The sequence below is a fragment of the Glaciihabitans sp. INWT7 genome, from assembly GCF_014217685.1.
Lineage (GTDB): Bacteria > Actinomycetota > Actinomycetes > Actinomycetales > Microbacteriaceae > Lacisediminihabitans.
The window spans coordinates 2607202-2663705 of the sequence record NZ_CP043653.1; the positions used below are offsets into that span (position 1 = coordinate 2607202).

51 protein-coding genes, 1 tRNA gene and 1 pseudogene (2 of these 53 only partly in view) are annotated in these 56504 nt (G+C 67.4%); 15 read left to right on the forward strand and 38 right to left on the reverse strand.

All coding sequences use genetic code 11. From position 1 onward, the window contains the following. A protein-coding gene (locus tag F1C58_RS12580; RefSeq protein WP_185200817.1) for an IS3 family transposase occupies positions 1 to 582 on the reverse strand; the annotation gives its coding sequence in 2 pieces (ribosomal slippage) (positions 1 to 303 and positions 303 to 582; 1146 coding nt in all); it reaches 563 nt to the left of the window's first position. Between the two features lie 128 nt (positions 583 to 710). On the opposite strand from F1C58_RS12580, the pseudogene F1C58_RS16990 reads away from it, so the two are divergent. The 3 genes and pseudogenes from F1C58_RS16990 to gndA all read left to right on the forward strand — a co-directional run. Continuing rightward, a pseudogene (locus tag F1C58_RS16990) lies at positions 711 to 995 on the forward strand (NAD(P)-binding domain-containing protein); the annotation flags it as partial. Then, positions 987 to 1454 (forward strand): NAD(P)-dependent oxidoreductase, encoded by a 468-nt coding sequence (locus F1C58_RS16995; RefSeq protein ID WP_370543716.1) that lies wholly within the window; start codon positions 987 to 989, stop codon positions 1452 to 1454. The pseudogene F1C58_RS16990 and the gene F1C58_RS16995, both read left to right, overlap by 9 nt. A 94-nt stretch (positions 1455 to 1548) precedes the next feature. Further along, positions 1549 to 2952: an NADP-dependent phosphogluconate dehydrogenase gene (gene gndA, locus F1C58_RS12590; RefSeq protein WP_370543717.1), complete on the forward strand. Its 1404-nt coding sequence runs from the start codon at positions 1549 to 1551 to the stop codon at positions 2950 to 2952. A gap of 60 nt (positions 2953 to 3012) precedes the next feature. On the opposite strand, the gene F1C58_RS12595 is transcribed toward gndA, so the two are convergent. Next, positions 3013 to 4098: an alpha/beta hydrolase fold domain-containing protein gene (locus F1C58_RS12595; protein WP_185201432.1), complete on the reverse strand. Its 1086-nt coding sequence runs from the start codon at positions 4096 to 4098 to the stop codon at positions 3013 to 3015. Between the two features lie 89 nt (positions 4099 to 4187). On the opposite strand from F1C58_RS12595, the gene F1C58_RS12600 reads away from it, so the two are divergent. Next, on the forward strand, positions 4188 to 4559 hold the full coding sequence (locus F1C58_RS12600; protein WP_185201433.1) for a hypothetical protein: 372 nt from the start codon (positions 4188 to 4190) through the stop codon (positions 4557 to 4559). Here the strand turns inward: F1C58_RS12600 and F1C58_RS12605 are convergent. From F1C58_RS12605 to F1C58_RS12625, 5 genes are all read right to left on the reverse strand, one after another. Next, positions 4556 to 4936 (reverse strand): ACT domain-containing protein, encoded by a 381-nt coding sequence (locus F1C58_RS12605; protein ID WP_255461099.1) that lies wholly within the window; start codon positions 4934 to 4936, stop codon positions 4556 to 4558. The two genes, F1C58_RS12600 and F1C58_RS12605, sit on opposite strands and share 4 nt — an antisense overlap. A gap of 102 nt (positions 4937 to 5038) precedes the next feature. After that, on the reverse strand, positions 5039 to 6745 hold the full coding sequence (locus F1C58_RS12610; protein WP_185201435.1) for a long-chain-fatty-acid--CoA ligase: 1707 nt from the start codon (positions 6743 to 6745) through the stop codon (positions 5039 to 5041). A gap of 79 nt (positions 6746 to 6824) precedes the next feature. Beyond that, on the reverse strand, positions 6825 to 7802 hold the full coding sequence (locus tag F1C58_RS12615; RefSeq protein ID WP_185201436.1) for a ribose-phosphate diphosphokinase: 978 nt from the start codon (positions 7800 to 7802) through the stop codon (positions 6825 to 6827). A 56-nt stretch (positions 7803 to 7858) separates the two neighbouring features. Continuing rightward, positions 7859 to 9283, reverse strand: a complete 1425-nt coding sequence (gene glmU / locus F1C58_RS12620; RefSeq protein ID WP_185201437.1) for a bifunctional UDP-N-acetylglucosamine diphosphorylase/glucosamine-1-phosphate N-acetyltransferase GlmU — start codon at positions 9281 to 9283, stop codon at positions 7859 to 7861. 59 nt (positions 9284 to 9342) lie between these two features. Then, a tRNA-Gln gene (locus F1C58_RS12625) sits at positions 9343 to 9414 on the reverse strand. A 201-nt stretch (positions 9415 to 9615) separates the two neighbouring features. Between F1C58_RS12625 and F1C58_RS12630 the strand changes: the two genes are divergently transcribed. Then, positions 9616 to 10107, forward strand: coding sequence for a MarR family winged helix-turn-helix transcriptional regulator (locus tag F1C58_RS12630; protein ID WP_185204142.1), 492 nt, complete (start codon positions 9616 to 9618; stop codon positions 10105 to 10107). Here the strand turns inward: F1C58_RS12630 and F1C58_RS12635 are convergent. From F1C58_RS12635 to F1C58_RS12695, 13 genes are all read right to left on the reverse strand, one after another. Further along, positions 10104 to 10829: a lytic transglycosylase domain-containing protein gene (locus F1C58_RS12635; RefSeq protein ID WP_255461100.1), complete on the reverse strand. Its 726-nt coding sequence runs from the start codon at positions 10827 to 10829 to the stop codon at positions 10104 to 10106. The genes F1C58_RS12630 and F1C58_RS12635 overlap by 4 nt on opposite strands. A 29-nt stretch (positions 10830 to 10858) precedes the next feature. Beyond that, positions 10859 to 11626: a phosphate ABC transporter ATP-binding protein gene (locus F1C58_RS12640; RefSeq protein ID WP_219732078.1), complete on the reverse strand. Its 768-nt coding sequence runs from the start codon at positions 11624 to 11626 to the stop codon at positions 10859 to 10861. Between the two features lie 116 nt (positions 11627 to 11742). Beyond that, complete coding sequence (locus F1C58_RS12645; protein ID WP_185201438.1) at positions 11743 to 12708, reverse strand: sortase; 966 nt, start codon at positions 12706 to 12708, stop codon at positions 11743 to 11745. Then, positions 12705 to 13466, reverse strand: coding sequence for a hypothetical protein (locus F1C58_RS12650; RefSeq protein WP_185201439.1), 762 nt, complete (start codon positions 13464 to 13466; stop codon positions 12705 to 12707). The genes F1C58_RS12645 and F1C58_RS12650 overlap by 4 nt, the downstream gene beginning before the upstream one ends. Continuing rightward, entirely contained in the window at positions 13463 to 14605 is a 1143-nt protein-coding gene (locus F1C58_RS12655; RefSeq protein ID WP_185201440.1) for a hypothetical protein, read from the reverse strand. Before F1C58_RS12655 ends, F1C58_RS12650 begins: the two co-directional genes overlap by 4 nt. Before the next feature lie 88 nt (positions 14606 to 14693). After that, positions 14694 to 16031, reverse strand: coding sequence for an Ig-like domain-containing protein (locus F1C58_RS12660; protein WP_185201441.1), 1338 nt, complete (start codon positions 16029 to 16031; stop codon positions 14694 to 14696). Positions 16032 to 16073: 42 nt separating this feature from the next. Continuing rightward, positions 16074 to 17162, reverse strand: coding sequence for a substrate-binding domain-containing protein (locus F1C58_RS12665; RefSeq protein WP_185201442.1), 1089 nt, complete (start codon positions 17160 to 17162; stop codon positions 16074 to 16076). A 135-nt stretch (positions 17163 to 17297) separates the two neighbouring features. Further along, positions 17298 to 20009 carry a hypothetical protein gene (locus F1C58_RS12670; protein ID WP_185201443.1) on the reverse strand — a complete coding sequence of 904 codons (2712 nt, stop codon included), beginning with the start codon at positions 20007 to 20009 and terminating at the stop codon, positions 17298 to 17300. Positions 20010 to 20019: 10 nt separating this feature from the next. Next, on the reverse strand, positions 20020 to 21774 hold the full coding sequence (gene pstS / locus F1C58_RS12675; protein ID WP_255461101.1) for a phosphate ABC transporter substrate-binding protein PstS: 1755 nt from the start codon (positions 21772 to 21774) through the stop codon (positions 20020 to 20022). A 52-nt stretch (positions 21775 to 21826) separates the two neighbouring features. Further along, entirely contained in the window at positions 21827 to 23101 is a 1275-nt protein-coding gene (gene pstA / locus F1C58_RS12680) for a phosphate ABC transporter permease PstA (RefSeq protein WP_185201444.1), read from the reverse strand. Beyond that, complete coding sequence (gene pstC / locus F1C58_RS12685) at positions 23101 to 24156, reverse strand: phosphate ABC transporter permease subunit PstC (RefSeq protein WP_185201445.1); 1056 nt, start codon at positions 24154 to 24156, stop codon at positions 23101 to 23103. The genes pstA and pstC overlap by 1 nt, the downstream gene beginning before the upstream one ends. Next, positions 24143 to 24634, reverse strand: a complete 492-nt coding sequence (locus F1C58_RS12690) for a hypothetical protein (RefSeq protein WP_219731973.1) — start codon at positions 24632 to 24634, stop codon at positions 24143 to 24145. Before F1C58_RS12690 ends, pstC begins: the two co-directional genes overlap by 14 nt. A gap of 149 nt (positions 24635 to 24783) precedes the next feature. Beyond that, the gene (locus tag F1C58_RS12695; protein ID WP_185201447.1) at positions 24784 to 25467 is read right to left on the reverse strand and encodes a TMEM175 family protein; all 684 of its coding nucleotides are present in this window, start codon (positions 25465 to 25467) and stop codon (positions 24784 to 24786) included. Positions 25468 to 25516: 49 nt separating this feature from the next. On the opposite strand from F1C58_RS12695, the gene F1C58_RS12700 reads away from it, so the two are divergent. Beyond that, positions 25517 to 26776 (forward strand): cytochrome P450, encoded by a 1260-nt coding sequence (locus F1C58_RS12700; protein ID WP_255461102.1) that lies wholly within the window; start codon positions 25517 to 25519, stop codon positions 26774 to 26776. 68 nt (positions 26777 to 26844) lie between these two features. Here the strand turns inward: F1C58_RS12700 and F1C58_RS12705 are convergent, their stop codons facing one another. From F1C58_RS12705 to F1C58_RS12730, 6 genes are read right to left on the reverse strand one after another with little or no spacing between them, the layout of a single operon-like run. Next, complete coding sequence (locus F1C58_RS12705; protein WP_185201448.1) at positions 26845 to 27786, reverse strand: NAD(P)-dependent oxidoreductase; 942 nt, start codon at positions 27784 to 27786, stop codon at positions 26845 to 26847. A 1-nt stretch (position 27787) separates the two neighbouring features. Then, positions 27788 to 29407: a class I adenylate-forming enzyme family protein gene (locus tag F1C58_RS12710; RefSeq protein WP_185201449.1), complete on the reverse strand. Its 1620-nt coding sequence runs from the start codon at positions 29405 to 29407 to the stop codon at positions 27788 to 27790. After that, positions 29404 to 30570: a cytochrome P450 gene (locus F1C58_RS12715; protein WP_219731974.1), complete on the reverse strand. Its 1167-nt coding sequence runs from the start codon at positions 30568 to 30570 to the stop codon at positions 29404 to 29406. Before F1C58_RS12715 ends, F1C58_RS12710 begins: the two co-directional genes overlap by 4 nt. Continuing rightward, positions 30567 to 31328, reverse strand: coding sequence for a glycosyltransferase family 2 protein (locus tag F1C58_RS12720; protein ID WP_185201450.1), 762 nt, complete (start codon positions 31326 to 31328; stop codon positions 30567 to 30569). Before F1C58_RS12720 ends, F1C58_RS12715 begins: the two co-directional genes overlap by 4 nt. Beyond that, positions 31325 to 32329 (reverse strand): 3-oxoacyl-ACP synthase III family protein, encoded by a 1005-nt coding sequence (locus F1C58_RS12725; protein ID WP_185201451.1) that lies wholly within the window; start codon positions 32327 to 32329, stop codon positions 31325 to 31327. The genes F1C58_RS12720 and F1C58_RS12725 overlap by 4 nt, the downstream gene beginning before the upstream one ends. Positions 32330 to 32389: 60 nt before the next feature. Further along, a complete protein-coding gene (locus F1C58_RS12730) occupies positions 32390 to 34246 on the reverse strand; it encodes an ABC-F family ATP-binding cassette domain-containing protein (RefSeq protein ID WP_185201452.1) in 1857 nt (618 codons plus the stop codon). Between the two features lie 215 nt (positions 34247 to 34461). On the opposite strand from F1C58_RS12730, the gene F1C58_RS12735 reads away from it, so the two are divergent. Continuing rightward, entirely contained in the window at positions 34462 to 35316 is an 855-nt protein-coding gene (locus tag F1C58_RS12735) for an MTAP family purine nucleoside phosphorylase (RefSeq protein WP_185201453.1), read from the forward strand. Then, positions 35313 to 36368 carry an NAD(P)-dependent oxidoreductase gene (locus F1C58_RS12740; RefSeq protein WP_185201454.1) on the forward strand — a complete coding sequence of 352 codons (1056 nt, stop codon included), beginning with the start codon at positions 35313 to 35315 and terminating at the stop codon, positions 36366 to 36368. The genes F1C58_RS12735 and F1C58_RS12740 overlap by 4 nt, the downstream gene beginning before the upstream one ends. Here the strand turns inward: F1C58_RS12740 and F1C58_RS12745 are convergent. The 3 genes from F1C58_RS12745 to F1C58_RS12755 are packed head-to-tail and all read right to left on the reverse strand — an operon-like array spanning position 36361 to position 39898. Next, entirely contained in the window at positions 36361 to 37965 is a 1605-nt protein-coding gene (locus F1C58_RS12745; protein ID WP_185201455.1) for a molybdopterin-dependent oxidoreductase, read from the reverse strand. The genes F1C58_RS12740 and F1C58_RS12745 overlap by 8 nt on opposite strands. Continuing rightward, a complete protein-coding gene (locus tag F1C58_RS12750; RefSeq protein ID WP_185201456.1) occupies positions 37962 to 39134 on the reverse strand; it encodes a cell wall metabolism sensor histidine kinase WalK in 1173 nt (390 codons plus the stop codon). Before F1C58_RS12750 ends, F1C58_RS12745 begins: the two co-directional genes overlap by 4 nt. Next, positions 39131 to 39898, reverse strand: a complete 768-nt coding sequence (locus tag F1C58_RS12755) for a response regulator transcription factor (RefSeq protein ID WP_185201457.1) — start codon at positions 39896 to 39898, stop codon at positions 39131 to 39133. The genes F1C58_RS12750 and F1C58_RS12755 overlap by 4 nt, the downstream gene beginning before the upstream one ends. A gap of 122 nt (positions 39899 to 40020) precedes the next feature. Here F1C58_RS12755 and F1C58_RS12760 point away from each other — a divergent pair, with 122 nt between their 5' ends. The 3 genes from F1C58_RS12760 to F1C58_RS12770 are packed head-to-tail and all read left to right on the forward strand — an operon-like array spanning position 40021 to position 42004. After that, a complete protein-coding gene (locus F1C58_RS12760; RefSeq protein WP_219731975.1) occupies positions 40021 to 40689 on the forward strand; it encodes a glycosyltransferase family 2 protein in 669 nt (222 codons plus the stop codon). 41 nt (positions 40690 to 40730) lie between these two features. Then, complete coding sequence (locus F1C58_RS12765; RefSeq protein WP_255461103.1) at positions 40731 to 41330, forward strand: DUF2064 domain-containing protein; 600 nt, start codon at positions 40731 to 40733, stop codon at positions 41328 to 41330. Beyond that, positions 41327 to 42004 carry a bifunctional 2-polyprenyl-6-hydroxyphenol methylase/3-demethylubiquinol 3-O-methyltransferase UbiG gene (locus F1C58_RS12770; protein WP_185201460.1) on the forward strand — a complete coding sequence of 226 codons (678 nt, stop codon included), beginning with the start codon at positions 41327 to 41329 and terminating at the stop codon, positions 42002 to 42004. Before F1C58_RS12765 ends, F1C58_RS12770 begins: the two co-directional genes overlap by 4 nt. On the opposite strand, the gene F1C58_RS12775 is transcribed toward F1C58_RS12770, so the two are convergent. Both F1C58_RS12775 and F1C58_RS12780 read right to left on the reverse strand, forming a co-directional pair. After that, a complete protein-coding gene (locus F1C58_RS12775; RefSeq protein ID WP_185201461.1) occupies positions 41950 to 42429 on the reverse strand; it encodes a hypothetical protein in 480 nt (159 codons plus the stop codon). The two genes, F1C58_RS12770 and F1C58_RS12775, sit on opposite strands and share 55 nt — an antisense overlap. Further along, positions 42429 to 43673 (reverse strand): molybdopterin-dependent oxidoreductase, encoded by a 1245-nt coding sequence (locus F1C58_RS12780; RefSeq protein WP_255461104.1) that lies wholly within the window; start codon positions 43671 to 43673, stop codon positions 42429 to 42431. The genes F1C58_RS12775 and F1C58_RS12780 overlap by 1 nt, the downstream gene beginning before the upstream one ends. Before the next feature lie 175 nt (positions 43674 to 43848). Between F1C58_RS12780 and F1C58_RS12785 the strand changes: the two genes are divergently transcribed. From F1C58_RS12785 to F1C58_RS12795, 3 genes are all read left to right on the forward strand, one after another. After that, positions 43849 to 45276, forward strand: a complete 1428-nt coding sequence (locus F1C58_RS12785; protein WP_185201463.1) for a glycosyltransferase family 87 protein — start codon at positions 43849 to 43851, stop codon at positions 45274 to 45276. Between the two features lie 259 nt (positions 45277 to 45535). Beyond that, positions 45536 to 46210 carry a hypothetical protein gene (locus F1C58_RS12790; protein WP_185201464.1) on the forward strand — a complete coding sequence of 225 codons (675 nt, stop codon included), beginning with the start codon at positions 45536 to 45538 and terminating at the stop codon, positions 46208 to 46210. Positions 46211 to 46317: 107 nt separating this feature from the next. Beyond that, entirely contained in the window at positions 46318 to 47874 is a 1557-nt protein-coding gene (locus tag F1C58_RS12795; RefSeq protein ID WP_185201465.1) for a glycosyltransferase family 39 protein, read from the forward strand. Positions 47875 to 47884: 10 nt separating this feature from the next. Here F1C58_RS12795 and F1C58_RS12800 read toward each other — a convergent pair whose 3' ends face one another. The 6 genes from F1C58_RS12800 to F1C58_RS12825 all read right to left on the reverse strand — a co-directional run bounded on the left by F1C58_RS12800 (position 47885) and on the right by F1C58_RS12825 (position 55369). After that, on the reverse strand, positions 47885 to 48820 hold the full coding sequence (locus F1C58_RS12800; RefSeq protein ID WP_185201466.1) for a 4-(cytidine 5'-diphospho)-2-C-methyl-D-erythritol kinase: 936 nt from the start codon (positions 48818 to 48820) through the stop codon (positions 47885 to 47887). Between the two features lie 33 nt (positions 48821 to 48853). Further along, the gene (gene rsmA, locus F1C58_RS12805) at positions 48854 to 49696 is read right to left on the reverse strand and encodes a 16S rRNA (adenine(1518)-N(6)/adenine(1519)-N(6))-dimethyltransferase RsmA (protein WP_185201467.1); all 843 of its coding nucleotides are present in this window, start codon (positions 49694 to 49696) and stop codon (positions 48854 to 48856) included. Beyond that, a complete protein-coding gene (locus F1C58_RS12810; protein ID WP_185201468.1) occupies positions 49693 to 50661 on the reverse strand; it encodes a TatD family hydrolase in 969 nt (322 codons plus the stop codon). The genes rsmA and F1C58_RS12810 overlap by 4 nt, the downstream gene beginning before the upstream one ends. 53 nt (positions 50662 to 50714) lie before the next feature. Then, entirely contained in the window at positions 50715 to 51653 is a 939-nt protein-coding gene (locus F1C58_RS12815) for an NADP-dependent oxidoreductase (RefSeq protein WP_185201469.1), read from the reverse strand. A gap of 16 nt (positions 51654 to 51669) precedes the next feature. Beyond that, on the reverse strand, positions 51670 to 53262 hold the full coding sequence (gene metG, locus F1C58_RS12820) for a methionine--tRNA ligase (RefSeq protein ID WP_185201470.1): 1593 nt from the start codon (positions 53260 to 53262) through the stop codon (positions 51670 to 51672). A gap of 127 nt (positions 53263 to 53389) precedes the next feature. Then, the gene (locus F1C58_RS12825; RefSeq protein ID WP_255461105.1) at positions 53390 to 55369 is read right to left on the reverse strand and encodes a protease pro-enzyme activation domain-containing protein; all 1980 of its coding nucleotides are present in this window, start codon (positions 55367 to 55369) and stop codon (positions 53390 to 53392) included. Between the two features lie 166 nt (positions 55370 to 55535). On the opposite strand from F1C58_RS12825, the gene F1C58_RS12830 reads away from it, so the two are divergent. Further along, positions 55536 to 56387, forward strand: coding sequence for an aldo/keto reductase (locus F1C58_RS12830; RefSeq protein ID WP_185201471.1), 852 nt, complete (start codon positions 55536 to 55538; stop codon positions 56385 to 56387). Between the two features lie 58 nt (positions 56388 to 56445). On the opposite strand, the gene rsmI is transcribed toward F1C58_RS12830, so the two are convergent. Then, on the reverse strand, positions 56446 to 56504 hold the final stretch of the coding sequence (gene rsmI, locus F1C58_RS12835) for a 16S rRNA (cytidine(1402)-2'-O)-methyltransferase (protein ID WP_185201472.1). It continues 751 nt past the right edge of the window; only the last 59 of its 810 coding nucleotides appear in the window; its start codon lies beyond the right edge, outside the window; the stop codon is at positions 56446 to 56448.

The following is a 56504-nucleotide window of genomic DNA, read 5'->3' on the forward strand; positions in this document are numbered from 1 at the left end:
CGCGTTTCTTCGCGAACACGGACCAGAGCCGCTGCTGGGAGCAGAGCCGCCAAACCCGGTTCTCGCCCGCCTTCAGGCCAGCCTGGTTGAGTTCGTCGCTGATGAACCGGTAGCCGAACGCGGGGTCGTCCCGGTGGGCGTCCCACGCCGCGTTGGTCAGGTGAGCGTCGTCCCAATCACGTTGCGAGACGGGGTTTCGGAGCCACTGATAGAAGGCTTGTTTGGAGAAGCGCAATACCCGGCAGGTCACCGTGACGGGGACTCCGTCGACGGCCAGTTCGCGGACCAGCGGGTACATCATTTTGGGTTGACATCCCGGGAGAGGTAGGCGACGGCGCGGCGCATTACCTCGGCTTCCTGCTCCAGCAGCCGGATCCGTTTCCGCGCCTCCCGCAGCTCAGCCGACTCCTTCTCCGTCACGCCAGGCTTCACCCCCTCTTCGACGTCGGCTTTCTTCAGCCAGTACGCCAGACACGACTCCGAAATTCCGAAGTCCTTCGCGATCTGGTTCAGCGGGGCTTCGTGCTTGCGAGCGACCGCGACAACATCGCGGCGGAACTCGGGCGGGTAGGGCTTGGGCATGGTGACATCCTTCCAGCGGAGACGAATCTCCACAGGTCAAGAGTCAACCAAACCGGGGGCAGTCCCGATCCCTCCGCGTCACCGGGCGGTCTCGATATCGCGCCGCCGATGCCCTCGAGGCGGGAGCAGAGTGGGTAGCGACCCCCCGGCAACTCGCCGACGCCTGCTCGATCATCATCATCATGGTGCCCGACATGCCTCAGGTAGAAGAACTCCTGTTCGGCCGGGACGCGGTATCGAGCTCCGAATCGAGCGCCACCGTCGTGGTTTGTTCGTCGGTGTCGCCCATGGGAATCCGCGAGGTGGCAGAGCGCTTGTCCGTTGCCTCGAGCGGACGGATGAAGATCGTCGACGCACCGGTATCCGGCGGCACGGAGGGCGCCATCGCCGCAACCCTCTCGATCATGGTCGGGGGTGACAGTCACAGTTTTGATCAGGTGCGCCCGGTACTCTCGACCTTTGGCACGCCCGTGCATCTCGGGCCTCTCGGCTCCGGCGACATCGCCAAGGCATGCAACCAGTTGATCGTCGCGGCGACTATCTCGGCCATCGCAGAGGCCAGTGTCATCGCAGAGCGGTCCGGCCTGGATATCGCTGCGCTGCTCTCCCTCCTCGAGGGTGGATACGCCGGAAGTCGAGTGCTCGAGGCGAAGAAGCAATTGATCATCGACGGCGACTACAGACCGACGGGCATCGCTCGCTACATGGTCAAAGACCTCGGGTTCGCCGCGGCGGCAGCGTCAGCGACTGGCACGATGACTCCCGTTCTCGACGTGCTGCGGGGATCCTTCGATGGGCTGGTATCTGCCGGTCTGGGGGATCTCGATCTCGCGGTCATGCACCGTTACGTCCAGTCGCTGCCCCGCGACTGAAAGCTACTGTTGAGCTAACTGTTCGTTTTTCGCAAGGAGAGAGCCCGTGCCAGAGAATTCAGCCGCAAACATCGGAGTCGTCGGGCTCGCCGTCATGGGCAGCAACCTCGCCCGCAACCTCGCGAGCCGCGAGGGCAACACCGTCGCCGTCTTCAATCGCAGTCACGAGAAGACCGACACTCTGCTCTCCGAGCATCCCGAGGCGAACTTCATCGGCACCACGAACTACGCCGAGTTCGCGGCCGCCCTCTCCAAGCCCCGCGCCGCCATCGTGATGGTGCAGGCGGGTAAGGGCACGGATGCGGTCATCGACGAACTCGTCAAGGTCTTCGAACCCGGCGACATCATCGTCGACGGAGGCAACTCGCTCTTCACCGACACCATCCGCCGCGAGAAGGCCGTGCGCGAGACGGGCATCAACTTCGTGGGCGCCGGGATCTCGGGCGGCGAAGAGGGCGCCCTTCTCGGCCCCTCGATCATGCCCGGCGGGTCCGACGAGTCCTGGGTGACCCTCGGCCCGATCCTCGAGTCGATCGCCGCCGTCGTCGACGGCGAGCCCTGCGTCACGCACGTGGGCCACGACGGAGCCGGACACTTCGTCAAGATGATCCACAACGGCATCGAATACGCCGACATGCAGCTCATCGGCGAGGCCTACGACCTCATCCGCCGCGGCACCGGCAAGACCCCGGCCGAGATCGCCGACATCTTCGCCGAGTGGAACACCGGAGAGCTCGAGAGCTACCTCATCGAGATCACCGCCGAGGTGCTTCGCCAGGTGGATGCCGAGACCGGCAAGCCCCTCGTCGACGTGATCCTCGACCAGGCCGGATCGAAGGGCACCGGCGTCTGGACCGTGCAGACCGCGCTCGACCTCGGTATCCCCGTCTCCGGCATCGCCGAAGCCGTCTTCGCCCGATCCGTCTCGTCTAAGCCGGCCCAGCGTGCCGCGGCCGCGGAGCTGCCCGGACCGACGGCATCCCCCGTCGAAGACGTCGACGGCTTCATCGAGGGAGTTCGGCAGGCGCTCTACGCCTCGAAGGTGATCGCCTACAGCCAGGGTTTCGATGCGATCGTCGCCGGTGCGGAGCAGTACGACTGGGACATCAAGAAGGGCGAGATCGCCAAGATCTGGCGCGGCGGCTGCATCATCCGCGCCCGCTTCCTCAACCGCATCACGGAGGCCTACGCCGAAGATCCGACGCTGGTCTCGCTGGTGACCGCACCGTTCTTCACCGATGTGGTGGCGAAGGCGCAGGACTCCTGGCGCAACGTCGTGGCGGATGCCGCGCACGCGGGCATCCCCGCGCCCGTGTTCGCCTCCTCCCTCGCGTACTACGACAGCCTGCGCGCCGACCGACTCCCGGCCGCCCTCACCCAGGGCCAGCGGGACTTCTTCGGCGCACACACCTACAAGCGCGTCGACAAGGAGGGAACCTTCCACACGCTGTGGAGCGGCGACCGCTCCGAGATCGAGTCGGAAGGCAGCGCGCACTAGGTCGGGCGGCAGGTCGGCGGTGCGAGCCCGCGCCGTCGACGCTGCGGTGGGGGTCGGCGGCTACAGGCTGTGCGCGAAGTCGCGGACGTGCGCGACCGACTGCGCGTAGACATCCGGAAGCGCCGCCCGGAAGAGCCCGTCGCCGAAGTGGCACACACCGGCAACGGTGCGCTCCACCACGGTGACCCCCGCCTCGCGAAGAGTGCGCGCGTAGGCAAGCCCCTCGTCGCGGCACGGGTCGAGTTCATTGACCGAGATCGCGTGCGGTGGCAGTCCCCGCAGGTCGGAGACTGTCGCGAAATACGGCCAGGCGGGCGGGTTGTGACGGTTCGCCCGCCCGGGGTCGTAGAGATCCCTCAGGATGCTGTTGAGGGCGTTGCTCATGAAATAGCCGTCGTTCTCGGTGAGCGACGGCAGCTCGGCGGGATTGTCTTCCCCGAGCCATTCATAGAGCCCCGAGATATACGGCACCGAGGCGTAGACACCATCGACGACCCTGGCCCCCTCTCGACCGGCGCGGATGCAGGCGGCGAGGGCCAGATTCGCCCCACCCGAGTCACCCTGGAGCACCAGCGACGAGATTCCGAGCTCTGCACGATGGGCCGACACCCAGTGCGCCGCGGCCGCGACGTCGTCGAGGCCAGCGGGGAAGGGATGGTGCCCGGTCTCATCCGCCGCGTTCCGGAACCCGACTCCCACCACGACGAGGCCGGCGGCCGCGAGCTCGTCGCGCCACCGCGTGTACACGGAGTTGCCCCCACTGAGCATCACCATGCCGCCGCCGTGGACATGAAGGATGCCGGGCAGCGGCCCGGAGGCCTCCGCGGGCCGATGCTGCGAAAGAACGATCTCTCCTCCCTGAGGGCCCGGGATGACCCGGGTCGAGCGAACGACCCCTGTGACGGGCGGGAGCTGGGCCAGGAGCGCATCGAACAGGGACTCGAGGCGTGACTCCGCCCGTCGGCTGAAGGCGAGACGGGCTTCGAGCGGATCCTCCGGCGAGACGCGCGGTGGGGAGGTGCGTTCGCCGAGCCGGAACGGCGCCATGGCAGCGAGCATCCGCGGGTCTGAGCGAGGGTCGGTGGCGAGGGTGCTGTCGGGATCGCCGAGTCGCCCGGGCTCCGACGATGAGGATGGTGTCGGCATCGACGGGTCTCCAATTCGGTCTGCGGGGTCGATGCACGATACCGCGCGGGCTCCGCAATCGACCGGGAGCGTGACAAGATCGAACCGCCATGAACTACGACGACGAGCCCGAACTGGCCGGCTACGTGCCGACCGAGGGTACTCCGCGCCTGCGGAGGATGCGGTTCGTGCTGCGCATCGTGGTCGTGGTGGGCATCGCCTGCCTCGTGCTGCCCGGAATGCTGACGACGATGTCCGTAGCCGCCGCCACCGCACAGGAGGCCTGCAACGCCTGGGTCGCCTACGAGGCACCCGAGGCGACCGGGGCATCCGCCCGCTTCGAATTCTTCGGCACCGGCGGACCCGGCTGGCAGTGTTACACGGTCGGAGCCTTCGGCGGAGAGAAGAATGTCGCCTCGCTGGGGCTGATCCCGATCTCGCCGAAGATGTCGCCGGTGCCCCTTCCCGGCAAGAACGCCTAGTCTTCCTCGCGGGAGAGCTCGCGCAGCACGACCATCGCCTGTTCCGCCTGGTGACCGGGCACGAGCAGGTGGTCGTGGTGGAATCCGGCGAGCACATTGTTGCTGATGCCCGCCTCGGCGAGCGCCACCGAGATGGTGGCCGTGAGCCCCACGGTCTCGAGCGAGGAGTGGGCGGTGAGGGTGATCCAGCGCGCAACGAAGTCGTACGGCAGGAACTCCGCGTCGGCATCGCGGCGCCGCAGCACCACGGTGGTTCCTTCCAGTTCGACGATCGTCGCCATGGCGTTCAACCGCGAGGCGCGATCCGGTTGCACCGAGACGAACACGAACTCGCCGGGATGGAGCCGCGGCTCGAGCGAACGGAGGATGGTGGGCACATGGGTTGTCCCCCATGACGACGCCCTGTGTGATCCGGCCATCCCAGCACCATATCCCGTCGGAACGAGGCGCCGAACCACGACCGGTCTACCGGAGCGCCCCTATCGCGCCTGCAACCGCTCGCGCACTTCGCGCCGGATCACCTTGCCGATCAGGGACTTCGGCAGTTCCTCGACCGCGACGACACGTCGGGGCACTTTGTACCCGGCGAGGTTCGGTCGCACGAAGTCGCGCAGGCCCTGCTCGTCGAGTTCGGCGCCCGGCGCGAGTACGACAGCGGCCACCACCTCCTCGCCGCTGTGGTCGCTCGGCAGGCCGACCACAGCGACATCCGCGACCGAGGGATGCGACCGCAGGGCGTCTTCGACCTCGCTCGGCGCCACGTTGAAACCCCCGGTGATGATGAGCTCCTTGATGCGATCGACGATGCTCACGAAGCCGTCCGCATCGATCGTGACGATGTCACCGGTACGGAACCACGGGCCGGCCTCGTCACCGTCAGCTGCGGGCACGAAGACCTCCGCGGTCTCCTCGGCCCTCTTCCAGTAGCCGGAGAACACCTGCGGTCCGCGCACGATCAGCTCGCCCTCATCGCCAGCGGCCCGGTCCACCGCGGGGTTCTCGGGATCGACGACCCTCACCTCCGTGTTCGGCAGCGGCAGTCCGACCGTGCCCGCGCGGCGGGTCGGGCCCACCGGGTTGGCCATGAGCACCGGGCTCGTCTCGGAAAGCCCGTAGCCCTCGACGAGGTATCCCCCGGTGCGCTTCTCCCACGGCTCGACGACGGATGCAGAGAGCGGCATGGCACCGGAGATCGCGATCTCGATCCCCTTCAGCGACACTCCCGCCTCGTCCGCCGCGGCGGTGAGCCGCTCGTAGATCGGAGGGACCGCGGGAAGGAACGTGGCCGGGTGCTTCTTCACGACCGCGAGCACCAGCTCCGGATCGAACTTGGGAAAGAGCACCAGTCTCGACCCCATGCTCATCGCGAAGGTGAGGCAGAGGGTGAGCCCGTAGGCGTGGAACATGGGGAGCACCGCGTAGACGACCGCGGTTCCGCGGTGGACCGTCGGCACCCAGGCGCGGGACTGGGCGGCGTTGGTCGCGAGATTGAGATGGGTGAGGGTGGCCCCCTTCGGCGAGCCGGTCGTGCCGCTCGTGTACTGGATGAGCGCGACATCCACGGCCGTCGGCCGGAAGATGTGGCCGTCGACCGTCGGGTGATCGAGGAGCTTGTGCCACGGCACGGTGCCTCGAACCGTGGTGGTCAGCGCGGCGCGCGATGCGCGGGCCCGCGCGATCGGCAGCCTCAGCAACGCGCGCGTGCCGAAGGGCATCGCCCGGGTGACGTCGATCGACACGATCGACTCGACCGCGACATCCGCCGGAAACTGCTGCACGGTCTCGACGACGTTGTTCCACACGATGGCGACCTTTGCGCCGTGGTCTTCGAACTGGTGCCGCAGCTCACGAGGGGTGTACAGCGGGTTGTGTTCCACGACGATCGCGCCGAGGCGCAGAACCGCGTAGAAGGCCACGACGTGTTGCGGGCAGTTGGGCAGAACCAGCGCGACCGTGTCGCCCTTCTGCACCCCGAGCAGGCGAAGGCCCTCCGCGGCACGCAGGATCTGTTCGCCGAGCTCCGCATAGGTCGTGGTCGCGCCGAAGAACTCCAGGGCGATGTTGTCGCCGAACTCGCTCACCGAGGCTTCGACGAGGTCGAACAGCGACCCGGTCGGCAGCTCGATCTCGTGAGGAACGCCTTCGGCATAACTGGAGAGCCACGGTCGCGGGGTGGTGATCGTCATGGGCTCAACTCTACGAGAGCCGACGGAAGTGATCAGGCCGCCCGGATGTCGTCGGTCCGTCCTCCGGCACGGGCTGGGGTCAGGCCGCGCCGTCGAACATCGAGGTGACCGATCCGTCGCTGAATACCTCGTGGATCGCGCTCGCGATGAGCGGCGCAATCGGCAGGACGGTGAGGGTGGGGAAGCGCTTCTCCTCTGGAATCGGCAGGGTGTCGGTGACGACGACGGAGTCGATGAAATCGCTCTGCAGGATCTCGGACGCCGGGGGCGAGAACACCGCATGCGTCGCAGCGACGACGACATTGGTCGCGCCGGCGAGCTTGAGCGCCTCCGCGGCCTTCACGATCGTGCCGCCGGTGTCGATCATGTCGTCCACGATCAGGCAGGTACGGCCGTTGACGTATCCGACGATCTCGTGAACCGTCACCTTGTTGGGCACCAAGGGATCGCGACGCTTGTGGATGATGGCCAGCGGCGCTCCGAGCTTGTCACTCCAGATGTCGGCGACCCGCACGCGGCCCATGTCGGGCGAGACGACGGTGAGGGTGGCGGGGTCGAGGCGTTCCTGGAAGTACTTGAGCAGCACCGGCATGGCGAAGAGGTGGTCGACCGGGCCGTCGAAGAAGCCCTGGATCTGGGCGGCATGAAGGTCGACACTCATGATGCGGTCGGCGCCCGCGGCCTTGAACAGATCGGCGACCAGTCGGGCGGAGATCGGCTCGCGACCGCGGCCCTTCTTGTCCTGCCGGGCGTAGGGATAGAAGGGCGCGACGACGGTGATGCGCTTGGCAGAGGCCCGCTTCAGCGCGTCCACCATGATGAGCTGCTCCATGAGCCACTCGTTGATCGGATAGGTGTGGGACTGGATGACGAAGGCATCGCATCCGCGTACGCTCTCGTCGTAGCGTGCATAGATCTCGCCGTTGGCGAAGGTGCGGGCATCGGTGTGCACGAGTTCGGTCTCCAGCTCCGCGGCGACGTCGATCGCGAGCTGCGGATGCGCCCGCCCCGTCACGAGGACCAATCGCTTCTTGCCACTGGCGGTGATCTCGGCCACGGATCCTGCTCTCTCGTTGAATTGACTTCTGTGACGCGGTGCCGATATCGACGCGATCAGACCTCGGAGTCGGCCTCCGCAGCCGCTTTTGCGGCCGCCGTGCCTGCCCGATTCTGCTCGACCCAGCGTTCTACATTGCGCTGGGGAGCCACGGTCATCGCGAGAGCTCCGGCCGGCACATCCTTGCGCACGATCGTTCCCGCTCCGGTCTTGGCCCCGTCACCGATTCTAACCGGGGCGACGAAGACGTTGTGCGAGCCGGAATGCACGTGGGACCCGATCTCGGTGCGGTGCTTGACCAGATCGTCGTAGTTGGCCGTGATGGCACCGGCCCCGAGATTGGTGCCTTCGCCGATCGTCGTGTCGCCGACGTAGCTCAGGTGGGGCACCTTCGAACCCCGGCCGATCGTCGAGTTCTTCGTCTCGACGAAGGTGCCGATCTTGCCGCGCTCACCAAGGTAGGTACCCGGTCGCAGATAGGCGAAAGGGCCGACTGTCGCGTCCGCTCCGATCACCGCGAGGGTGGCATCCGCCCGCTTCACCACCGCGTTCTCCCCGACCTCGCAGTCGACGAGGGTGGTGTCCGGTCCGATGATCGCGCCGCGCTCGATAGCCGTCGCGCCCTTGAGCTGAGTGCCGGGCAGGATCTCCACGTCCTCTGCGATGCTCGTGGCCAGGTCGATCCAGGTGGTCGCGGGATCCTGGATGGTCACCCCGCTCAACTGCCACCCCCGGACGATGCGGGCATTCAGCTCTGCCGCGGCGGCGCCGAGCTGGGCGCGATCGTTGATGCCGGCGACCAGCCAGTGGTCGGTGACCGGAACCGCTTCGATGCGGCCGCCGGTTGCGCGGATGCCGGCTGCGGCATCCGTGAGGTACTTCTCGTTCTGGGCGTTGTCCGTGCCGATGCGCGCCAGGGCATCCCGCAGCGCGGAGGCGTCGAAGACGTACACGCCGGCGTTGACCTCGGTGATCTCCCGCTGTTGCTCGGTGGCATCCTTCTGCTCGACGATGGACTCGAATGCCCCCTCGCCATCCCGCACAATGCGCCCGGCGCCGGTCGGGTCGGCGAAGTAGGCACTGAGCAGCGTGAGCGCGTTTCCAGCGAGGGCGTGGGTCTCGATGAGCGCGTGAACGGTAGCCGCATCGAGCAGGGGGACGTCGGCACTCAGAACGACGACCGAGCCGACGAAGTCCGAGGGGAGTCCGGCGAGCCCGAGCTCCACGGCACGGCCGGTGCCTGGCGCTTCGTCCTGGTCGACGATGATCGCCTGCGGAACGTGCTCGGTGATCACGGCCGCGACGGCATCCCGCTCGTGCCGCACGACGGCGACGATGTGGGCTGCCCCGAGCTCCTCGGCCGTCGCGAGCACGTGGGAGACCATCGGGATTCCGGCGAGCGGGTGCAGCACCTTCGGCAGTGAGGACTTCATTCGGGTGCCCTGCCCCGCTGCGAGGATGATGATCGCGATGTCGGACATGGTGGGGCTCCCTCGCTTGGCGGTGGTCGAGCAGCGCGCTCTCGCGCGTATCGAGACCGCTCCGCCTCCAGGATTCGAACCTGGACCGAACAGCTCCAAAGGCTGTCGTGCTGCCGTTACACTAAGGCGGAATTCCGATCGCACCGCTGAACGGCCGACCGCGACAATTCTGCCAGATGCTCCCCCGCTTCCGTGTCGCTGGCCCTCGCCTGCCCCATGCTCCCGTCGTGGCTTCGGTATCCCCGGTGCGAGAACTCGCGCCGGAGGCCCCCTCCGTCGCGCTCGATCCGGTGGGCCGCGCGGCCGATTGCCCCGACCGCGATAATGGACGGATGCCCGAACACGACGAAGTCGACCGAATCGTGGGCGCGTGGGTGCGCGAACGTCCCGACCTCGACTTCGCGCCCCTCCAGGTACTCTCCCGCGTTGGCCGGCTGGCGCGCCACCTCGACCGGGCGCGCCGCACCGCCTTCACGGCATCCGGTCTCGAATCATGGGAGTTCGACGTGCTCTCGGCCCTTCGCCGAGCGGGTTCCCCGTACCAGTTGAGCCCCAAGGCGTTGCTGCAACAGACCCTCGTTTCGAGTGGCACGATGACGAACCGCATCGACCGGCTCGTGACCCGGGCGCTCGTGGAGCGCCGCACCGACCCGCACGACGGTCGCGGCATCCTCGTCACCATGACCGCCGATGGACGTCAGCGTGTTGACACTGCCATCAGTACGCTGCTCGTCTCGGAGAATGAGCTTCTCGACGGGCTCTCTGCCGGGGACCAGGAACGGCTTGCTGCGCTCCTGCGCAAGCTCAGCCTCGACTTCGACTAGAGGGAGTTGGCCGCCCGCGCCACGTCGTCGACGTAGCGCTCCGAGTGGTTGTACGACAGCACAGCCCGACGCCAGCCGTCGACTGTCGACAGGTCGCCGGCGTGGCATAGGTAGTGCGCGGCGGCGAGAGCGGCATCCGCGATCTGGTTGGGATCTTGCTTGCCGTCCCCGTTGCCGTCGGCGCCCCACCTGCGCCACGTCTCGGGGATGAACTGGAACGGACCGACGGCGTGGTCCCAGACGGTGTCGCCGTCCCACGCTCCCCCGTCGGAGTCGTGGATGCCCGCAAACGCACCTCCGTCGAGCGCCGGCCCGAGGATCGGCACGCTCGGGTAGCCGTCGTCGCTCAGCACCGCACCGCCGTCGCGCCCGTCATCCGACTCGAGGTGGCCGATGGCCGCGAGCGTGTTCCAGCCGAGGTGACAGCCCGGCGATTGCTCGGCCAGCACGGATGCCGCCCCCGCGTAGGCGGCGAGAGCGGTGCGCGGGATGCCGGTCCGCAGCGATACCGTGTCGAGCCAGGTTGGGTCGATGCGGGCGCTGATGGGGAGTGCCGGCGGGACGGCGGGTGTGGCGACCGGGGGCTCTGGCGACGCGGTCGGCTCAGGCGCGACATCCTCCCGAGCGTAACGTTCCGTCGCCGGTCGTTGGTGCACGGAGGACGACCACACAGCGGCACCCCAGCCCACGAGGGCCAGGAGTGCAATGCACTGCAAAACCACGAGTGCACCTCGCGACGACGACACTCCCGCTATCCGAACCGGCCGTTGACGTAGTCGAAAGTGCGCGAATCGGTCGGGCTGCTGAACATCACTTCGGTGTCACCGTGCTCGACGATGCCTCCGGGCGTACCCTGCGCCGCGAGGAAGAATGCGCAATTATCCGACACCCGCTGGGCCTGCTGCATGTTGTGGGTGACGATGACGATCGTGACCTCGTGCGCGAGCTCGAGCATGGTCTCCTCGATCACGCGGGTGGACGTGGGGTCGAGTGCCGAGCACGGTTCGTCCATCAGGAGCACCTTCGGCCGCACGGCGAGCGACCGGGCGATGCAGAGCCGTTGCTGCTGGCCGCCGGAGAGACCGCCGCCGGGCTGACGCAGACGATCGCGCACCTCTTTCCAGAGGCCGGCCTTGATGAGGCTCTGTTCGACGAGTGCGTCCTTGGAGTCGCGCCCCGCCCGGATACCGGTGAGCTTGAGTCCGGCCACCACGTTGTCATAGATCGACATCGCGGGGAACGGGTTGGGCTTTTGGAAGACCATTCCGATATCGCGACGTGCGTCGGTGAGACGGCGCTTTGCTGCATAGATGTCCTCGCCGTCGAGCAGCACCTCGCCCGCGAGCGAGGCAGAGGGGATCATCTCGTGCATGCGGTTGAGGATGCGAAGGAAGGTCGACTTGCCGCAACCGGACGGCCCGATCAGCGCGGTGATCTTTCCTGCCTTCATGGTGAGGGACACCCGATCCAGCACTTTGTGGTCGCCGAACCACGCCGAGATCGATCGAGCCTCCAACATGGTCAGTTCTCGGCCCCCCGCTGCCGTGGCGGCATCCGCGCGCATCCGCGCGGATTCAGCGTCGAGTCGGGCGTCGAGGGTGAGCGTGCTGTCAGGCATCGGGTTCTCCATGGTGGTCACAGTAGGTTTGCAAGGGTCGATATTGCAGAGTCGGCGGTGGCCGCTCCGAGGGCGAGCATCAGCGGGATGCCGACGATCCAGGTCTGCCAGACTCCCCAGCGAGCGCGCGCCCAGCGCAGAGCGATCGCTCCCACGATGAGCCATTGCATCCAGAAGAATGTGGCGAACCAGGAACTCGAATCATCGGCGAGCGCCAGTTCTGAGGGATCGAGCACCTCCTTCGTGAAGACGGGAGAGGGCGTATCCTGCACCTTCGAATCGAGGGCGGCGTCGATGTGCAGCGCGCCGGACGGAGTGAGTGGCAACCCATCCGCCGTCACCAGCTCGAGGCGGCCCTTTTCCGGCGCGAGAGCCTCCGGAAGCGGGTCGCCATCCCTTCGGATGCCGAAGACTGTGAACTTTTGCTTTCCCTGCCCGGTGACCACGGAGATCTTGTCGCCGGGCGCGAGATCCCTGAGGGTGCCGAAAGGTCCGCCGTAGGTGGTCTGACGCCCCATGATCACACTGGTGCCGGCCTGGCCGGGGAAGACGGAGTCACGGCGGTGCCCCGGTCCACTGGTAAGGTCACTCGGGCGAGTTCCCTGCACGATCACCTCCGAGACACCGATGCTCGGAATGGTGATGGTGCCGATCGGGGTGCCGAAGGGCACGAGCTTCTCATCGAAGTCCAGTTGCCCCAGGGGCGTCTCCGCCTTGGCGAGGCTCGTACGCAGCTCTTCGTAGAGAAGGTGCTGGGAACGCAGGTGTTGGAGTACTCCGACACCGGTGACGTGACCGACGAACCCGAGCAGCAACCCGGCCACGACGAACCAGACGACACCGATCCACCAGCGGATCTGGGTCGGCCCCGGCGCCGGGGCCTTTGCGCGGGGTTTCTTCGGAGGCTTCCGCAGCCAGAACGGAAGCTTCGGCGGCGGGGACCCGGGTGGCGCGACGGGTGCCGGAGCAGCGAGCACTGTCATGATGCGACCTCCGGGAGACCTGCCTGGCCGAAGAGGCGAGCGATGCTGGATCGGAAGGCGACCAGCGAAACGATCAGGAGCAGCAACAGCAGTATTCCGATGCCAATGAGCCACCAGGTGGACGAGATCGGCCCGATCGCCGCGACCGCGGTCACGACCACAAGAACGCCGTTCGACGCATGGTGGGAGACCCAGCCGGTCGCCTCGATCGTGTGCGGTCCGGTCTTCGTGTCGACAGGCACCGAGAAGGTCGTGCTGATCACGCCGTTCGCGTCGGCCGTGTAGCTGCCGATGATCACCGGGGTGGGATACAGCACGAACTGCACCTGTTCCCCCGGCATGTATCCCTTGCCGGTGGCCTGCACTTTGTCTCCCGCTCTGACCCGCGCCGGAGTCAGGGTGAGCGGATCCGCCTTGGGCACCGGCTGGGCCCCCGGCACGGGCGCACCGGCGGCACCGGCGGCTGCCGTCTGAGGGGTGATCGCTGCAGCGGGCGCGGTGCCTCGGCTCGGCCGGCCTCCGCCGGACGTGCTCACGAGCCCGGATCCCGACCCGCTCGAGAAGGAGGGTGCCGCGCTCGGCGCGCAGGTATCGGTGGGAGTCGGGGTCGGATCCCCGATCTGCAACTCGATACCGGACGAGGTCTGGCTCGGGTTCGGCGTCGGCGTCGAGCAAGCCGCAACGGCCGCTCCCCCTGCGGCAAGGCAACCGAAGACCACGACCGCCGCCAGCACGGTTGCGAGCGCAGCAGCTCTCATCGGGTCGGCACCGTCTCGGTGAGTTCGGCAGCCTGCGCCGCGCTCTCCCGGGCTTCGGCGGCGGCCTGGTCGACGGCGGCGTAGAACTGGGCGCGGGTGGTGCGCACGTACCGAGCAGCGAGGAAGACGAGCACCCCAAGGAGTACCACGATGGCGAGCAGGGTCCAGGTCACGGCGACGGAGAGCGTGGTGGCCGAGACCGTGGTGAACTTCACGTCGGCGTTCGGGTCGATCGTCTCATCCGTCGCTGTCGTGGAGGGGCTCGTCGTCTTCGCGGGCACGATGCCCGCCGGGCCCGGGCTGAGCGTCACCGTCGACCAAGCGAGGAGCAGCGCCCCTACTCCCGACATCCGGCTGACGATGTGCGCCGACTGCCCGGGGAGCAGGTTATGCACGGTGGGCGGCGACACCTCACCGAGGGGGATTCCGAAGGGTCCGACGACATTCAGCTTCTGACCGATGTCGAGACGGATGTTTCCGCGATTCGCGACCGAGTAGTCGACGTCGACCGTACCGGGGGCGAAGGGATTGAGGGAGGGGGTGAACGAGGTGACGAATCCTGTCGCGGTCACCCGTGGCGAGACCGCTCCCGAGACCCGGAGGTTGATCCGCGCGCCGACGCGCTGGTCGACAAGAACGGTCTGGCCCTTGCTGGTGCCGGTGGTGGTGCTCGAGGCGACGATCCCTGCCGAATGGTCCCCGGGGCTGGCGTCGGACGGCACGAGCATGGTGAACGGGATGGTGGCCTGGGTACCCGGTTCGAGGTGCAGGGTGGCGACATCCAGGGTGATCCAGGCACCGAGGTCGGAGGACTTCGTAGCCCGTGCCACGAGACTGAGGTCACCGGTCTCGCGGTCGTTGATCGCATCCGCCGCGTAGACGGCGAAGTCGGCGGACACTTTCCCGGAGTTGATCACGACCACGGTGTCGTTCACTTGCGTCCCCGGGTCGGTTGCGTAGCCGAACGCGGCGCGCGCGCCCTTCGAGTCATCGGACGGCTTTACGCTCCAGGTGATCGGGTCGGCGGCTGCCGCCGAGGCGCCGGGCGCCGGAGACGCGGCGAGGGCTGGTACGGCCGCGAACGGCGCAAGCGCCAGCAGGAGTGCGGCGAAGACGGAGAGCGGGGCGGAGGAACGCATGATCACCAATCGAGGGAGGGTGGAAGGGGTGGAGGGGGCTGGGGCCATCGGTTGTGGACCCGGCCCCCTCCGGTGGAGATGTGCTGACTTAGAGGAGCGTCAGCGTGAGGGTTGCCGTGTAGAGCCCACCGGGCGTGTTGCCCGGCGCGGCGAGGTTGAGCTTGGCTCCGACGACGGTGCTGGTGATGCCGTCGACGACCGAGCCAGTGGAGAGGGCACTCGCGGTCTTCAGCCCGTTGGCCGAACCGGGAGCTGGCAGCACCTCGGCGCCGGCGACTCCCGCATTGGAGGTGCCGACGAGAGCCGGCTTCCAACCCAGGTACTTGCCATCGATGACCTTCGTGCCGGAGGTGAAGTCGGTGGCGACTCCGGTGAGGCTCCAGCTCGAGGATCCGAGCTGGCGGGTGTCCGTGATGGTGATCGGGCCGAGGTCACCCGAGGCCTTGAACAGTCCGCCGGTGAGGACCGCCTGTCCGAGCGAGATGGTGCTCTGGAGGCCCGCGTACGAGAGCACTCCGGTTCCGGTCGGAACGGTCACGTCGATGACGGTCTGGCCTGGTGCGGCGGCGACCGGCGGCACGACGACAGTTGCAACACCGGAGAGAGCCGAGTTGGCCCATCCGACGGTGTCGCTGCTGAGGTACTTGGCCGTGATCGCGTGGGAGCCGACGGACAGCGCGCCAGAGGTGAACGATGCGACTCCGGCAGCGACCGGAGCCGTACCGAGCACCGTCGTGCCCTCGAGGAACTGGACGGCTCCAGGAGCGGCGGTGGCGGTGGCGTTCGTCGAGTCCTTCACGGTGGCCGTGAGGGCCGCCGTGTTGGCACCGGCGAGCGCACCGGTCAGCGAGACCGTGGTGGCTTGCGCGGGGACGGGAACGACGACAGAGGAGCCGACCTTCCAGTCACCGTTGGCGTTGATCGACATGGCGAGGGAGAAATACTTGTCCGTCGTGTAGTTGCGGTTGAAGTTGTCCGCGTAGCAGTAGACGCGCAGTTCGAAATTCGCATCCGTTGTGCCGACACCGTTGACGATCGTTCCCTGCGTGGTGGCATTGAGCGAACGGTTGGAGAGGTAGCCGTTGGTCGGCGCGATCAGGCGGTCGCCGTGGATCGCGTTGCCCGTGAAGCCCCAGTCGCCGTATGGGCTCGCCGAGTTGCGGGTGAGCGAAACAGATCCGAGGCGGGTGGTGCCCTGGAAGATCTGCGTGTCGCTCGTGTCGCGGTAGCCCACCGGGCAACCCGTCGAGACGTCGATGCTGTTGAGGAAGTCCACATCGGCCGAGTTTCCGGTGGTGGGGGTGATGGTGATGGTGCCATTGGTCAGCTGGTCGGCCGAGGCGGCCTGCGCGGAGAACGCGAGGCCACCCGTCACAAGGGCGCCGACGACCGCGAGGGACGCGATCTTCTTGAGGGATTTATTCATGATTCGACTTTTTCCTTTGGGGGGTTCGTGTGGGAATCGGAATTAGTACTTGAAGCCCTGCTTGGCCGTGGTGGTGCCACAGGCCGCGCCGGTGAGGGGGGCGAATCCGTAGTTACGGATGATGGTCGGGTTGGCACACACCGCAGAGGTCGAACCGACGAACGCGGCCGCGATGGCCGGCTCGGCCAGGCGCGAGGTCTGAACCACGTTGTAGACAGACCGCGTGACCGGGAAGCTGGTGTTCAGCACGTTCACGCCGTTCGACAGAACGATGGGCTTGACGCTCGAGATGCGACCGAGGTCGATCACGCCGCGACGCTCGTCGACGGTCGTCGGCAGCGTCTTGTAGTTGCTCTGCGAGAGGTACTGGGCGACCGAGAATGGCACGATCGCACCGGCGCCACGGATGAGGTTGCCATCGTGCTCCTGGACGCTCACCCCTCCGACGGTGTCGGTGGCGCAGCCGGCGACCTGGGTCTCGGTGAGACCGATGGTCGACAGGAAGAACTTGCGCGTACCGGATCCGGCCTGCGGAAGCAGCGGCGTGATGGTCACCGGGTCGCCGTTGCCGTCCAGGTAGGAGGTCACGGCGCAGCGGTAGATGTTGCGGAGAGTGAACGGCTTGATGGCCGCCGAATCCTGCGCAGCGGAGCCGACCGCGATGTCGCGGGGGAAGTCGCTCGCCGAGTTCACGGCGAAGGTCACCGCGTCCTTGGCGAACGGGATGAAGGTGAGGTCGGTGCCCGGGAGGGCGCTGTCCGGCCCGCTGGAGCTGCGGGCGAAGTCGACCTGGCCGACGATGTTGACGCCGTTCCAGAGGTGGCCACCGGTGGTGTCGGCCGAGGCACTGAGCGCCTGCTGGCCGGCGCCCGAGCCATCCGGACGCTTGAAGGCGTTACCGCCCGCGGTGGTCTGGATGGTCGCGGTGCCCTGAGCGTCATACGATCCGATGCTCGGGATGACCGTCGACAGACCGTTCATGACGTCCTGGATGGTATCGGAACCGACACCGTTCAGCGCCTTGAACCCGGCCGGGTTCGGGTCGGCCGAGGCCGCGACCGTACCGAATGCCAGGCCCGCGAGCGCGAGCGTGGCAACCACGCCGAGGCGCAGCTTGTTCTTCTTCAACATTGAGATACCAATCTTTTTTGATATGGTGCCCGGGTAGTTCCGTCCGATTTGGACGTGCCCCTCACTGGCTTTGCGGTTCGGTGAGGGGCATCCTTTCGTTCCGGGGCAAAGCGGACCGAAAGAAGCTGTGGGTGGCTAGAGGAACCCTCTCCTCTTGAAGAGCATCGGCGCGAAGAGCACGCCCGCGGCTCCCATGCCGAGTGAAAGAGCGAGGCCCGAACGCGCGATCACGTTGTCGGACGCGGATGCCGTGCGTGCATTCCCGTCGTCACGGACCGCAGGGGCCGTCAGCGAGGGATCGGCTCCGGCCGCTCCCCCGGCGATGGCCCCGCTTTCGTCGAAGCTTGAGATGTTTCCTCCCGCGTAGTCGCCGGTCTCCGGGGTGGAGCTGTCGGAGGTCGAGTCGACCGCGTTCGCCGGGATGAAGGCTCGAATCGCCGTGACGCTCTGGGCGGCCTGGGCGGCCATCGCGCTGGTGATCGGCAGGTAGCCCGCGGGCAGCTCGCCCGGCTCGGTACCGGGCACCTGCCCCGTCGTGGTGATCTGTGCGATCAGGCTCGAGATCGACTTGCGGTTCGCGGCCGTGCTGAGCGTGAGGTTCACGTCGGCGTAGGTGACGACGGTGAGCGGATAGCCGGGGGCGGTCACCGCGGCCGGGTCCACCTGGGTGACCCGTTCGTCGCTTGTCGGGCGGAGCGCCGCGAGCGCGGCGGCGAGCCCCTCCTTGGTCGGGTCGGTCAGCGTCGTGCTGTTCGCGGCCCGGATCGAGGCAATGTTCAGTCCATACCGCGCCGCAGACGGAGTGTCCGTGATCGCGATCATGAACTTCTGACCCGGCACCTGGGCTCCGCTAGAGACCCAGTCGCCCTTCTCACCGGCCGGGTTGAACTTGGTCGGATCCCAGATGGTTTTGGAGTTCGGATCCGCGCGGAACGCCGTCCGTGCCGCACTGAGCAGGTTGTCGACGTAGGGGGCGAACTGGATCGAGTCGAACGGCCGCACCTGCCCGTTGACGAGGACGAGCGGCGACTTCGTGAGGTCGGCCTTGATGAAGGTGTCAAGCGGCACGGTCGAAAGTGAGAGCGGCGAATCGTCGATGTTCTTCAGCCCAACCGGAGAGAGGGCGCGCGCATCGCCGGCGAGTACGTAGTCGCCCTTCGCATCGAAGCTCGGCACCAGGGCCCGAGCATCGCCGAATGGGAGGTAGTAGGGGTTGATGCCCATGCCCCATTCGTCCGGAGTACCCGCTAGGAACGCTGCGGCATCTTTATCGGCCTCGAGCCATTTCCAAACCTGGCGCACCGCATCCGATCCCGACGGTCCGGGAAGCACGATGCTCGGGTTCTGCTGGAAGAAGCGAGCGGTGTCGGGGTTGAGCTTCTGGAATTCTGGGTCGTCGCTGAGCAGGCGGTAGGGCCGGCTGGTGTTCTTCGGCACGGTCAAGTGCGCGACCGGCTTGGAGGGGTCGTCGCTCGTGGAGACCGGCACCTGAAAGCCATAGGACTGGGTCAGGAGTTTCGCCACAAGGCGGGGCGAGAGGTTGAGCTGAGTCTGTCGACCTTCGTCGAACTCGGCGAGGAAGGCGATCGCCACCCCCGAGACCGCCACCGGGGCATAGCTGAGCTTCGTGGTGGCGAGAGTCTGGCGAGCCTCGTTGGTGGTCTGCTCGCCGGGACTCAATGGCTGGCTCGAGTAAGCCACAGCGGCCTGTCCCTCGAGCAACTGGTGGCGTGCGATCGAGTCGGGATTGGTCGAGAAGCTGTAGGTGGTCTTCTGCTTGGAGCAGAGATCCGGCTGCCAGGAGCTCATCACCCCCACCATCAGCTGCGAGCCGATCACCCGCTGCTCCGCACTTCCCACGGCGCAGCGCGATCCGACAGGTGCGAAGTCCAGCGGGACGACGACCCGGTTGTCCCAGTAGTCGCAGTTCGGATTGACGGGGCTGCCGGCCTGGAGAGCGTTCTTCTGCCACTTCGTATAGGTCGTGCTTCCGTCGCCCGCGGGATCCGGGAACTGGCTGCACTTGTTGTCGCCGCCGAAGACGGTGCCGCGCGGTACCACGACCAGCCAGCACCGCAGGTGGCCGTCCGTTCCGCAGCCCAACTGGGGCGCGGTGTCTGCTGTCTGGGGTTCGAAGTCGAACGACCCGGTGCCGTCGGTGCCGACACGGGCTGTGGTCACCTCATTGGAGGTGGCCGGGTTGAAGTAGTCGAGGATGGCGTAGCCGCCCGCGACCGGTTTGCCTGCCACGGACTTGCCCTGCACCGTGACGAAGGGGTTATCGACGGCGTTGGTGTTGTTCGGGTCGATATCGATGGTGCCGACCCGCAGGGTGGTGTCGGGGAAAGCGGAGGAGCCGAGTCCGTTGTTGCCGGACGGCGTGTACCGGCCGCCCCACTGGCAGGTCTGCCGGAAGTTGTCGGCCTTCGGGTCGCCCCAGCACTGCATCGCCTGGAGGAAGTTCTGGGCGTTGGAAGCGAAGACCGAGGACCCGTTGACCCGGGTGGAGTCACGCGTGCCCACCCCGGTGGCGAAGCCCGTGACCGAGACGCTGATCGCCTGGTCGATGAGACCCGAGGTCTGGGAGACCGAGATCGAGAGGTTCTTCATCTCGCCGTAGTGTCCGCTCGACGCGTCCCGTGCCGGCTGCTCTGCCGCGGCACTCGAATCGTCGGCGAGCCATTTCGCGGTCAGGGCCGAGGATGTCGCTGCCGCGGCATCCGCACTCTGGCGGCCGATCGAATCCAGCGAGACGAGTCCGGCTACGGCGAGCGCCACGATGGCGAGGGAGACAGCGCGCACCACGCCGGCGCGCGAGAATCTCACGCGGGGGCGGGGGCTCGACATGGCGCTCACGTTATGAGTCCGAAGGTGAAGCATCGGCACGGCCGCGTGACGTAAAACGGGCCGGAAGGTGAACAATTGGCTTCGCCTGCTTTCGCGGACGTGAGGCCTTCGTCGGACCTCGTGGGGCGCCAGCCATCGCCGCCCGTCGTCGGCCGATGAGTGGCGGTAGCAGCATCAGGAGAAGGAGCAGGAGGCCCGCTCCGCTCATCAGGAGTATCGCCGGCATCCCCAGTGCCTGGCCTGGCAGCTCGACGGGCGAACCGGCGACGATTCGCGAGGCAGAGCTGGTGAGGTCGATCACCGCGCTGCCGTTCTTATCCACCGTTGCAGCACCACCACCCGACGCGCCCGCGGCGCCAGCGGCACCGCCCGCAGTGGGCGCAGCCGCTCCGGCCTTGCCGCCAGAGGCACCCCCCGTGCCAGCGCTGGCTGCCGTCGAACCCTTGCTCCCGCCCGTGCCCGTGAGGCACTGGTCGGCGCCCTTCTTGTCACAGGCCTGGGGCTGCGGTGCTGTCGCGGCGAGCTTGTTGGTGCCATCCGCGGAGAAGGTGGGGTTGTTGCATCCGCTGGTGTCCTTGTTCTTCGGGTTGCCCCCGGGGATCTTCAACACCTGCTTCAAGCCGGCCTGGGCAAGGTTGATGGGGAGGGGTGAGTAGCCGAGCACCTCGGCCTGCTGCTGGCCCTCGCAGAGGAAGTACGACGCGAAGTCGGCGAGGGTCAGGCCTTTGTCTTCGGTGAAGCCGTTCTGAAGGGCGGTGGGGATGATCATGTACGAATACGACGACAGCGGATAGGTGCGCGGATCTGCGCTCGTATAGACCGCCTTGAGCTGGGAGGTCAGGTAGTCCGGCGAGGTCGGATCCTCGTTGATCACTGCGGACAGAAGGGCGACCGCGACGTTCGAGGCGGTCGGCTCGGTGTAGTAGCCGGCCGAGTTGAGGATCTTCGCCACCGGGAATCCGGAGTTGAGCGCGTAGGAGTATTCGACGTAGGTGATCGCTCCTGCCGACTGGGTCTGGGCCGTGTAGCCGGCGACGCCGTTGGAGCCCGACTGCGCCACGAAGGACGAGCCGGCGACCGTCGGATAGTTGGACGTGATGCCGCAGTTGCTTCGACCCGCTTTGGCGCAGTACGCGCTCCAGATCGAGGGGTACTGCGACCGCATCCACGAGGTGAACTGGGCGGTGGTGCCCGAGCCGTCGGATCGCACGACCGGCACGATCGGGGTGCCCGGCAGGGCGAGCTTCGGGTTGTCGGCCGCGATTGCCGGGTCGTTCCACTTGGTGATCACGCCGGTGAAGATCTTCGCGACGCTGTCACCGGAGAGCCGGAGGTTGGTGACACGCTTGCCCCCGATGACGAGGTTGTACATGAACGACGTGCCTCCGGCGACGATCGGCATGTACGCGAACTGGCGGGACGGACGGGGGTCGGTGCTGTCGCTGCCCGACAGCGCGTAGGGGATCTCGGAGACGGCGAAGTCGACCGTGCCTTGGCCGAACAGCTGCCGGCCGGCCGAGGACCCGGAGTCGTCGAAGGTGACCTTCCAGCGGTAGTTGTCGAACACGTTGCGGATCCACTGCTGCAGGGCATTCGCCGACCAGGTTGAGCCGGCACCGGACACCGGGTAGTAGGTCGAGCCGACGGCCTGGGCGGGCGCGGGGGCGGAGACCACCGGGATGGCCAGCATCGCGAAAGCGACGGTGACAGCAGTCGTCACGCGCAAGGCGCGCAGCACACGCCGTCGGGAGGTATGGGGGCTCACTGTGGGTCCTTCGGGAGTTCGGGAGGGCTTCGGGAAGAGTTCGGGAGACGAGCTAGCGGGACGGGGGTACCGGCGGGAGCTGGGGTGAGCTGGTTTTCCGCATCGCAGTCGTGGCTCGTGCGTCACGGCTGAGATACCGATAGCTGTCCTCCTGGGATTTGCGGGCACGGGTGCGACGCTGGCGGCTGGTCAGCTGGCCCGGGCCGCGCCCCCCTATGAGTCGCGCAATCGCGAACAGGATGACGACTAGCGCCATGAGCACAGCTGCCGTGCCGAAGCCGCGCGCGATCATGCTCGGCTCCGGGGACTTGACGAAGGTGAATGCGGTGAGGGGAAGCGACGTCATCGGACCGACGAGGGGGTTGAGGTTGAGGTATGTTGTCGCGCCCGCGGTCAGCAGAACCGGTGAGGTCTCGCCGATGCCGCGGGCCGTTCCGAGAATCACCGCGGTCGTGAGGCCCGATCTCGCGGTGGGCAGAGTGACATGCCAGACGGTGCGCCAGGTGGAGGCACCGAGCGCCCTAGATGCCTCTTTGAGGTTGCCGGGAACGAGACGCAACACGACATCCGCCGACCTGATGATGATGGGGAGCATCATCACTGTGATGGCAAGAGAGGCCGCGAATCCCGAACGATTGAAGCCGAGGAAGACGATCACCGTCGCATAGATGAAAAGGCCGGCCACGATCGAGGGCAGTGCCGTCATCGCCTCGACGACCGTGCGAACGAACCGTGAGTAGCGCCCGGGGAACTCGCTGAGAAAGACCGCGGTCGTCACCCCCAGCGGAATGCTGATTGTCAGGGCGATCGTGATCATGATCAGCGTTCCGGCGACAGCGTGGAGCACGCCTCCGCGGGTGACCGGGTCGAGCGGGCCCGCGTTGCTCATGTCTTGGGTGAAGAAGTTGAGGTGAGGCAGCGCCACGAGGCCTCTGCTGACGGTGTAGATCACCACCACAGCGAGCGCCAGAAGCATGAGGAATGCGAGTGACTGCACGATCACACTGATCACGCGGTCGCGAACCGCAGGACCGTTTTCGTCGAATGCCGTCAGCACTGTGAAAAGCGCCAAGAAAATCAGGTACGCGAGTACGACGAAGCCGAGGGCTCCCTGAAGCGGGAGCGCGAAGACGAACAACCACCCGGTAAGCCCGACGGCTGCTGCCGCGCAACCCACCGCGCGGATGACATCGACGACTCGGATGGTGCCCGTAGACCTCCGCACCTCGCGCTTGCCCGAGGCGGAGTCATTGGTCGGCTCCGGATGGGTCCAGGTTCGGGCGCTGGCCAGGGGGGAATCGGTGGATGCTTCGAGAAGGTTCGTCATCAGTCGCTCTGGCTCCCTGATCGGCTGCGGGCGATGATCGTCGAAGCGCCGAAATTCACGACGAGGGTCACCAGAAAGAGGGTGAGACCGGCTGCCATCAGCGCCGAGATCTCGAAGGCGGATGCCTCGTTGTAGCGAAGCGCGATGAGGGCGGCGATGGAGTTGGTCCCCTTCTCGAGAATGTGGGGCTGGATGACGAACACCGGCGAGATGATCAGATAGACCGCGATGGTCTCGCCGAGCGCCCGTCCGAGTCCGAGCATCGTGCCGCCGATGATGCCACCGCGTCCGAAGGGCAGAACCACGCTGCGGATCATGCCCCACCTGGTGGAGCCGAGAGCGAGGGCCCCCTCGCGCTCCCCGATCGGTGCCTGGGTGAAGACCTCCCGCATGATCGAGCTGGCGATAGGGGCGACCATCAGGCCGACCACGATGCCCGCGATGAAGGTCGATGCGCTGAACACCGTCGGGCTCGAGAGCGGGTCGTTCGGGTCGAAGCCCGAAACGGCGAAGATCGGAATCCAACCGAAGTAGGTGCTGATCCACTGCGAGAGCGGCAGGATCGCCGGGCTGAGGAAGAACACTCCCCACAGTCCGTAGACGACGCTAGGCACCGCCGCCATGAGGTCGACGATGCTCACCAGCACGCCACGAATCCGACCCGGTGCGTATTCGCTGATATAGAGCGCGGTTCCCAGCGCGAGTGGGACGGCGGTCACGAGCGCGGTCAGCGCGATGAAGAAAGTGCCGCTCAGCACCGCGGCGATTCCGAAGGTGCCGGAGTTCGGATTCCAGGACGGCTCCGTGAGAAATTTCGGCCCGGCCACGGAGAGAGCCTGATAACCACGAATAGCGAGGAACAGACCGACGAGCCCCATGACGATCAGCACGATCGTTCCGCTTCCGCTCGCCACCACCCGGAAAATCCGATCGGGAATGTCAGTGGCGGATCGGAGGGTGCGTGGCTTGTCGGCGGGCACCAGAGGGAGTGCCTCCGTGGCATCGACCTCCGCGAGGCGGTCCTTCAGGTCGGTCACGGGGTCACTGGGTGACATGTTCGTGATGTCCTCGGTGAACTTCGGGGTCGATCGGGCGCGCACCGGCCCCTAACTGAGAGCTGAACAGGGAGAGCTCCGCGAGCTCGATGGCGTTTCGCCGATCACGCTCGGTGCCGTACCAGCGGGCGCAGATCATCTCTACCTCGCCGTCGAGAGTGGAGTACCAGCCGTATTCACCCCGACGCTGGTGGCTGGTGAGAACGATTTCGCGCGACGCCGTCGATCCGCTGGCGGCGAGAGCATCCTTTTGGGCGTCTTCGAAGCGCTCGTAGAGGTTGGCACTACGGGCGAGCATCCGGTTGTTCGCGGAGACCAGGTGCCAGACCACGATGCATTCATCGAGCCCTGAAGCGACGGAGTTGACCACGCGCGGACCATGGCCGACAACACGATCGAAGTGATCGATCCACAGCTGGAGTTTCGGGCTCCGCGCCGTTGCAAAGCGCATAAAAACTATGCGAGAACCGACCGTCATGGTTCGGATTCCTTCGTGCTCGGGTAAGCACCCGGGGTGGGCACGAGAGGATTCAATATTCGGTGCTTGAACGCCTGCCCTCAGGGACGTGGCCAGCAACCTGCGTGAAGATGAACAACAGGAGTTTGACCTTCATATGGATGAACTTCTTAAAGTGCAAGCGGTTTCTTGGGTATCACACGGGGCTCAAAGCGGCCGACGATGATGTTGACGGGCAACAGTGCGATCCAGAAATAGAGGGCCCAGACCGCTCCGAAAATGAAACCGAGGGGGATCGAGAGCAGGAAGATCACCGGGGCCGTCAGGAGGTTGCGGCGGATGTAGCGATACATTCCGACATCCACCCTCTCGTCGAGATAGCCGCGCCGATGGGCGTAGGCCAGGAGTGCGAATTGCAACAGGCTGATCACGACGACATTGCCCGCATAGAGCACCACCGCCGGCATCGTGCTTCCGTATTCGCTGAGCAGACTGGTCGGGAATGGCACGAATGCGATGAAGAAGAGCAGCAGAAGATTCATCGAGACGAGCGAGCCGTCGAATCGGCGCATCAAGGCGAACATGCGGTGGTGCCCTGCCCAACTTGCTCCGATCACCGCGAAGCTGAGCCCGTAGGCCAGGAACTGCGGGAACTCGTCGCCGAGTGCCTTCCAGAGCTTCGGATCCAGCGTGGCCTGGGTCACCGACGGCCCATTGGCGATCACAGGCACGGTGATATCGATCACCAGGAGTGTCATGGCGATGGCGAACACCGCATCGCTGAAGAACTGAACTCGGTCGGAGTTCGAGCCATAACGGAGCACACGGTCATAGGCCCGGTTCGTTTCTCCCATGGCCCTCAGACTAGCGATCGGCTCTGCCCGCACCGGATAGGTTGAGCACGTGCCCGTTGCTGAGGACCTCACCGCCCCCGTCCACGAACGCCGACTGGCGCCGTGGCGGGACGGACGCGGCGCCGGAGCCGCCGCCCACGAGCACCGGCTGCTCACGGCCGCGCGGCCCGCACTCCCCTGGCTCAACTGGGTCGGCACCTTCGCCAAGCCACTGCTCCGGGTGCCGAGGCTCGGCTGGATCACGGCGGATCCGCTCACCGCGCGAGCGGTGCTCAACGACCCGGAGCACTTCACCCTGCTGAGCGAGGGCGGGGTCGGGCACCTCTGGGCGCAGATCCTCGGTGACTGGGTCTACGACCTCTTCGACGGCGCCGGGCACTACGACCTCCGAACCCGCAGCCGCGAACTCTTCACCGAGAAGACAAGTGTCTCGTTCGTGGCGACCGCCTGGGGTGATCGGATGACGCGTGCCCGGGCCTCCTTCGAGGCCGGTGAGCCGCTCGACGTGGCCGACCTCAGCCGCATCCTCGTCGGCCAGATGGTGGTCACCCTGCTCGGCATGAACGTTCCGGATGCCACGGACGAGACCTATCGCTCGATCTTCGAAACCGGTGAGGATCTCGCCGCTATCGCGCTCGGCACGACCTCCGACACCGTGCTCCCCGCCGAGAAGATCGCGAAGGCCCGGCAGATCGTGGAGAGGCTCACCGGCCACATCGACGCGTCTTTCGCCACCGCACCCTCCTCGTCCGTGATCGGCCGATGCCGCGATCTCGGGCTCTCGGTGCGGGAGACGAAGGGTCTCTCGACGCTGTTGATGGTCGCGGGCACCGAGACCGCGGCATCCGCCATGGCGCGCACCGCCGCCCTGCTCTTCGACACCGGAGAACAGCACCGGCTGATCGAGCATCCGGAGTTCACCGAGGGAGCCGTGCGGGAGGCGTTGCGAGTGACATCGCCCGCCCCAATCATCGGCCGGTCCGTTCTCGCCGACCTCGAGATCGGCGGTCGCACCCTCAGGGCAGGGGAACGCATCGTCGTGCTCACCTGGACCGCCAACAACCTCGCCGGTGAGTACCGTGTCGATCGCGCGTACATCCCGCAGAACCGCCAGCTCTGGTTCGGGGCCGGGCGGCACCTGTGCCTCGGCGGTCCGCTCGCCCGGGCGGAACTCACGGCGATGGTGCAGCTGCTGGTGGGCGACGGCACGCCGTTCCGGGTCGTCTCGCGAGAGTACGGCAAGCGGGTGCTGATTCCGGCCTATCGGTCCCTCGTGGTGCAGAAGGCCGGGTCTCGATACGGGCGCTGAGCGCCCTACTCGACCAGCACCCGGTGGTCGAGTAGCGAGCGTCAGTGAGCGTATCGAGACCCGCCCCGCTACCAGCGCTCGGCGCCGGCGAGGCTCGTGGAACGCGGGCGGTAGCCGAGCTGCTGCCGGGCCGCGGTCAGGTCGAGCGTTCGCTCGAGACCCAGCTGGCTCACCGCATAGCGGGTGACCCTGGGCCGACCGCGCCCGCTCATGCGATGACCGAGCTCGACGGCCGACGCGAACGCGAAGGCTGCGGCGTAGGGGATGCGGTGGAGGGTGACATCCGAACGCCCCTTCTTGGCGAGCAGCTCGGTGAGCACCTCGCTCAGAAGCACGGGGGCATCGTCCCCGATGTTGAAGACGCCGGTTGGCGCCCCCGGCTCGAGCGCCAGCATCACCGCAGCGACGAGGTTGTCGATGTGGGTGAGGCTGTGCTCGACGGCGGCGCCCTCCGGCAACGAGAGGCGGCCACGGCGGATACCCGCGAGCAGCCGGGGCAGGAGGGTCGTGTCTCCGGCACCGTAGACCGCGTGCGGACGCAGGATCACGGCCTCGGTGCCGACAAGCTGGGCCTCCGCGGCCGCTTTCGACTGCGAGTACGAGCTGAGGAATCGCGTCGCCGGCGCCTCCGCCTCGACCGCGTTGACGGTCGGCCCGAAGGCGTCGTACACGCTCGAGGTGGACAGATGCACGATGCGGGCCCCGGGGAAACTGCGCACGACATTGCGCGTTCCCTCACTGTTCGCCCGCATCGCCGTTTCCAGTGGCGCCCAGTCGTCGGCGAGGGCCGCGCAGTGCACGACGGCATCCACGTGCATGTCGGTCGTCAGCCGCCCTCGGGCGACGTCCCAGATGCGGTAGTGGCTGGCGTTGGCCACGTGGCTGCGATACGACCAGCCGCCGGGCGTGCGCCCATACCCGATCACCTCGTGATCGAGCTCGGGCATCGCGAGGGCCGACGCGATGACGCCGCCGATGAAACCGCTCGCGCCGGTGACCGCGATCCGCATGTCAGCTCCCTGACTTCAGATGGCGGGAAACGGCGTCGCGTAGGGCCGCGCGGTCCAGCTTGCTGCTGCGTCCCGCGCGCGGCAGATCTGCGGCGATGAGCACGAGGTCGGGCAGCACCGCGGCATCCACGAGTCCGGGCAGCGCGGCGCGCACGGCGGTGATCACCGGGTGCGTCACGCCGAACCCGCGGGGAACGCCCTCGCGGGGCACGATCACCAGCACGATCAGGTCGTCGCCGATCTCATCCGCGACTCCCACCATCGCCGCGTCCGCGACTCCGGCGATGCCCGCTATCACCGGTTCGTAGAGCCCCGGATAGACGTTGGTCGAGCCTCGGATGAACATGTCCTTGCTCCGGCCGCGCAATACCAGCCTGTCGCCGTGCAGCTCCGCGAGATCACCGGTGCTCAGCGAGACGAGCGGATGCTCGGGGAGATCGGCCAGATAGCCGAGCGCGAGGCCCTCCCCCGCGAGCACCAGCTCTCCGTCACCCGCCGCGTTTGTCTCGATGCGGGCGTGGACGGTGGGGAGCACCGTGCCGACGTAGTCGCCCGGCCCCGTGAACGCGAGCTTCTCATCACCATCCGCGATCGCCACCGGCAGGATCTCCGTCATGCCATAGATCGCGCAGATGCGTGCTTTGGGCCAGCACCGCTTTGCCCGCTCGAGGAGTGGCCGCAGCACCGGGGCCCCCCCGATCAGCAGGGTGCTGAGCTCGGGAGCTCTCTCCGGATGTTCCTCGAGCAGCGTGAGCAGGGCTGCGAGAGCTGCCGGCACCAGGAAGAGAGCATCGGTTCCGGGCAGCACGTCCAGGTAGTGGGCGGGCCTGGCGCCCGGGTCGGCACCAAAGGCAGGCAGGCGCCAGTGCGCTCCGGCGATGAGGCCCGGGATGCCGATCATCAGCTGATCGGTGAGCAGGCGCTGCCCGGGAGCGAAGCGCACGTGCGCGGCGAAACCGGCGAGTCCGGTGCCGAGGGAGGTGCGCGAGTGGACCACGGCCCGGGGATGCGCGGTGGTGCCGCTGGTGAAGATGATGAGGGCCTCCGACCGGGTCTCGATTCGGTCGGTGGCGTTCTTCACTCGACCAGCGGCCCTCGCCACCCGGCCACTGGCAGTGGACTCTCCAGTTGCGGCGAGCAGGGAGCGCAGCCGCAGCGACCCGCGCGGCACGCCCGGCAGCCATGATCCGGCGTAGATGTGGCGGGCATCCGGCACCACCGCCGAGTAGGGCGGCAGCTCAAGCCCCCGGCGTCGCGCAAGGGGTCTCAGTGGCCCGGATGACGCGAAATAGAGCAGCGATTCGGCCGCAACCCAGCGGGGTGCCGCGAGCGCAGCGCGGGCCCGGAACATCTCCTCCCCCGCGCCGGAGTCGGCGAAGACCACGGTGCCGCCCGCGGCGATCACCCCGAGGGCGAGACAGATGCCGTCCAGGCTGGGACGCACCGAGAAGAGCACGCGATCGCCCGACCGCAGTCCCGCTGCCCCGAGCGCCGCCGCGACCGAGGCGATACGGTCGTCGAGTTCGCGGTAGGTGAGAGTGCGCCGCCCTTGGCTGATGGCCGGGGCATCCGGATGCTCGCGGCACGCCTTCAGCATGGCATCGAGCAGGTCGACGCTCATCTGCCGATCACGACCTTCGCGTAGCCGGGAATCAGCACACCGCGCGCGGGACGACGGGAGAGCACTCGGAGGCTGCCGTCCGGGACGGCGTCGAGCAGCGAATCCACAACGGAGCGGATCTGGGCCAGGGCGAGAGGGGCGCCGAGACAGAAGTGCGAGCCGGCACCGAACCACAGCTGGCGAAGCGTCGCGGCGGTATTGGCCGCGGGATCGAAGGGGCCGAGGGCGCGATTGGCCGCGAATGTCGCGAGGATCACCCGGTCTCCCGGTCGCACGGCGACGGGACCGATCGAGTCGGCCGCCACCACGGAACGGAGCATGACCGGGGAGGGCGTGGTCACCCGCAGACCCTCGGCGATCGCCGGCTCGACGAGACTTCGATCGGCCGCGACGAGCGGCAGCCAAGAAGTATCGACGAGCAGACATACCAGTCGGGGAATATAAGAGACGAGAGTCTCCGTGCCCGTGAGCACGAAGGCGCCGACGGCACCCAGCGCTTCGGCCTCGGTGAGGCCGAGCGCGCGCATCCGTCCCGGAACCGTCTGCTCGTCGCCCGAGTGGTAGGCGCGCTGGGCATGCAGGCCGAGCTCCGCCATCACCACCCTGGCCTTCGCGACCTCTGTGGGCGTGAGGGTGCTTCTCGTGAGTCGCACCATCGAAGTGATGGAGGAGACCTTGTGGAACAGCTCCGCTGTCAGCTCCGCGGAATCCAGCCCCACCAGGCGGCCGATCGCAATGCTGGAATAGCGCCGCACCTCCTCGACGAGGTCGACGGGCTCTCCCTCCGATAGTCGCCGCGCGAGCCGGGCGAGGGGCTCGCCGAGGCTCTCGGCCACCAGTGGCTCGACGGAGGAGGGCGCGAAGATCGGGGCGAGTCTGCGCCGAAGGGCCTGGTGGTCCGCGCCCTCCATGTTGAGGAGCACGCTGGGTCCGAGCACACCGGTCCAGAGATCCGAAGGAGAGCCCGGGCCGGTCTTGGTGAAGCTCGCGGTGTTGAGAAGAACGCTCCGCAGCAGTGCCGCGTCTCGCACGAGGATTCCGAGGCCCGGCACCCGGAGAACGGGGCCCCGGGCCATCCGCAGGGCGGGATAGGCGATCGGATGCGCCGAACGCATCACCCGCTCCTCCCACCGCATCGCCCGGCTGGTGGCGAGGCTGGTCATCGGATGTCCACATGCTCTGGCCGGTACCGGTGATCCTTGTACCAGAGCAGGGTGTTCTTCAGGCCCCACGCGGTCACCCGACGGCTCGATCCGAAGACCACGATGTCTCCCCGGCGGGCATAGCGCGGCGTGATGCGGCGCACGGCGTTCACCAGGGCACGATCCTCATGGAGGTCCTCGATGCGGGTGCGGGGGAATCCGCCACTCTGCCGGTAGAGCTCGGCAGTGATGCCCACATTGCACCCGGCGGCCATCATGTACGGGCCGAGATACTGCGGCGAACGATTGTCCTTGCGCACCCGGCCGAACGCTTCGGCGAGATGCACGGCGCCGCGCAGTCCCATGCGCGTGAACCAGGAGAGTCCCTCGTCGGTGCGGGGCACGAGCTCCCCACCGACCAGCTGAAGGCCTTCGGTCGTGAGCGCCCGACGCATGCCCGCCGTCCAGTCGCTCCGGGGAAGGCAGTCTGCGTCCGTGCGGGCGAGGAGTGCGGCCCCGCCGGCGATGGCGGCGCGCATCCCGGTGTCCGCCGCGGCTCCCGTGCCCTTCTGCGGTTCATGGATCACTCGCCACCGCGGGCGATCGGCCGCGAACTCTTCGATGATGGCCACCGAATCGTCCGTGGAACCGTTGTCGACGAACACGACGTCGAAGTCCTGGTCGACCTGCGCGGCGAGGGCGGCGAGCGTCGGGCGGATCCAGCCGGTTTCGTTGAAGACCGGCACGACCACCGCGAGCCGGGGAGGCGAGGCGTTCACAGGCGCAGCACCATCACGCCGAGGCTGATGCCGCCGGCCAACCCGATGAGCGCGACGAGGCTGCCCTCCCCGATGCGCCCGGCATCCCGCGCGAGCAGCAATTGGAGGGGGAGGGTGACCGAGGCGAGGTTGCCGTGATCCTCGATCGTGATGATGGTCTTGTCGTCGGCCACCCCCAGCCGTTCGAAGATCGGGGGGAGGTAGGGCAGTGCCACCTGATGAATGGCCACGAGGTCGAAGTCGCCCCAGTGCAGATCGAGCTTCTGCAGGGTCGCAAGCACGGCATCGGGCCCGAGATCGAGGAAGGCCTGCTGCAGCGCGGGGCCATCCATGTCGAAGTGGCTTCCGTTGTCGGCATGCGGGTCCATCGATCCACCGGTGCCGAGCGTGCCGATCTGCCAGTGGCTCGAGACCGCGACGAAGGTGGAGCCGAGGATGCCGGAAAGGTCGCCACTGCGCTCCAGGATGACGGCCGCTCCCCCGTCGCTCATCGTGTACCCGGGGAATGAGCGCAGAAACTGGTCTTTGCTGTCGAGGCGCCACCGCACGGCATGCGAGGGCTGCTCGCCGCTCGCGATGAGCACCCGCTCGTACTGGCCGCTCGTGATGAGCGCATCCGCCACCTGCATCGCGTTGAGCACGCTGTTGCAGGCGTTCTTGATGTCCATCACGGGGCAATCGAGTCCCAGCTTGGACGCGACGATGTGGCTCGTTGCCGGCTCGATCAGGTCCTGGCTGGCGCTGGCGAAGAGGAGGAGGTCGATCGGGCCCGGCGCATCGGCGAGGGCTTTCCGGGCCGCAGCGACGGCGAGGTCGGAGGTCTGCCAGCCCGGCGGCCGGAGGTGCACGCTCTTGACCCCGGTGATGCGGCCGATCATGCCCGTCGCCAGCTTCAGCTTCGGGTTGTGGCGACGGAGATCCGCCTCGGTCTGCGCGGTCGATCGGGTGATTTCGGGAAGGTAGACACCGAGCCCGGCAACGCGAGAACGGGAGGTGTGCACGGTACGACACTAGTTGTGCCGATCCTCCGGGGCCGACCCGCGCGACGAGCGCGTTGCGGTTTACGCCTCGAGCACCTCGCTGAGTTCGAGCCACCGCAGCTCGAGCTCCGCCATCGAGTCCTCCAGGGACTTGAGCTCCCCCTGCAGCGCGGCGAGCCCGGTGAAGTCCCCCTGGTCATGGCTGGCGAAGCGATCGTGGATCGACGAGATCTGGGTGGTGACCTTCTCGAGCTTGCGGCTGACCGATCCGAGCTCTTTCTGCGCGTTTCGCAACTCGGCGCCGGTGAGCTTGGTGCGCCCCTTCGAGTTGACAGTCGCCTTCTTCTCCGGCGACGCCCCTTCGGCCTTGTGGGTCTCGGTGACGGTGAGCCCCTTGGTGGTCTGCTGCGACCGCAGCTGCAGGTACTGGTCGACGCCGCCGGGCAGATGCCGCATCCGCTTGTCCAGGATGGCGTACTGGTTGTCGGTGACGCGTTCGAGCAGGTAACGGTCGTGACTGACCACGAGCAGCGTGCCCGGCCAGGAGTCGAGCAGGTCTTCGATGGCGGCGAGGATGTCGGTGTCGAGATCGTTGGTCGGCTCATCGAGGATCAGCACGTTGGGCTCGCCGAGCAGGATGAGCAGCAACTGCAGTCGCCGTCGCTGACCACCGGACAGGTCCTTCACCTTGGTGCTCAGCTGGGCAGACATGAACCCCATCCGCTCGAGCAGCTGGCCCGGGGTGAGTTCCTTGCCGCCGGTGACGTAGGAGCTCTTCTGGCGGGCGATGACATCCATCACCCGGTCTTCGAGGATGTCGGCGAGCTCTCCGAGCTGCTGGCTCAGGATGGCGACGCGGATCGTCTTGCCCCGCTTCACCCGGCCGCTGGTGGGCAGCAGGGTGCCGGCGATGAGGCTGAGCAGGGTGGACTTGCCTGCGCCATTGACCCCGAGGATGCCGGTGCGCTCACCGGGGGCGACGCGCCACTCGATGTCCTTGAGGATCTCGACGCCGCCGGTGACGTGGCCGTCCGCATCCTTCGTACCGCCGTAGGTGACTCCCACGTCGAGCAGGTCGACGACGTCCTTGCCGAGCCGCGCGGTGGCGAGCTGGCTGAGGGCGACCGTGTCGCGGGGAGGCGGTTCGTTCGAGATCAGCTCGTACGCGGCATCCATCCGGAACTTGGGCTTGGTGCTGCGGGCCGGAGCTCCGCGGCGCAGCCAGGCGAGCTCCTTGCGCGCGAGGTTCTGTCGCTTGGATTCCATGGTCGCGGCGAGCTCGTCGCGCTCGACGCGCTGCAGGATGTACGCGGCGTATCCGCCCTCGAACGGCTCGATGATCTGGTCGTGGACCTCCCACGTGTCGGTGGAGACCTCGTCGAGGAACCACCGATCGTGGGTCACGACGATGAGCCCGCCCTGGTTGGGTGACCAGCGCTTGTTGAGGTGGCCGGCGAGCCAGGCGATGCCCTCGACATCGAGGTGGTTGGTGGGCTCGTCGAGGAAGATGACGTCCCAGTCGCCCACGAGAAGTTTGGCGAGGGCCACGCGTCTTCTTTGACCTCCGCTCAGGGCGCCGATCGTGGCCTCCCACGGCACGTCGAGCAGCAGGCCGTCGATCACGTCGCGGATGCGGGCGTCCCCGGCCCATTCGTAGTCGTCCTTGTCGCCGACGATGGCGTCCTTGACCACGAGGTCTTCCGGCAGCAGGTCGGCCTGGTCGAGCATCCCGAGCGTGACGCCGTTGCGGCGCGTGACGCGCCCGGCATCCGGCTCGATGCGTCCGCTCAGCAGGCGGAGGAGGGTCGACTTGCCGTCGCCGTTGCGCCCGACGACGCCGATGCGATTGCCCTCATCGAGGCCGATGGTGACCTTGTCGAAGATGACACGGGTGGGATATTCGAGGTGAAGGGACTCGGCGCCCAGGAGATGTGCCACTGAATGACTGTAGCCGGTAGAGCGTCGCCCGGGGTTCGGTCTCGCTCTCGGCGCAACCGCGGGGCGGCTCGGCTCGCCGGATCGGAGCCCGCGATCACGAGCTCATCGCGCCGAAGCACAGCCGCCGGCTGGGTCCAGGTGCGCGCCGTTGAGACCATCAGGAGCCCTTTCCTCGTCTGCGGCGCAATCGGCCGGAGCGCTGGGAGAATGGGAGGATGACTCCCCCACTCACGCACGAGGTCACCGTCGCTGTCATCGGAGGCTCCGGCCTCTACTCGCTCTTCGACCCGGACGAGAGTGAGAAGCGCCGCGTGGAGACCCCCTACGGCCCCACCGAGGTCACCCTCGGCGAGCTCGGCGGGCGTCGCGCGGCCTTCCTCACCCGTCATGGAGTGCACCATTCGGTGGCGCCGCACCTCATCAACTACCGGGCGAACATCTGGGCGCTCGCGAGTCTCGGGGTGCGGGTCATCCTCTCCTCCTCTGCCGTCGGGGGCGTGACCGCCGAGTACCCGCCGGGAACGCTCGTGCTCACCGACCAGTTCATCGACCGCACCAGCGGGCGACCCGACACCTTCTACGATCAGGGCTCCGTCCAGCACCTCGCAGCGGCGGATCCCTTCGCCCCCGAACTCCACGAGATCGCAGTGCACGCTCTGGCCGGTGAGACCATCGCCACCTCGGGCACCGTCGTCGTGATCCAGGGACCGCGGTTCTCGACCCGCGCAGAGTCACTCTGGTTCGCCGCAGCCGGAGCACACACGGTCAACATGACCATGTACCCGGAGGTGCCGCTCGCCGCAGAGCTCAACATCGACACGGTCAACCTCTCTTACGTCACCGACAGCGACGCCGGACTTTCGCCTCGACCCCGCGAGGTGGATCCGGATGCCGTGAGCCACGAGCTCGTTCTGAAGCGCCTCGCCGCGGCCCAGCCCCGCATCGTCGCGGCGATCGAGACGATCATCCGCGCGCTTCCCGCGGACTACGCTCCCCGGCAGAACATCGATCCGACCGAGGTCGCAGCGGTGCTGGCCAGGCCGGTACTCGAGGCGGGAGAAGCACGATGACCACGGTATTGATCACGGGCGGCGCCGGATTCATCGGCTCCGCGATCGTCGAGGCGGCTCTCGACAAGGGGTGGCGCGTTCGCGTTCTCGACTCGCTCCGCCCGGACGTGCACGGCGGGGAATACCACCCGCACCCGCGGGTCGAATTCGTGCGGGCCGATGTGCGCGACACCGATGCCCTGGCCGTCGCCCTCTTCGGAGTGGATGTGGTCTGCCACCAGGCCGCGAAGGTGGGCCTGGGAGTGTCCTTCAACGACGCGCCCGACTACATCGGCAGCAACGACCTCGGCACGGCTGTGCTGCTCGCCGCGATGGCGCAGTCCGGCGTGGACCGACTGGTGGTGGCATCCTCCATGGTGGTCTACGGCGAAGGGAATTACCGCGACAGTTCCGGGCGATCGACCCGGCCCGCCGCTCGACGGGTCGAGGATCTCGATGCCGGGCACTTCGACCCGTTGGATGAGCGCGGTGGCCCGCTGCTGCCCGAGCTCATCTCCGAAGACGCCCCTCTCGACCCGCGCAACGTCTACGCGGCCTCGAAGCTCGCGCAGGAACACCTGGCCGCGGCCTGGGCGCGCTCCACCGGCGGCCGCGCCGTAGCCCTGAGATACCACAACGTCTACGGCCCGGGGATGCCCCAGAACACGCCCTATGCCGGAGTCGCCTCGCTCTTCCGCTCGGCACTCGAGCGCGGTGAAGCACCCCGCGTGTTCGAGGACGGCGCGCAGCGGCGGGACTTCGTGCATGTGCGTGATGTCGCATCCGCCAATCTCGCCGCGATCGAATCGCTCGCCGCCGAGGGTGAGCAGTTTCGCGCATTCAACGTCGGAAGCGGAATCGTGCACACGATCGGCGACCTCGCCTCCGCCCTCAGCCGCTATTCCGGCGGTCCGGAGCCGGTGACCACCGGTGAGTACCGCCTCGGTGACGTGCGGCATATCACTGCGTCGTCCGAGCGCCTGAAGTCGGAACTGGGCTGGCGGCCCGGCGTGAGCTTCGACGAGGGAATGGCCGAATTCGCCAGCGCGCCGCTGCGGGCAGCGGTCAGCTGACGCTGACCGTGATCGAGTGCCAGCCCTCTGACCCATTCGGGGCCGGCGACTGGTAGGTCTGGCCCTGGGTCTTGCCGTTGGCGTCGGTCGCCCGCACCTGTATGCGGTGCGAGCCCGCTGAGGCTGGCCAGCGGTAGACCCACTGGCGCCAGGTGTCGGCGGAGATCGAGTCGGCGAGTGTTGCCTCGACCCACGGTCCATCGTCCACCTGCACCTCGACGGATTTCACGCCGACGTGCTGCTCCCAGGCCACTCCGGCGATGGCGACGGTACCCGCCGAGATCGCGGCTCCCGCGAGCGGTGTGTCGATGCGGGAGGCCAGCTTGATGGGGCCCTTCGCGTCCCAGCCGCGCGGGGTCCAGTAGCCCTGGTCTTCCGAGAACTTCGTCACCTTGAGCTCTACTACCCACTTGGTGGCGGAGACGTAGCCGTAGAGGCCGGGCACGACCATCCGCACCGGGAAGCCGTGTTCGAGCGGCAGTGGCGTGCCGTTCATGCCCACCGCGAGCAGGGCATTCGTGCCGTCGTCCTGAAGCACCGACAGTGGCGTTCCGGCGGTGAATCCGTCGATGCTGGTGGACAACACCATGTCCGCTCCCGCCTTCGGCTTCGCCTGGGCCAGCAGGGCGCGGATCGGGTACCCCAGCCAGAGCGCGTTGCCGATGAGGTCGCCGCCCACATCGTTCGACACGCAGGTGAGCGTGGCGAGATGCTCCTCGAGAGGCAGCGTGAGCAGCTCGGCGAAGCTCAGGGTCACCTCGTTCTCGACCATGCCGGTGATGGTGAGCATCCACTTGTCCGGATCGATCGACGGCACCTGCAGCGCCGTGTCGATGCGGTAGAAGTCGGCGGTCGGCGTGACGAACGGCGAGATGCCCTCCACGTCGATCATGGCCGCGGCCGGCACCGGCTCCGCGGGCACGGCGGCCTTCGGCAGGGTGAGCTTTGTGCGGATGGCGGCGACCTTCGTCGACGTCGCGTTCATGAGCCGGGCGCCGGTGCCCGCAACGACGGATGCCGCACCCGCGACCACCGCGAGCGTCAGGAATCGCCGCCGGTCGAACTGCGGTGCGGCCGGGGTGCGTCCCGGCACGCGGACCGCGGTGGCACTCCGCTCGGCCGCCCGCTGCCAGAGGCGGAGTCTGTCGATGGCGAGCCTCAGCACCACCACGCCGGTGACCCCGCCCACGACCGCGGCGATGCCGTTGAACCCGGTGGCTCCGGCGCGGGTCACCACGGCGACGACAGCGACGACTCCGCCGATGCCGAGCAGGATCACCCCGAATGGCGCACGGCGGAGTTCGAGCACTCCCGCCGCCGCCGAGATCACGACGATGAGGATGCCCATCAGCGCCAGGAGCGCCGCCTTGTCGCCGGTGCCGAAGACGGCAATCATGAATTCCTTGACGCCGGCGGGCGCCAGGTCGATCACGAGAGATCCGACCGCGAAGAGCGGGCTGCCCGCGGCGCCGACGAACAACGAGACGACTTCGGCGACGCCCAGCACGACGGCGGCCGACACGACCCCGGCGAATGCCGCCAAGGCCGTGACGGCCCGTCGGCTGAGACCGGTCGCTGGCCGGGTGTCGACGCTCACGCGGTCGCCCCGGCGAGGGTGGGTGAGCCGTCAGTGGGGCTCGGGGGAAGGAACACATCGAAGCGGCATCCGCCCGGCACGTTCTGCACGACCACGCGGCCGCGGTGGGCCTGCACGATGCCCTGCACGATCGCAAGACCCAGCCCGGCGCCGCCGGACCGCGTCGTCGCGGTCTCCGGGGTGCGGGAGTTGCTTGCGCGCCATCCGGCTTCGAAGACCCTCCCCAGGTCCTTCTCCGGGATGCCGCCGGCGGCGTCGATGACAGAGATCACCGCGAGCCCGTCGTCGCTCTGGCGCGCACTCACGGTGATGGGACTGCCCGCCGGCGAATGCTGGATCGAGTTCATGACCAGGTTGCCGACCACCCGGGAGAGTTCCCGCGGATCGGCGAGGATCGTGAGCTCGCGGGCGCCATCGCCGATGAGTGAGATGGAACGGGATTCGGCGAAGGGGCCGAGTTCGGCCACCACGTCGCTGATCAGGTCGTAGAGCGACACCTTCTGCATCGACAGCCGCAGCGACCCGGAGTGGATGCGGGTCAGCTCGTTGAGATCGTCCACCATTCCGCTCATCCGATCGACCTGGCTGCGCACCTTCACGTAATACCGCTCCGGCTCGTCGACCATCCCGTCTTCGAGGGCTTCGGCCATGGCGCGGATGCCGGCGAGCGGCGTGCGGAGGTCGTGCGAGATCCACGCCACGAGTTCCCGGCGAGAATTCTCGGCGAGCGCCTCTCTCGCGCGCGACTCGGCGAGCCGGCTGTTCGTGGCGGTGAGTTCGAGCGCGAGGGCCGCGAACTCGTTGCTCGAGTGCCGCACCTGCTCTCCCATCGCCTCCTCTGTGCCGATGCGCCGCGTCGCGGCGATCAGTTGTCGGCTGTTGCGCACCAGGGACCGGCCGAGTACCGCGGCGAGCGCGAGGGAGACGACGCCCGCGATCGCGGCAACGGAGAGCAGCACAGTGAGGTCGTGCGGGGTGACCAGCATCACGGAGGCCGCGAGCCACACGCCTCCGGCGATCGACAGCACCGCAGCGAGAGCCACGACACAGAGCTGAAGGACCAGCGAGTAGCGGGTCATGAAGCGCAGCACCACGAGGGAAACCACCCCCACGACCACAGCGCAGCCGAGGGCGAGAAGGGAGACCACCAGCAGGTCGTTCATGCTCATTCGACCACCGCCGGTTCGACGTCGAAGCGGTAGCCCACGCCCCACACCGTGCTGAGAACGGTGGGATGCGCGGCATCCCGCTCGATCTTCTCCCGTAGCCGTCGCACGTGCACGGTGACCGTGGAGAGGTCTCCGAACTCCCAGCCCCAGACCGCACGCAGCAATTCTTCGCGACTGAACACCTGGCGGGGATGCCGCAGGAGGAAGGCGATCAGGTCGAACTCCCGGATGGTGAGCCCGATCGCTTCCCCACGCAGGGTCAACTGGCGGGAGGAGACGTCCAGGTGGAAGTCTCCCGCGTCGATCGGTGCCTCCGGTGAGAATTCGGTGAGGCTGCGGCGCAGCACGGATTTCACCCGCAGCACGAGCTCGCGGGGAGAGAACGGCTTGGCGAGATAGTCGTCGGCGCCGGCCTCGAGCCCGTCGATGCGATCCTCCTCCTCGCGGAGGGCGGTGAGCATGATCACCGGCACCGCCCGTTCGGCACGGATGCGGCGGCACACCTCGACCCCGTCGATTCCGGGGAGCATGCGGTCGAGCACGACGAGATCCGGGCGGATTCGGGCGGCCGTCTCCACGGCACTGCCCCCGTCGGCGACGCTCTCCACCTGGAAACCGGCCGACCGGAGGTAGCTGCAGACGACCTCGGAGACTGTGGCATCGTCATCCACCACCAGGATGAGGCGATCGCGCAGCTGATCGGCGGGCGTGAGCAGGCCTGGCGTGCCCGCCGTGGCGGGATCTGCTGTGGATGACGTGCTCACCCGTTCAGAATAAGTCTGCAATCCGGGAATCCCCTGCCCTGCGGGGGCAGCACGGGCATCGGTCAGTATTTCGTAAGGCTTTGCGAGCGGCGGGTGGACCCGCGCCTCTTACGCTTGCCAGTGTGACAACTCCGCTCGTCGACATCGTTCTGCCCTGCCTGAACGAAGAGGGCGCCCTGCCGTGGGTGCTCTCCCGCCTGCCGGAGGGCTACCGTGCGATCGTGGTCGACAACGGCTCCACCGACCGTTCGGCCGAGATCGCCGAAGCCGCCGGCGCCCTGGTGGTTCACGAGCCGCGCCGCGGATTCGGGTCGGCAGCCCACGCCGGGCTGCTCGCGGCGACGGCGCCGATCGTCACCTTCTGCGATTCGGACGCCTCGATGGATCCCCGCGATCTCGAGCCCCTTGTCGCCCTCGTCACCGGGGGCAGCGCCGATCTCGCGCTCGGCCGTCGACGCCCGACCACCCGCGGTGCCTGGCCGATCCACGCGCGCTTCGCCAATCTCGGGCTCGCCTGGCTGATGCGTCGGGCCACCGGCGTGCCGCTGCATGACCTCGGCCCGATGCGGGCCGCCAACCGGGAGGCGCTGCTCTCCCTCGACCTGATCGACCGACGCAGCGGCTACCCGCTCGAGATGGTACTGAAGGCCTCGCGCGCGGGATGGACGATCGTCGAGAAAGCAACCCCCTATTCCCCACGCATCGGGCGCTCTAAAGTCACCGGTACCATCCGCGGCACTGTCGTGGCGATCACCGACATGTCCCGACTGCTGAGGGCGAACAACCGTTGACAACACTGATCATCATCGCGAAAGAGTGCATTCCGGGTCGGGTGAAAACACGTCTGCATCCCCCTCTCAGCCTCGAACAGGCCGCCACTCTCGCCTCGGCAAGCCTCGCCGACACCGTCCGGGCGGTGAGCACTCTGGATGCCTCCCGACGAATTCTGCTCTTCGATGGCAACCTATTGCCCCTCGGCTCCGAACCATACGACGTGATACATCAAGTGAGCGGGGATCTGGATATGCGTCTCGGAGCGATTTTCGATGAATGCGAGGGCCCGACGGTCCTCGTCGGCATGGACACACCCCAGCTGGATGGCTCGATGCTCGAGCCGCTCTTCGACGAATGGCCCGCCGATACCGACGCCTACCTCGGGTTCGCCAATGACGGCGGCTTCTGGACCATCGCGATGGCCGACCCAGACGGCTCGCTCATCCGAGGCGTCCCGATGTCGCGAGACGACACGGGGACGCTGCAGCTCGACCGCCTCACGCAGGCGGGGCTGAGGGTGCGGATGTTGCCGGAGCTCGTCGACGTGGACACCATCGACGACGCCCGCCTCGTCGCCGGCCTCGCCCCGCACACCGAATTCGCCCGCACGCTGGCCTCCTTCGAGAACAGCACCACAGAGACGGGAGCGGTCCGATGAGCGACGCGGCCTTCGCCACCTTCGGATCCGGCGGTGCCGAGCCTTACGCTCGAGCCCTTCGACTGGACGACCAGGTGCTCTATCTCCGCGACGTCGACTCCGACTCGCTCACCCCCTCACGGGCCATGGATGTCTCGCGCTGGAACGACGCTGCTGATGCCGCGGACCTCGGCCTCCTCGACGGTATCCACGGTGCCGTGCTCGATATCGGCTGCGGACCGGGCCGTATGGTGCGCGCCGCCATGCACCGGGGGCTCACCGCCCTCGGCATCGACGTCTCTGAGACCGCGGTGGAGATCGCCCGCGAATCCGGTCTGATGGTGCTCAACCGCTCGGTGTTCGAACGCCTTCCCCGGGAGGGGATGTGGGGCGCCGCCCTGCTCGTCGACGGCAATATCGGTATCGGCGGAGACCCCTCCGCACTCCTGCAACGCTGTGCAGAGCTGATCTGCGCGAATGGCGTGATCGTTGTCGAGGTGCACGCCGAGCCCACTCGCGACCACATGTACGACGGCACTGTCGTCGACATCAGCGGCCACCAGAGCGATGCATTCCCGTGGGCCGAGATCGGGGTGACCGCGCTGGTGCAGCGCGCCCAGCGGATCGGGCTGCGCCTCGATCAGGCCTGGGAGACCGACGGCCGGTTCTTCTGCCGTCTCGCCAACGCGGTGTAGCCGATCACGGCGAGAGCCGTGAGCACCACGATGACGGCCCAGAGGATCACGAGCGATGGCCCGTAGTCGAGCGGCAGCACCGTGGGGTTCTTCGAACCGATGGACTTCTTGTACGCCGCCGGCAGCACGATGATCGCGAAGACCGAGCAGATCACCAGTCCGGCCTGGACGATCGCGAGCGCGGCGATCGGCAGCGCCCGACCGGCCTTGCGCAACAGGAACGCGACTCCGAAGGTGACGAACGCGATGATGCCGTCGTGCACGATCAGGGCGAGGACGAACCACAGGGCTACGCCGGCGATCTTCACCGGCTTCACGGTGTCGATCAACACGAAGGCGCCGAGCAACAGCAGCAACACCCCGATCACCACCAGCCCGGTGCGCCACGCCCTCATCGAACCGGTTTGCGCCAGATCTTCCCGCATCAGATCACCTCGAGTTTCGACAGCCACTTGGTCTGAAGCACCCCGGGGCGGCCGGGAGCGATCATGCGGGCCGGGTAGCCGTGATCCATGTTCAGGGGATCCCCGTTGAGCTCCAGCGCGACGAGGGTGAGTTCGTCCTGCGCGAATTCATGGCCCATCTCGGTGACCCGATATCCGCCCGCCTTTTCGAGGCTGGTGAGCCGCAGGTCTTCATCGGGATGCGCGCCGACCGCGTCGAGCAGGTCGCGGAGGCGCACTCCGCGCCAGGAGGCCATCTGGCTCCAGCCTTCGACACAGGCGATCGGAAGGTCGACACTGTGCAGCGTCATGGACTCGAGATCCGCGCGGGTGTAGGTCTTGACGACCGAGCCGCGACTCACCGAGAGCGCCCAGTCTGCGCCGGTGTCGGCATCCGTCACCTGGGCCGCCTTGGCGGTGCGGTTGATCGGCAGATCGTTCGGGCCGACGAAATTCTTTCGCGGGCCGAAGACGTTGATCGCATCGAGCACCCGGAACGACTGGCCGGCCGTCAGCGCGACGACAGCTGCGGTGGCCACGCCGACCGTGGCCACGAATCCGCGGCGGGAGACCCGCGCCTGCTTCGGAGTGTCGACCCGGGGAGGTGCGCTGTCGATCCAGTCGAACAGCCGGCCGGTGAGACCGTCGACGCGGCGAGAGATCGGGCCGACGGGTTCCGCAGTCGTGTCCGCGAGTTCGGCAGCGACATCCGCGGGCGTGAGCGGCAGGTCCTCGTCGTCGAGCAGCAGGTTCCCCTCGGAATCGAAACTGCGGGAACGGGTCCAGTACCGGGAGATCACCGGCAGCTTCACCGCGATGTGGAGGGCGAGCGAGCCGATGATCACGAACGAAAGGGCAAAGTGGGTCTGCTTGAACGGGAACGGGAACGGGTACCACTGGTAGGTGTTCAGCAGGCCGGTCACGATCTGCACGAGGGACGATGCGACGAAGATGGCGATCGACGCCCGCTCGAGGAACCCGACGAAGTTCTTGATCGGCGGCGTCTGGAACAACTCGGGGAAGACGACGTAGAGCTTGGCGAGGATGAGCGGGAAGCAGGCGATGCCCGCGGTGATGTGGATGCCCTGGCTCAGTTGGTAGAGCGTCTGCGGCCGAGTGGGGAACACCATCCACGGCAGCGGCTCCTGCAGAAAGTGGCTGTAGAGCCCGGTGCCGAAACAGACGAGGAAGGCGATTCCGAGCAGGCGTCCGAGCACGACGGCCATGCGTGGGTTCCTCGACGGCGTCGAGAGAGCCCGCCGGAGTTCGAGCAGGAGACGGCGCATTCCCTTATTTGAGCATCCGGATGCCCTCCGCCGCGCCGATCAAACCTTACGGTTCTGAAACGGCACCGGCCGGGCCGCATGGATCCGGTGCCCGGTTCGGGCAGGATGAGGGGCGATGAAGATCGCTGCCCCTCCCCGCTCCGCCCTCGTCTCCACAGTGCTGGCCTGCGTCGCCGCCGCGGCACTGGCCGCATTGACGGCGTATTCGGTGACGGTTCTCGGATACTTCGACAGCGCCCATCCCACCGCTCTGGTGCTCTGCACTGTCGGCCTCTGGGCGCTCTTCGCCCTCGCGATCCTCGCGCTTCGCCGCGTGCCGACCCGGCCGGCGATCGCGATCGTGCTCATCGGCTCTGCGCTCATCGGTGGGGCCGCGATGGCCGGCCCGCCGAACACGAGCACCGACTCGGCCCGGTACGCCTGGGATGGAATCGTGCAGAACGCCGGCATCTCGCCGTACCGCTACGTGCCGGTGGACGATGCACTCGGCGACCTGCGCCCGGAATGGTTGTTCCCGGCACCGCTCGAGAACGCGGACGGCACCCATCGCTGCATCGAACCGCGCACCCACAAGACCTCGTCAGTGCCGAGCGGCATCCCCCTCTGCACGGCGCTCAACCGCTCGAAGGTGCCCACCATCTATCCGGCAGCCGCAGAGATGTTCTTCGCCGGCGTTCGCTTCGTCACCGGGCCCTCGGCCGAATACTGGCCCCTGCAGCTCACCGGCCTGCTCATGAGCATCGCGATCACGGCGATGCTCATCGTTGCGCTGCGTCGGCGCAACCTCGACCCCCGGTGGGCGGCACTCTGGGGATGGAGCCCGATCGTCGCGACCGAGGCCATCACCAACTCGCACATCGACATCCTCGGCACCCTCCTCGCCCTTGTCGCCACCCTGCTGGTGGCCCGGGGCCTGCGCTTCCGTGGGGGGATCGCGCTCGGCGCCGCGATCGCGGTCAAACTCATCCCCGTGATCGCCGCCCCCGCTCTGCTCCGCCGTCAGCCATGGAAGGTGATCGTCGCCTCCATCGTCACCTTCGCGGTGCTCTACATCCCCTACGTGCTCTCGACCGGCATCGCCGTGCTCGGCTACCTGCCGGGGTACCTCTCTGAGGAGGGCTACAACAACGGCAGCCGCTTCACCCTGCTCACCCTCTTCGTGCCGAAGACGGCCTCTCTCGCTGTGGCGGCCGTGCTGCTGCTGATCACCGCGGTGCTGGTGTGGTGGAAGACGAATCCGGATGCTCCGTGGCTCGGGCAGCTCATCATGATCGGCACCACACTGCTCATCGTGTCGCCGCGGTACCCCTGGTACGCCCTCTTGCTCGTGCCGTTCATCGCCTTGAGCGGCCGCTGGGAATGGTTCGCCGTGCCTCTTGCTCTCACCGTGAGGCTGCTCATCCCCAACCACGGGGTCTCCCAAGTGGCGATCGCCACGGCCATCGTCGTGATCGTGGCGATGGCGCTCTACCGCACCGGCCTCGAGGGGCGTGCGCGACTCCGCCACCCCGTGAGGCTGCTGCGTGGGGCATCCCGCTCGTAACTCCTCCGGCGGGTTCGGTCCCTCCAGAGGGCCGGATACGAGTTCGAGTGCCGAGTTTCTTCGACGGTGTTCGGCGGAATGGTCTCGATGGGATTTGGTGAAAACCCCGGGATTCCGGGCTTTTTGCCTGGACGTTTGCTGGGAAATATAACGGAAAGATAACAGCCGGGGTCATTTCCAAACCCTTTGGCGAGGGGGGCCGAACCAATACCCAGAACCGCTTGTCACCAAGGGCAAGCGAAAACCTAAGGATCACATCATGCGTAAATTCCAGAAGGCCACAGTCGGAATCATCACCGCCGGACTCCTCGTCGCAGGCCTCGCCGCCTGCTCGAGCACCACGAGCAGCGACACCTCCTCCAGCCCGAAGGCCTCCTCGGCTCCCGCCGTGCAGAAGCCGCTTGCCTCCATCCCGAGCCTCACCGGTGTCGACACCGCTGTGCTCCTCGACGCGGGCTTCGCTTCGGCGCTCACCACCCTCGGCCTCACCCCCGGAACCGTCGGAACCGCGACGCTCACCGACGGCAGCCTGCACTTCCCCATCACCGGTGGAAACGTGGACTACTACGACCCGGCCAAGAAGCTCCGCCCGTACGTCCAGGGCACCATCAAGCACGAGGGATCCGGCTTCTCGCTGACCGCTGGTGACACCACGGTCGAGCTGACCAACTTCACCATCGACCCGGGCAAGTCCCTCCTGTACGGTGACGTCTCGGTCAACGGCACCTCCGCCGCGACCCAGGTCGACCTGTTCGACCTCTACGGTGGAACCCTCAAGCCGCTCCAGATGGACGGCAACAACGCCATCCTCACCGGCACCACGGTTCACATCTCCGCTGACGCCGCCGGCCTGCTGAACAAGACGTTCAACACGGACGCCGTCAAGTCGCAGCTGCTCGTCGGTATCGCGACCATCACGGTCATCGCCAAGTAATTACGATCTCCTGAAGAATGGCCCGCTGCGCATCGCGCAGCGGGCCATTCGGCGTATGTTTCACACTCGGTGCTCCGCACCCCGACCACTCCAGAGGAGGCTTCCCCATGGCGATTCTCGCTCGCGACTGCGCGACCTATCGCTCCGGACGCCTCATCCGACGGCATCCGGCCGTCGCCCCCGCGGCGATCGGCGGGTTAGCCTTTCTGCTGTCGGTTGCCTTCTCCTGGGTGCCCTCGGTCTGGTTCGATGAAGCGGCCACCATCTCCGCGACCCAGCGCGGCTGGCCGGAACTGTCGCGGATGCTCACGCACGTCGACGCCGTCCACGGCCTCTACTACGTGGTGATGCACCTCTGGTTCGATCTGGTCGGCTATTCGCCCTTCGCTCTTCGGCTTCCCAGTGCGCTTGCCATCGGAGCCGCCGCCGCACTTGTCGTCGTGCTCGTGCGGCGCTTCGCCTCTACCCGTGTCGCCGTGCTCTCGGGAGCGGTCTTCGCGCTCCTGCCCCGCGTCACCTGGGCGGGTACCGAAGGTCGCTCGTACGCGGTCACCGCCGCACTCGCGGTTGTACTCACCCTGCTGTTCGTCTCGGCCTGGCGCCGGGCATCCGCTCCGATTGCCGTGCGGATCGCATGGTGGGCCGCCTACGGGCTTCTCGCCGTGCTCGCAAGCACCACCTTCCTCTACCTCGTCTTCGTCGTGGCGGCGCACGGGGTCACTGCCGTCTGGACGCGACTGGCCGAGGGCCGGCCGGCACAGCGCTCCCTCATCGGCTGGGTCGTCTCCGCGGGGGCGGCGGCCCTCGTGGTCGCGCCGCTCGCGTCCGCGGCATCCCGGCAGTCGGCACAGGTCGACTGGATCGCTCCGATCGACGCCGGCACTTTCCACGCCGTCTTCGTCACGCAGTGGTTCCTCGGCAGTCCACTCCTGGCCGTTCTCGGCTGGGCGCTCATCCTGGTTTCCTGCTTCTCGATGTGGCGGCATCGACGCGATGGCGGGATCGCCGGCGAGTCATCCCGGCCCAGCCCGACCGCGGCATCCGTATTCCTGCCCTGGCTGATCGTGCCCACCGTCGGACTGCTACTGGCCTCGGTCACGGTGTCGCCCCTCTACTCACCGCGCTACCTCACCTTCTCCGCTTCCGCCGCCGCCGTTCTGATCTCGATTGCGATCTCGACCCTGCGGCGACGACGTCTGGTCGCCGCCGTGCTCGTTCTCAGCGCGGCGCTGGCCGCCCCGCAATACCTTCACCAGCGGATGCCCGAAGCCAAGCAGAATTCCTCCTGGAGCGAGGTGGCCGGTTTCATCGCCTCCCAACGATCACCCGATGCCGACGTTCCCCAGGCCGTGATCTACGGGCCAGTGCGCCAGCACAAGGCCGCGACCACCCGCGTGATCGCCTACTCCTACCCCGAGGCTTTCTCGGGGCTGATCGACGTGAAGCTCAAGACCCCCGCGGCCGAGACGGGGCAACTGTGGGAGACTCGATACCCGCTCGACGAGGTCACCGATCGATTCACCGGGGTGAACACCGTCTGGCTCGTGACGAGCGACAAGCAGGACTGGCGGCCGAGCGTCACCGCGAAGCTCGCGGACCTGGGCTTCTCCCTCGCCGAGGAACACGCGTTCACCGGCGTGAACGTGCTGCGCTTCGAGCGCTAACGGCTGCGGTTCAGGAGCCGATGAGCCGGGCGCCGTGCACCGGCCCGGTCGCCCGCACCACCGTCAAGCGAGCGGCGCTGAGGGCGATCTGCAGTTCGAGGGCCGCGTCGAGGTTGGCGGCGAGGAAGGCGACGGTCGGGCCCGATCCGGAGATCATCCCGGCGAGGGCGCCATTCTCCTCGCCGAGCTCGATGACCGCGGCCAGCCGGGGCTCGAGATGGAGTGCGGGCGCCTGGAGGTCGTTGTGCAGCACCTCCGCCAGCATGTGCGGATCCCCCGCGCGCAGGGCCTGGAGCACGTTGGCATCGACCTGTGGTTGCGTCGAGGCGGGGAAGATGTCCTGCGCATGCCGGTCACGGTGGCGATCGAGTTCGCTGTAGACGAGGGGGGTACTCAGGCCGAAGTCCGCGAGCGCCAGAACCCATTGGAAGCTGCCCTTTGCGAGAGCGGGGCTCAGCTGGTCGCCCCGCCCCGTTCCGATGGCCGTGCCTCCGGTGAACGCGAACGGCACGTCGGAGCCGAGCTGGGTCGCAAGCTCGAGCAGGTCTTCGCGGGTGAGGTCGGTGCCCCACAGGCTGTCACAAGCGAGAAGGGTGGCTGCGGCATCCGCCGATCCGCCCCCCATGCCCCCGGCGATCGGCACGTGCTTCTCGATCTCGAGATGCACGCCTCCCCGATAGCCGGCGCGATGCGCGAGAAGTGTCGCCGCCCTGATCGCCAGGTTGGACCCGTCCGTGGCGAGGGCGGACGTGTCGATCGGCCCCGTAAACGAGACGGAGAAGTCGTCGGCGGCGGTGGCGCGGATGTCCTCGTAGAGCGACACGGCCTGATAGGCCGTCGCCACGTCGTGGTATCCGTCGTCGAGCAGCGCACCGACCTTGAGGAACACGTTTATCTTGCCCGGTGCCCGTGCGTGCACCACCTTCGGAGCGGCCGCGGAGGTCATTACTCCAACCTAGCCGAAGCCTCGGAGCCCTCTTTACGCACCGGCGGAAACACCGGCGCGTGCCACCGCGAGGAAGTCCGCCACGGTCAGCTCTTCCCCGCGTGCGGTCGGTGCCACCCCCGCGGCCTCCAGCCGGGCGGACGCCGCGGAGCTGTCCCCCAGCACGACCGCGAGCGACTGCCGCAACATCTTGCGTCGCTGCTGGAACGCGGCATCCACGAGGGCGAAGGTCGCGAGCCGCTCCGTCTCCGTGCCGGGCAGCTCACCGCGGTCGAACCGCACCAGGATCGAGTCCACATTGGGCACCGGCCAGAACACCTGGCGGCTCACCTGACCGGCGGTGCGCCATTTTCCGTACCAGGCGGCCTTGATGCTGGGGCTGCCGTAGATCTTCGAGCCCGGGTCCGCGGCGATCCGCTGGCCGACTTCGGCCTGCACCATCACCAGCCCGGTCTGCAGGTGAGGAAAGTGCTCGAGGAAGTGCAGGAGCACCGGAACGGAGATGTTGTACGGCAGGTTGGCGACGAGGCTCGTCGGGCGATCGGGCAGCTCGGTGATCGTCATCGCATCCTGGGTGATCACCGTCAACGGAGCACCGGGCTGCAACTGCTCAACGGTGATCGGAAGTTGTGCCGCGAGACGTGTGTCGATTTCGACGGCCACGACGGATGCCCCGGTCTCGAGCAGTCCGAGGGTGAGCGAGCCGAGCCCCGGGCCGACCTCCACAACGCTCTGGCCGGAGACGATGCCCGCGGCCCTGACGATGCGGCGAACGGTGTTGGCGTCGATGACGAAGTTCTGGCCGAGTTTCTTGGTCGGCTGGATGCCGAGCAGCTCGGCGAGGTCGCGGATCTCCGCGGGCCCGAGCAGGCTCACGCGAGGTCGGACGAGTCGATGGCCTCGTCGTAGGGCGAGCCGAGGTCCTGGGTGACCGGTTCCGCATCCCACATGCCGTAGACCAGCTCCGTGTTCGAGGTGATCTGGGCGGCGAGCAACGCGACGTCCGTGCCGAGATGGTCGGCCATGAAACGGAGCGTGGTGGGGATGAGGTACGGAGCGTTGGGGCGCCCGCGGTACGGCACCGGGGTGAGGAAGGGCGCGTCGGTCTCGATGAGGATCTGGCTGCGCGGGATCGCACTGAGCGCATCGCGGAGGTTGCCGGCGTTCTTGAATGTCACGGTGCCGGCGAAGGACAGATACCAGCCGTTGTCGGCGCAGAGCCTCGCCATGTCGGCATCTCCCGAAAAGCAGTGGAACACGGTCTTCTCGGGCGCTCCGTTGCTTCGCAGGGTCGCGATCACCTCGGCATGGGCATCCCGGTCGTGGATCTGCATGGCCAGCTCGTGCTTCTTGGCTATGGCGATGTGCGCCTCGAACGAGCGGTACTGCGCGCTGCGCCCACTCTCCTCCGTGCGGAAGAAGTCGAGCCCGGTCTCCCCCACGGCGCGCACCCGCGGCCGTCCGGCGAGTTCGTCGATCTCCGCGAGAGCCGCATCCAGCTCCCCCGCGGCCTCGTAGCGGGGAGCCTCGTTGGGGTGGATGGCCACGGCGGCGAGCATCCGCGGCTCACGTGCGGCCATCTCTGCAGACCAGCGCGAGGTCTCGAGGTCTCCGCCCACCTGCACGACGCCGCGCACGCCGACGCTGGACGCGCGGTCGAGTTGTTCGCGGTAGTCGAGCGCTTCCTCGCCGTCACCGATCTCGAGGTGGGTGTGATTGTCGTAGACGCCCACAGTGAGCGCGGGAGGCAACGGCGGATAGCTCAGGTCGCGGGTCTTGCCCTGCTCCGACGAGCTGTCGCGCTGCCGGATCGGGCCGTGGGATTCCTCGAGCGCGGACATCCCCGAATTCTACCCGGCGTGCCCTCCTCCGGCTGGCGGCGGAGCACGAAGGGTCACACCGAGTCGGCCGTGCTCACCTCGAGAACGATCTTGCCGAGGCCGTGTCCCGCTCCGAGACGCTCATACGCCGCGCGCACCCGTTCGAGCGGATAGCTCGCATAGACCGGGACTGTCAACTCGCCGTTCGCGACCAAGCGGGCGAGCTCGGTCAGCACCTCCCGCGGCTCGACCGTCGACATGCCGTCGGTCTTCACCCGGAACTTCTTCTTCGCCGCGAAGTCGATGATCGTGTTGATGCGGTCCTTCGCAACACCCAGCTCGACCGCGACCGCAACGTTGCCGTCGCCGTGCGTATCGATGAAGGCATCCACCCCGTCCGGCACGATCTTGCGGATGCGGTCGGCCAGCCCCTTTCCGTACGCCACCGGGATCGCGCCGAGACTGCGGAGGAAGGCGTGGTTCTCCTCACTCGCGGTTGCCACCACGGCGGCTCCGGCGAGCACAGCGAGTTGGGTGGCGATGATCCCGACCCCTCCCGCCGCCCCGGCCACGACCACGGTGTCGCCGGAGCGCACATCCACTGCGGCGATGCAGGCTCGCGCGGTGGTGCCGGCGACGAAGAGGCTCGCGGCCTCGTTCCAGCCGACCGCATGAGGCTTCGGGATGACGCGGCTCGCGTCGATCGTCACGACTTCGGCCTGCGCGTTGCGCCCATCCGAAAAGCCGATGACCTCGTCACCGACGCGCGGGAAGTCGACGCCCTCACCCACCGCCGTGACCACGCCCGCGAAGTCGCTGCCCTGGCCTTCGGGGAACTGGGCCGGGAAGGCCTCGTGCATCCGGCCCTCGCGGATCTGGATCTCCCCCGGGTTGATGGCGGCGGCCACGACCGCGACCTGCACCTCGCGCCGGCCCGGCGCCCGGGCATCCACCTCGACGACCTCGAGCACCTCGGAGCCGCCGTACCTGCTGAACTTCACGGCTTTGGGCATGCTGTGCTCCTTGGGGTCAGGTCGTGACTGCGGTGTCCGGCTGTTCGATACGGGGAAAAAGGGACGCGGGAAGCGGGGAGACCGAGGGTCCGCCCTCCCACTCGGAGGCGGTGCGCACGTTCTGGTCGGCCACGGCTCCGGTGCCGCCGAGCGCCGTCCAGAGCGTGGCCGCGGCATCCGGGATCACCGGGGAGAGCAGCACGGCAAGGGTGCCGAGGCCGCGCACGATGGTGAAGAGCACCGCGTCCAGCCGTTCGGCATTCGCCGGATCCTTCGACAGCGCCCACGGTTCCTGGATGGTGATGTAGCCGTTCAGGTCGTCCACGAGCGTCCAGATCGAAGCGAGAGCCTCGTGAATCGCCAGTCTCTCGATGGCGGCATCCGCTTCCGCCGTCACGCGGAGGCCGGTGGCGAAGATGGCCTGGTCGGCGTCGGAGAGTTCGACCCCGGTGGGGATGACTCCCCCGCGGTAGCGCGTGACCATCGCGATCACGCGCGAGGCCAGGTTGCCGAAGCCGTTGGCGAGCTCGGCCTGGTAGCGCGCGGAGAGGTCCTCCCAGCTGAAAGAGCCGTCCTGCCCGAAGCTGATGGCGCGCATGAAGTAGTAGCGGAACGCGTCGACGCCGAAGGTGTCGGTGATCTCGGACGGCGCGATGCCGGTGAGCTTCGACTTGGACATCTTCTCGCCGCCGACGAGCAGCCAACCGTGGCCGAACACGCGGCGGGGAACGGGGAGTCCCGCAGCCATCAGCATCGCGGGCCAGATGACGGCGTGGAAGCGGGCGATGTCCTTGCCGACCAACTGCACTGCCGGCCAGCGTCGCTCGAAGTTCTCGGTGTCGGTGCCGTAGCCGATCGCGGAGATGTAGTTGAGCAGTGCATCGAACCAGACGTAGACGACGTGGCTGTGGTCCCAGGGGATCTGGATGCCCCAGTCGAAGCTCGACCGCGAGATGCTGAGGTCGTCGAGCCCCTGCTTCACGAACGAGATGATCTCGTTGCGCACACTCTCCGGCTGGATGAAGTCGGGCTGCGACTCGTAGAGATCGAGCAGCTTCTGCTGGAAGTCGCTCATGCGGAAGAAGTAGTTCTTCTCCTTGAGGATCTCCACCGGACGCCCGTGGATCTTGCAGACCAGCGTGCCGGCGAAGTCGCCGTCCGCGGTCTCCATGAGATCGTCGAGCTGTTTGTACTCCTCGCAGCCCACGCAGTAGTAGCCCTCGTATTCGCCGGAGTAGATGAAACCGTCGTCGTACAGCTTCTGCAGGAAGATGGTGACGGCCTTCTCGTGGCGCTCGTCGGTGGTGCGGATGAAGTCGTCGTTGGCGATGTTGATCGTCTTCAGCAGCGGCAGCCAGGCATCCGCGACGAGCGTGTCGGCCCACTGCTTCGGGGTGGTGTCATTGGCCACGGCCGTGCGAAGGATCTTCTGGCCGTGCTCGTCGGTTCCGGTGAGCAGCCACGTGTCATCGCCGGCCTGGCGATGCCAGCGCGCCAGAACGTCGGCGGCGACCTCGGTGTACGCGTGACCGATGTGCGGCACATCGTTCACATAGAAGATCGGGGTCGCGATGTAGAAAGAGTCGGCGGACTGGGATGCGGCGGGCATTCGATCATCCTAATTGGCGGCGGATGCTCCGGGGTCCTCGTTACGCGGTGGGCGCACCCCCGCTGCCGATAACACGGGAACGGCCCCGGCGATCGCCCGCCGGGGCCGTTCATTCGAGACTGTGCGGTCAGTGCCTCCCGGCCGCCAGCAGTGACAGCAGCCCGAAGGTCACACCGCCGATGCCGGTCACCGTGTCGTACCTGCGAGTGGTCTTCAGCGAGGTGTCCTGATCGAGACTGATCAGGTAGCTGTTGCCGCTAATCGCGCTCGTGTAGACGAGAGCCTTGGTGGGATTCTGCGGCTGCACGTCGCGGAACGAGAACGGCAGGATGCGGTCGAGCCCGTAGAGCGTCGGGTTGGCGAACCCGATGGCCGTGTGGGTCGCCTGCTGCACTACCGCGATCTGGGCCGCCGTCAGAGGCGCGGCCAGCGAGGTACCGCCGTAGGTGTCCCGCTCGAAGTCGCCCACCGCGAGGGTGCTGTCATCGACGATCGGGCGGATGCCGACCGAGAACCCGGTGTAGGGATCCGCGAGGGCCGCGATGTCCGGCGACACCCGGAAACCGTGGGAGAGAGAGGCGGGAACCACTCCCCGCTGGTAGGCCGGAGCCGTGAACACGGCGCTGGTGCCACCGCCCGCTCCCCCGAAGAAGTCTCCGGGCAGGGGGGAGAGGTAACTGGTGCCCGTCGGGTCGATCTTGTCCCCCGCGGTGCCCCATCCGGTCTCGTAGGCGATCTTGCCGGCCTTGGTGATGCCGAGGCTGGTGCCTCCCACCGAGGTGACATACGGGGAAGATGCGGGGAAGTCGGGGGACGCGTACCCGAGGTTGGCCACCTCGTCGCCGCTGTCACCACTGGAGAAGTAGAGCCCGATCCCCTCACCCGCCGCCTGGATGTGCAGGTTCTGCGCCCCCTTCAGCGCGTCGTCCGGGATCGCCTCGCCGAGGTTGCCGTAGCTGTTGCTCACGATGTTTGCGAGTTTGTTGTCGAGGATCTTCGAGAGCGCGACATCCAGTCCGCCGCCGCAGTTGAATCCACCCACGTAGAGGATCTTGGCGCCCGTCGCGATGCCGTGAACGGCTTCGACGTCGAGGGTCTGCTCCCCCTGCCATCCGCTCGGGAAGCCGCAGGCCTCCTGGTCGACGAACTGGGCGGGGGTCGGCACGATCTGCGAGTAGTTCGCCGCCGTGAGGCCGGGCTCACCGAGTGCCGCAGAGTAGGTGTTCACGTCTTTCACGATGGACGGCGAGGCGTAGGCATCGATGATCGCCACGGTCTGGCCCGCACCGTTCACTCCCGACCTCGCGAGCGAGTCGAGCCCGTAGGCGGAGCGCAACTGCGCTGGGACATAGCCGCAGTTGAAGGTGTCGAACGTGGTCTTGCCATAGGCGGCCGGGGCCGTCACGGTGTGCTCGCCCGTGTAGGTGGAGCACTGGGCGGCGATGGCCGAGGGGCTCGGAGCCTGGCGGCTGAGCGCGTTCGCCCCGGCCGGAAGGTCACCCTGTTTGATGGAGTCGGTGTGGGTGAGCAACTTAGCCTGGTCGATGCTGAGTCCCGAGACCTTGCCGGCGAGCGCCGCAGGCAACGAAGGGGCACTCGACGGGGCCGCGAGCACGTGCCCAGAGTAGTTGTAGTCGTGCAGGGTGGTGGCGAACAACGATCCGATCTGGGCGGCCGTTCCGCGGAAGACCACGTACTGGCGGCTGGCCGGCACTGCGCTGATCGTCAGTCCCTGCGCGGTGAGAGAGGCGACCACGGCATCCGAATCCGCCTTCGTCGGCGCGAAGCGCTGGATCCACGCCTGTGGCGAGAGGAACTGGCGGTATCCGCGGGCCCCGGGTGTGGATGCTGCGGTGGCGAGCGCCTCTGCCCCGGCCTGGTCTCGCAGCGGCAGGTAGATCTCCCCCTCGACGGTCTCGTCGGCGGCGGTGACACCGGCGTCGTTCGCCGCGGTCGCCCAGCGGGGCACGGCCCCGGCGAACGAGGCGCGATCGGCAGCGGAGGCCGTCGTGACGCCGGTGAGTGAAAGTGCGATGACGGTGGTGGCCGTAGCCACGATGCCGAATGTCCAGCGAGAGAACACCCTCCGGCGTGCGCGATTGTCCACGTGCTGAAACCTTCCCCGATGAAGAATGACCGCGCCGGAAAAGGGCGCAATCGCGACGATAACCCGGCTCGATCACCCCAACAAGGGGGGTTAACAGGAATTTTACATTCAGCGCAAAAATGCTGCGCGCGCGCTCGGATTCAGGCGCTCGACCTAGGCTGGGCGCATGAAATACCGCAGGATCGGCGATGTCGCCGTCAGTTCGATCGGGCTCGGCGCGATGCCGCTGTCACTCCCGGGCCGACCCGATCGGCGCCGGGCGATCGAGACCATCCACGCCGCCCTCGATGCGGGCATCACCCTCATCGACACCGCCGATGCGTACACCACGGATGCCGACGGCCAGGGCCACAACGAGCTCCTGGTCGCGGAGGCCCTGCGCGGTCGCACCGAGGAGGTGCTCGTCGCCACGAAGGGCGGACTGCTCTTTCGCGACGGCGGACCGTGGGATCGCAACGGTACCCCGGCGCACCTCAAGAAGGCCGCGCGGGAGTCCCGCGCTCGCCTCGGTGTCGACGCGATCGGGCTCTACCAGTTGCACCGGCCGGACCCTTCGGTGCCGTACGAGGAGTCCATCGGAGCGCTGCGCGAACTTCTCGATGAGGGTGTCATCCGCCTCGCGGGCATTTCCAATGCCACAGTGACTCAGATCGCCCTGGCCGATCATGTGCTCGGCGGCCGGCTCGTCTCGGTGCAGAACCAGTTCTCACCGGCCTACCGGTCGAGCCTCGGCGAGTTCGACTACTGCGTCGCCCACCAGATCGCCTTCCTGCCCTGGAGCCCGCTCGGTGGCATCGGGCGGGGGTCCGATGTCTTTGACGACAGCAGCGCGTTCAGCGCGGTCGCGGCGGAGCTGGGTGTGAGCCCGCAGCGCGTCGCCCTGGCGTGGGAGTTATCGCTCGGCCACTGCGTCATCCCGATCCCGGGGGCGAGCCGGCCCGAGACCATCACCGACTCCGCGGGTGCGGCGGAGCTGACGCTGAGCTCCGAACAGCTGGCCAGACTCAGTACTCCCTGATCGCTCAGTAACCCCTGATCGCCCAGTAGCCCCTGATCGCTCAGTACCCCAGGAATGCTCAGCGCGCCTTGAGGGCTCCCTCGTAGAGATCCCGCTTGCCGAGCCCTGTGGCATCCG

Bases quoted from the DNA above. Each gene is read 5' to 3' on its own strand.
- F1C58_RS16995 (WP_370543716.1), top strand. From the start codon at position 987: ATGGTCGGGGGTGACAGTCACAGTTTTGATCAGGTGCGCCCGGTACTC.
- gndA (WP_370543717.1), top strand. From the start codon at position 1,549: ATGGGCAGCAACCTCGCCCGCAACCTCGCGAGCCGCGAGGGCAACACC.
- F1C58_RS12595 (WP_185201432.1), bottom strand. From the start codon at position 4,098: ATGCCGACACCATCCTCATCGTCGGAGCCCGGGCGACTCGGCGATCCC.
- F1C58_RS12600 (WP_185201433.1), top strand. From the start codon at position 4,188: ATGAACTACGACGACGAGCCCGAACTGGCCGGCTACGTGCCGACCGAG.
- F1C58_RS12610 (WP_185201435.1), bottom strand. From the start codon at position 6,745: ATGACGATCACCACCCCGCGACCGTGGCTCTCCAGTTATGCCGAAGGC.
- glmU (WP_185201437.1), bottom strand. From the start codon at position 9,283: ATGTCCGACATCGCGATCATCATCCTCGCAGCGGGGCAGGGCACCCGA.
- F1C58_RS12630 (WP_185204142.1), top strand. From the start codon at position 9,616: ATGCCCGAACACGACGAAGTCGACCGAATCGTGGGCGCGTGGGTGCGC.
- F1C58_RS12640 (WP_219732078.1), bottom strand. From the start codon at position 11,626: ATGTTGGAGGCTCGATCGATCTCGGCGTGGTTCGGCGACCACAAAGTG.
- F1C58_RS12645 (WP_185201438.1), bottom strand. From the start codon at position 12,708: ATGACAGTGCTCGCTGCTCCGGCACCCGTCGCGCCACCCGGGTCCCCG.
- F1C58_RS12650 (WP_185201439.1), bottom strand. From the start codon at position 13,466: ATGAGAGCTGCTGCGCTCGCAACCGTGCTGGCGGCGGTCGTGGTCTTC.
- F1C58_RS12655 (WP_185201440.1), bottom strand. From the start codon at position 14,605: ATGCGTTCCTCCGCCCCGCTCTCCGTCTTCGCCGCACTCCTGCTGGCG.
- F1C58_RS12660 (WP_185201441.1), bottom strand. From the start codon at position 16,031: ATGAATAAATCCCTCAAGAAGATCGCGTCCCTCGCGGTCGTCGGCGCC.
- F1C58_RS12665 (WP_185201442.1), bottom strand. From the start codon at position 17,162: ATGTTGAAGAAGAACAAGCTGCGCCTCGGCGTGGTTGCCACGCTCGCG.
- F1C58_RS12670 (WP_185201443.1), bottom strand. From the start codon at position 20,009: ATGTCGAGCCCCCGCCCCCGCGTGAGATTCTCGCGCGCCGGCGTGGTG.
- pstA (WP_185201444.1), bottom strand. From the start codon at position 23,101: ATGACGAACCTTCTCGAAGCATCCACCGATTCCCCCCTGGCCAGCGCC.
- pstC (WP_185201445.1), bottom strand. From the start codon at position 24,156: ATGTCACCCAGTGACCCCGTGACCGACCTGAAGGACCGCCTCGCGGAG.
- F1C58_RS12690 (WP_219731973.1), bottom strand. From the start codon at position 24,634: ATGACGGTCGGTTCTCGCATAGTTTTTATGCGCTTTGCAACGGCGCGG.
- F1C58_RS12695 (WP_185201447.1), bottom strand. From the start codon at position 25,467: ATGGGAGAAACGAACCGGGCCTATGACCGTGTGCTCCGTTATGGCTCG.
- F1C58_RS12705 (WP_185201448.1), bottom strand. From the start codon at position 27,786: ATGCGGATCGCGGTCACCGGCGCGAGCGGTTTCATCGGCGGCGTCATC.
- F1C58_RS12710 (WP_185201449.1), bottom strand. From the start codon at position 29,407: ATGAGCGTCGACCTGCTCGATGCCATGCTGAAGGCGTGCCGCGAGCAT.
- F1C58_RS12715 (WP_219731974.1), bottom strand. From the start codon at position 30,570: ATGACCAGCCTCGCCACCAGCCGGGCGATGCGGTGGGAGGAGCGGGTG.
- F1C58_RS12735 (WP_185201453.1), top strand. From the start codon at position 34,462: ATGACTCCCCCACTCACGCACGAGGTCACCGTCGCTGTCATCGGAGGC.
- F1C58_RS12740 (WP_185201454.1), top strand. From the start codon at position 35,313: ATGACCACGGTATTGATCACGGGCGGCGCCGGATTCATCGGCTCCGCG.
- F1C58_RS12750 (WP_185201456.1), bottom strand. From the start codon at position 39,134: ATGAGCATGAACGACCTGCTGGTGGTCTCCCTTCTCGCCCTCGGCTGC.
- F1C58_RS12770 (WP_185201460.1), top strand. From the start codon at position 41,327: ATGAGCGACGCGGCCTTCGCCACCTTCGGATCCGGCGGTGCCGAGCCT.
- F1C58_RS12775 (WP_185201461.1), bottom strand. From the start codon at position 42,429: ATGCGGGAAGATCTGGCGCAAACCGGTTCGATGAGGGCGTGGCGCACC.
- F1C58_RS12780 (WP_255461104.1), bottom strand. From the start codon at position 43,673: ATGGCCGTCGTGCTCGGACGCCTGCTCGGAATCGCCTTCCTCGTCTGT.
- F1C58_RS12785 (WP_185201463.1), top strand. From the start codon at position 43,849: ATGAAGATCGCTGCCCCTCCCCGCTCCGCCCTCGTCTCCACAGTGCTG.
- F1C58_RS12790 (WP_185201464.1), top strand. From the start codon at position 45,536: ATGCGTAAATTCCAGAAGGCCACAGTCGGAATCATCACCGCCGGACTC.
- F1C58_RS12795 (WP_185201465.1), top strand. From the start codon at position 46,318: ATGGCGATTCTCGCTCGCGACTGCGCGACCTATCGCTCCGGACGCCTC.
- F1C58_RS12800 (WP_185201466.1), bottom strand. From the start codon at position 48,820: ATGACCTCCGCGGCCGCTCCGAAGGTGGTGCACGCACGGGCACCGGGC.
- F1C58_RS12810 (WP_185201468.1), bottom strand. From the start codon at position 50,661: ATGTCCGCGCTCGAGGAATCCCACGGCCCGATCCGGCAGCGCGACAGC.
- F1C58_RS12815 (WP_185201469.1), bottom strand. From the start codon at position 51,653: ATGCCCAAAGCCGTGAAGTTCAGCAGGTACGGCGGCTCCGAGGTGCTC.
- metG (WP_185201470.1), bottom strand. From the start codon at position 53,262: ATGCCCGCCGCATCCCAGTCCGCCGACTCTTTCTACATCGCGACCCCG.
- F1C58_RS12830 (WP_185201471.1), top strand. From the start codon at position 55,536: ATGAAATACCGCAGGATCGGCGATGTCGCCGTCAGTTCGATCGGGCTC.